Consider the following 57,671-nt stretch of genomic DNA (forward strand, 5'->3'; position numbering starts at 1 on the left):
TCACAATCGTCGCCAAGCCACGCCAGAGCTTCTTTGCTTTCCATCATTCCAGCCGTCGAAGGAAACATAAGCCACTCATAGTAGTAATGGCGCGTGCGGGCTGAAGCATTCACATCGCGGGCAAGTTGGCTGATTGCCAGCGCACGAGCTTGCTCAATTAACTCTGTGGCCTGCGATAAACGGCCAAAGCGCAGCGCGTCACCAAACGCGCCCCAGTACAGCTCCTGCAACGCGACATAGCAGCGACCAGCGGGAGAAAAGGTAAAATAATGCCCAGCCTGCCAGCGTGCAAAAACTTGCTCGCAATGTACGAAGCCCAGGTGAGTGAGGTCGGTGCCCTGTAATTGTGTTTCCAGATTACCGACACGCTGTGCCAGTTGCTGCTGAACCTGAACGAGCTGCCTACGGGCTTCTGAAGCGTCATTGGTTACTCTTGCCGAAGCTAACGCTATGGCGGAGATGCTTTCATACACTTTCTCAATTGCGTAGTGCTTCTTCGCCACCCGCTGGCAAAGATGCCCAAGCATCGCCAGCATCACTTCCGGCTTTTCGAGCAGCACCTCATCCACTGCCCATTTTTGCAACTGGCTCTGGCCGATAAACTCCCCGGTCAGCCTCTGGTAATACGCTTTGCTTTGCTGAGTCCGCCACGGTTCACGAGAGATGCCGCTGTTTCTGGCAAAATCGACGACAAACTTCTCTGCAACACACTCCAAAGCGCGAGTTTGAGTTCCTGGTAATACACTGCTCATTGCTGTTCTACCGTAAAAAGCGTCTGAATATCATCCCGCAACAGGCGGGTGTCCTCATGGATGTAACGTGTGATTCTTACGCACTGCTGAAGCTGTTGGCGCAAAGCGGTCACCGCTTCTTCATTTTGCTGGCGCACCACCAGGCTTTGTTGCAGGTTCAGACGTATCGCTTCCAGTGCGTGGGAAAAATCAACAAAGAACGCTGCCATTCCCTCCGTCACAGACATTTCAATTTGCGCGGCCATATTCTGATTAAGCTGCAACAGGAAATCGCTGACGTGCTGACACAGTTTGCGTTGTACGTCAGCTAAAGAAATGACGTAGCGACTTTGCATCACGGTATATCCTTCCCAGCCCCAATCCTCGCTATTAAGCCAGCGCGCAACCGTTCCGCGCATCCCGGCCTGGCGTCGCAGTTGGGAGACAGGAATATCCTGCTCTTCAATGAGTTCATTAAATGCCTGATTAGCATTGAAGTTTAATAAGCCAACATGAAATACTGGCAGACTTATATTGGTTCTAAAACCTGCTTGCGCTAACCCTTGTGCAACGCGAGTCTCTATCGGTTTTAGGGTGTTACGCAGCGTATCTGCCAGTTCAACTTCCAGATAACTAAAAAGATGGGTTAACTCTTCAGTCATCTTTTCCTGCGCGGCGGTCAAGATGATTTCGCATGAAGCGCGGATCCTGTGCAGCGCAATTTGTGCCGATTGTTCATCGTCAAAACTGAGCGTTTCATAGCGCGCATCAAAGTCATTACCGCGCTGAGTCCCAAACGACAAAGCCTGGCGCTGGAGCTTTTCAGGCACTTTTCCATGCTGAAAATAGTCCTGAATATTGTCATTAATCTGCTGTTCATAACGGCGAATAAAATCACTCATCGCTTCAACAGCCTGCTTAGTATTGCTCTGCGCAACGACGTTTGCGGCTTTCTGACTGGAAGCGGCAAGACTCATGTCATCTTCAAGGGCTGCGATATTCTGCTGCAGTTGCTGGCTGGCAATATGCAGACCCTGGCAGCGGAAATTCAGGTAATCCTCCGCACCCTGCGTGTAATTCAGTAATTTCTGGCAGGCAGAACGCAGTGCGTACATTGAAGCATTGGCATGTGCTGCATGAAGCACCGTGTGAATGGGCTCAGCAAACTGCGAGTCCTCCCACAACACCTCAGCCGCCTGGCGCAAAGCACCCGCATCGGCCAAATCCTCACTTTGCCAGCGGCGGCCCAGTGCAATATCAGCAAAATCCTGCACCCAACGTTGCTCATTCGGGTCCGGTAGCTTGCCGTGCAATGCCAATTCATGGCGGGCACGATTAGCCAGATATCCCCACATCGATGACACAGGGAAGACATGGTGAGGCTCAATCGTTCCTTTCATAAGCGTGCCAGAAATTAACGCTTTAACCTGTTCTGCATCGTCACCATTTCTGTCTTTTTGGTCGAATTTATTCACCAGCGCATAGAGCGGGACGGATGACCCGGTGCCCAATATCGCTTTACGTATCTCTTCGTCAGAAACGGATTTTAATTGGGTGTAATCCAATACCGCCAACACAGCAGAAGCCTGCGACAACTGCTCCTGAAGCATTTTTTGTAGATGCGGCTGCCCGGCTTCGTTTGGCCCCGGAGTATCCAGTAATGTCAGTTGCCCATAGGCTTCATCCATTCCTGCTAAATGGACAAACTCCACTTCAATAACAGGAACATGCTCAATTGCGGCATAGGCCTTAAATGGAAAAGCCACATCCAGTGCTTTCGATAAACGCACTAAATCATTAAGGCTTTTCAGGCAATGGAAAATAGGTTGGGCACCAAGATAATGCTTAGAGAAAGATTCCCCTTGGGAAATACGGGTTAATAATCCCGTCATATCCCGATCAATTTCCAGATGCTTTGACAGCGTTTCGCGATCGGTTTGTTGCAAACGAATTTGCAACGTATTCATAAGCTGTTCGATGGGTTGAACATAGGGAAAATGCAGCACGGGTTCACGCTGGCCCGGGGTATGGCGAATTAGTGTCGGTAATGCTGTCATAGGGCGATTACGGTTAGGTAATACCTCAGTCCCAATAATGGCATTAATGGTGGTTGATTTTCCCGCTTTTACTGTTCCGACAATCGCTAATACCATTTCATGCTGAGTTATTTTGCGTAACTCATTTTGCAGCATAGCCTGCTGCGACTGGATGCTGCGGGGGCTAAATTTTGCAGGGACGGCCCCTCCAGTTTGGGACTGCCCAGAATAATTAACGTCATGCTGTGTAGTAAAAGAAACTGTTTTTAGTGTATTCAGATTTTGTAGGGCGAGTTGTAATAACCGCTCTGCTTCCTGACTTAACTCAAATATTGCTTGTGTGTGCATAAAAAATCCTTACTTAAATCAAATTATCCGGATTTTTAAAAACCTTTATATTTTTTGTGCCTATTCAGTACCGGAAATTATAATTACGCGCGGAAATCATTTATTCGACAATATTATAATCAGGCTTATTTTTTCATAGCGTGAGTTTCTGGCTAAATAACCAGAAAGAAAGACCATAGCGTATTTTTATAAACTTATTCTGTATTTTCGTCGCGAATTTGGCAATTGATTAACGTTTTAAAATAGCATTTTCTTATTACGATATTCTGGCTGGCGCAAGGCATAGCGGCAATCGTCCCCACAAAAGTAGGGTTTTAATGTATAATCACGCCACTTTTGGCGGGAAACCGCAATTTTTAAAGCTTATTTTTGAGGATATGACGATGACACTCCCTCATTGCCCTAAATGCAATTCCGAGTACACCTACGAAGACAACGGTATGTTTATCTGCCCGGAATGTGCACATGAATGGAATGATGCCGAACCTGCAGCAGACAACGATCAACTGGTAGTTAAAGATGCCAACGGCAACCTGTTAGTTGACGGTGATAACGTCACTGTAATTAAAGATCTGAAGGTTAAAGGCAGCTCTTCTATGCTGAAGATTGGTACTAAAGTTAAAGGTATCCGTCTGGTTGAAGGCGACCATAACATCGATTGTAAAATTGATGGTTTTGGACAAATGAAGTTGAAGTCTGAGTTCGTTAAGAAGAACTAGGTTCGTTCCCCTACCCCTGAGGGGCGGTTCCTGCAAAGCCAGAGAAGGTTCCGTTCACTAAACGTTCAGTGTTCCCTGTACTTACCGAAACGGTGAACGTATCAAGGGTGCTACCGCAGCACCCTTGATAATCCCGGCTCCCGGCGATTAAATCGCTGCTTCGCAGTAAACCTCCGTTTTTCCTTTCAGTCCCAGGGTCGGTTGTGACTCGCTCCCGGCGATCACAACCTCTCGCCGTTCCCGACGGCTCGACCCGGCCTTACAGTCAAAACGAAGGCGATTTATGCCGGACTCAAAGGTCAACGTCAAAAGCTAAGTTCAAAAGCCGAACCGGTTTTGACCTTGAGTCCCGGTATAAATTGCCCCAGTGTTCCCCATAAGTCAGGGTTGAGCTGCCGGGAGCAGCGAAAGAGAGCGATCGCCGGGAGCGAGTCGCGAACGACCCTGAACGTTGGGGATAAGCTGGGGTTTACCGCGCAGCGGCAATTTAATGACCGGGCGCCGGGGTCGCCAGGGGCTGGCGTGAGCCACCTGGCACGTTCACCGTTAACGACAGTTGCAGAAGTCGCCAGACGTGCGGGTGAACGGAAAAACCCCCGATCCTACATAAGCATCAAAACCTCTCGGGTGAACCGAAAATCCCTCCCCCCGCCTGGCTTGCCCAGACTCCCCCAACTAAACTTGTTCTGCACTCCGCATTATGAGGAACGAACAATGTCTATCGGACCCTACATCTTTTTTGACGGTACCTGCGAAGAAGCAATAGCGTTCTACAAACAAGCCGTCGGTGCTGAGTTACTGTTTAAAATGACTTTTGGTGAAATGCCAAAAGACGAGAATCAGTCGGCTGAAGGATGCAGCAGCGGTTTTAACTGGCCGGACGATAAAATCATGCATGCCAATGTGCGCATTGGCGGTGGCGAAGTGATGATGAGCGACGGCAATATGTGCGCCGATAAAGTGAAACACACGGGCTATGCGCTGAGCCTTACCACCACAGATGTCGCTGAAGGCAAACGCTGGTTTGATAGTCTCAGCGCAGGTGGTGATGTCACCATGCCATGGAGCGAAACATTCTGGGCAAAAGGCTTCGGTATGCTTACCGATAAATACGGTATTCCGTGGATGGTGAATGTCGAAAAACCAATGTAACCAAGCTCTGGGTCGCTACCGTCTGCTCGATAACAGACGGTAGTTTCCCAATAGTTAACTAACGTGCAATCGCCCAGTTAATGGGAATTGCACCCTCGCCGCGTAAATAATCCTGCAAAGGCTGCGGACTATATGACCCGTTCAGCCATTCACCATTGAGTGCCGACTGTTGAAGTAGCGTTGTGCCACAACTAAGACGCTCGATCACCGACTGGTGGACCATCGTTGATGAGGTAACCGGCGGCGGGAGTTGCCGGGGCATAATGCGCAGATAACGTGTGGGCGGATACCAGTCACAATGCAGCGGCCCAAGTGGGTCAGCCACCACTTCACTGGGTGCCAGATTAACGCCCAAATCGTCGAGTGCATCATGCATCCAAAGGTACGCGCCATTCGACAAGCTGCGGTCTTCGTCCGTACCAATATAGCCCCCACCAACATCATGATGAATACCGGGAAACATCACCTGCAAAATACGATCGCGGTTATCCCACAGCACTGGCGCTAAATCGAGACGCTGCTCATCAATGGCGATGGCCTGAAGCCCGTATTTGACCCGTGAATGCAGCTCTGTATTGTTAAAACGAAAAACGTTGTAGCGCTTATCATTGAAATACTTAGGAATCCCCATCTGCCCAACGGTTTCCCACACGGCAACCGCTTCTATAGACATCGGGCGCGAAATGCAGGTTGGGTCCACACTGTCACAGAAAAATCCCGGCAACTCACGCACCACACTTCCCAAAAGGCTGGGGCTCATATCCGGAGTATGAGCAAGATATTGCGCCCATACGGATGAAGCAAAACGCCACGCTTCATCTTTATTGCGAGCGTTTAAATTCAGCTTTTCACGATTTAATAAACCACGGTCGATGATCATCTGCGCCAGCACTCGCGCGGTATAAGCACCGTGGCTAAAACCCACCAGATAGATACGATCGCCCGCCTGCCAGTGCCGACTAATAAAGCTATATCCGCGAATGATCGGCACGATCAACTCGGCACCAAACGCGCCACCGAGGCGTTTCACCAGACCATTATGCGGATCGCCCATACCATAAATGTACTTGGCAACTTGTACGATCCCGCCACTGCTATTGGTAAGGATCTTTTCTTGCTCATTGGCTAACAACAAACTCTGCTTATCAACATTCCCTTTCAGATCAACAAACAATTGATAAACGTTACTCGCTGCGGCTTCGTCATCCGCTTGATTTTCTACACCGGGAGCGGTCCATGTGCCATCGGCACAAAAAATAATGTTTTTGCTCATCGCTGCTTTCCCAACACCAAAGGGTACCTGTAAGCAAAGACAAAAACGAAGCGTGAAACAATACGACAAATAGCTGATTAGCCTGATGACTTCCAGGCTGGAACTCACTCTTCATCATATCGAAACTTATCCTTAACAAAATCGTCACATTTCATCGGCACCATGAGGCAACTTTTTAAGGAGCCTGAATGATGCAAACAATTATTCGCGTCAACAAATTGAGCAAAACCTTCAACCAGCATCAGGCATTAAATGCTGTTGATTTGGAAGTTAATGAAGGTGAGATGGTCGCTCTGCTGGGGCCTTCTGGTTCAGGCAAATCCACCCTCTTACGCCACCTGAGCGGTCTGATTACTTCTGATAAATCACCTGATTGCCATGTTGAGTTGCTTGGCCGCACCGTCCAAAAAGCGGGCCGTCTGGCAGGCGACATCCGCAAGAGTCGTGCTCACACCGGCTATATCTTCCAACAGTTCAACCTGGTGAACCGCCTGACGGTACTGGAAAACGTACTGATTGGCGCACTGGGTTCCACGCCGTTCTGGCGTACCTGTTTTAACTGGTTTACCCGCGAACAACATCAACGTGCGTTGCAGGCGCTGACCCGCGTCGGCATGACGCAATTTGCGTATCAGCGCGTGTCCACCCTGTCCGGTGGGCAACAACAGCGCGTGGCGATTGCCCGTGCGCTGATGCAGCAAGCAAAAGTGATTCTCGCCGATGAGCCCATTGCCTCACTCGACCCGGAATCAGCCCGCATCGTGATGGAAACGCTGCATGACATTAACCGCCTGGATGGCATCACCGTAGTGGTGACGCTGCATCAGGTGGACTACGCCCTGCGCTATTGCGAACGCATTGTCGCTCTGCGTCAGGGTCATGTGTTTTACGACGGAAGCAGCTCTGAGTTCGACAACGAACGTCTGGGCAATCTTTACCGCAGCATGAATCGCGTTGATGCGGTTGCTGCTTAACAACTTTGTTATCTCTTTCAAGGAACAGTCAGCCATGAGCTACAAAAAAGTTGCCGCCCTCGCCTTTACCAGCCTGCTAAGCGTCAGCACTCTGTTCAGCACCGCTCATGCGGATGAACAAGAAAAGTCCCTGAACTTCGGCATCATCTCGACTGAATCACAACAAAACCTGAAACCGCAGTGGGACCCGTTCCTGAAGGATATGGAGAAGAAACTGGGCATGAAAGTGAATGCTTTCTTCGCACCGGATTACGCAGGGATTATCCAGGGGATGCGCTTTAACAAAGTGGATATCGCCTGGTACGGCAACCTTTCGGCTATGGAAGCAGTAGACCGCGCTAACGGCCAGGTATTTGCTCAGACGGTAGCGGCAGATGGCAGCCCGGGTTACTGGAGCGTGCTGATTGTTAACAAAGACAGCCCAATCAACAACCTGCAAGACATGCTGGCAAAACGTAAAGAGCTGACTTTCGGCAACGGTGACCCGAACTCTACTTCTGGCTACCTCGTCCCCGGATACTACGTTTTCGCCAAGAACAACGCATCGGTGAGCGAGTTTAAACGCTCCGTGAATGCCAGCCATGAAACCAACGCCCTGGCAGTGGCTAACAAGCAAGTCGATGTAGCAACCAACAACACCGAAAACCTCGAAAAACTGAAAACTTCCGCACCGGAAAAACTTAAAGAACTGAAAGTCATCTGGAAATCTCCACTGATCCCAGGCGACCCAATCGCATGGCGTAAAAACCTGTCTGAAACCACCAAAGACAAGATCTACGACTTCTTTATGACTTACGGAAAAACACCGGAAGAGAAAGACGTCCTGACCCGTCTCGGCTGGGCTCCATTCCGTCCGTCCAGCGACCTGCAACTGGTGCCTATTCGCCAGCTAGCTCTGTTTAAACAAATGCAGGGTGTGAAGGACAACAAAGGCATGGATGACAAAGATAAAACAATCAAAGTCAGCGAGTTGCAGAACCAACTTAGCGATCTGGATCGTTTGACTGCGGCACTGTCTGCCATGAGCAACGTGAATAAAGCGGTTCAGTAAAAACAACCCTAACCCTCTCCCTGATGGAGAGGGTTAAAGCCCCAAACACGGAGCACCCCATGCAACAAACCATTCAAGTCGCCGCACCAAAACGTAGCTGGTTCTCGCTACTAAGCTGGGCGATTTTGTTAGCGGTACTCGTTGCCTCCTGGCAAGGCGCGGAAATGGCCCCGCTCACCTTGATTAAAGATTCCGGCAACATGGCCACCTTTGCAGCCGACTTCTTCCCGCCGGATTTCAGCCAGTGGCGCGACTATCTGGGTGAAATGTCTATCACTTTGCAAATCGCCGTCTGGGGCACTGCCCTTGCCATCGTACTGTCCATTCCTTGTGGCCTGATGTGTGCCGACAACCTGGTGCCATGGTGGGTTTACCAACCAATGCGCCGCCTGATGGACGCCTGCCGCGCCATCAACGAAATGGTCTTTGCGATGTTGTTCGTGGTCGCCGTTGGTCTTGGCCCATTCGCCGGTGTGCTGGCGCTGTTCATCCACACCACTGGCGTACTTTCCAAACTGCTTTCTGAAGCGGTTGAAGCCATTGAACCCGGTCCGGTGGAAGGCATTCGTGCAACCGGCGCTAACAAGCTTGAAGAAATTCTCTACGGCGTGCTGCCACAAGTGATGCCACTGCTTATCTCCTACTCGCTTTACCGCTTTGAATCGAACGTCCGTTCAGCAACGGTGGTTGGCATGGTAGGTGCAGGCGGGATTGGCGTAACGCTTTGGGAAGCGATTCGTGGATTCCAGTTCCAGCAAACCTGCGCGCTGATGGTCATCATCATCGTCACAGTAAGTCTGCTGGACTTTATGTCGCAACGGTTACGTAAGCATTTCATTTAACGAGGCTTTGTTGAAAATGCACTTATCCAGACATCCGACCAGTTACCCGACGCGTTACCAGGAAATTGCCGCCCTGCTTGAAGTGGAGCTGCGTAACCACTACCGCGGTGGCGACTATCTGCCAGCCGAAAGCCAACTGGCCGCGCGCTACGAAGTGAATCGCCACACGCTACGCCGTGCCATTGATCAACTGGTAGAGAAAGGCTGGGTGCAGCGCCGCCAGGGAATTGGTGTGCTGGTGCTGATGCGCCCGTTCGACTACCCGTTAAATGCACAGGCACGCTTTAGTCAGAACCTGCTAGACCAGGGAAGCCACCCCACCAGCGAGCGCTTACTCGCGGTGCTGCGCCCGGCCTCAAATAGTGTGGCAGACGCGCTGGGCGTCACCGAAGGCGAGAACATTATTCACCTGCGCACACTGCGCCGCGTTAACGGTATCGCGGTGTGCCTTATCGACCATTACTTTGCGGAACTTGCCTGGTGGCCCACGCTGCAACAGTTCACCAGCGGTTCGCTGCACGACGTGATTCAAACCCAACTCGGTATCAACCTCACACGCACCCAAACACGCATCAGCGCACGCCGTGCTCAGGCCAAAGAAAGTCGCCTGCTGGAGATCCCGAATATGTCTCCGCTGCTGTGTGTGCGCACTCTCAACCACCATGAAGGTGACGCCTCGCCTGCGGAATACTCCGTCAGTTTGACCCGCGCCGACATGATTGAATTCACCATGGAGCACTAAATGGACGCAACGCATTTTGATACAGCACAGCGCCAGCAGTGGATGGCCGTGCTCGCCCACAGCCTGCCTCAAGAACTGGCAGCACTTTGGGCAGAACAAAAACTCAATCCCGAATATCAGGTAATACGCCAGCCAGAAACAGGCCTGGTACAAATTCAGGCGCGAATGGGCGCCACCGGGCAACGTTTTTTTGCCGGTGACGCCACGCTGACCCGTGCGGTCGTACAACTCGCCAACGGGACTTACGGCTACAGCTACATATCAGGGCGCGATAAAGCCCACGCCGAACGCTGTGCCGTGATCGATGCGCTGATGCAGGAACAAGTTCAGTTCCGGACATTGCAAGAAACCTTAATTGCTCCACTGGCCGCCAACCGTGAACAACGCCTGGCCGCCCGTCGCACCCAAATTAACAGCAGCCGAGTCGACTTCTTCACTCTGGTTCGCGGAGATAACGCATGACCCTGATGACCGCTTTTAACCTGCCCGTGCAGGATGCACAACAGAGCTTCCGTCGCCTGCTCAAAGCGATGAGCGAGCCGGGCGTTATCGTGGCTCTCCATTCACTGCAACATGGCTGGAAACCACTGAATATCGCCTCCACCAGCGTGCTGCTGACGCTGGCCGATAACGACACGCCGGTGTGGATTAGTGACGCGCTGACTAACGATGTGGCGCTGCAAAATGTCCGATTCCATACAAATTCTTCAATTTCCTTGACGCCTGAGCACGCGCAGTTTGCCGTTGCCGACAGCGCGATTACCGCCGACCAGCTCAACGCACTGGCGCAGGGAACAGACGTGGCACCGGACACCAGCGCGACACTGATTTTACAGGTGCCGAGCCTGAGTGGTGGCCGTATGTTGCGCTTAACCGGCGCGGGCATTCGTGAAGAACGCATGATTGCCCCACAACTGCCAGACTGCGTGATTCACGAACTCACCGAGCGCCCGCACCCGTTCCCGCTGGGCATCGACCTGATTCTGACCTGTGGCGAGCGCCTGCTGGCGATCCCTCGCACCACTCATGTGGAGGTGTGCTGATGTACGTCGCCGTCAAAGGGGGCGAGAAGGCGATAGCCGCCGCCCATCAACTTCAGGAACACAACCGCCGTGGTGACCAAAATCTCGCGGAACTGGATGTGGCACAAATCGAGCAGCAGCTAGGGCTGGCCGTTGATCGCGTGATGACTGAAGGCGGCATTGCCGACCGCGAACTGGCGGCACTCGCCATCAAGCAGGCCAGCGGAGACATGGTTGAAGCCATCTTCCTGCTGCGCGCTTACCGCACCACGCTGCCGCGCCTGGCGGTCAGTGAACCGATGAATACTGCCCAGATGCGTATCGAACGCCGTATTTCGGCGGTTTATAAAGATGTGCCGGGCGGCCAGTTACTTGGCCCGACTTACGATTACACCCATCGCCTGCTGGATTTCACGCTACTTGCCAACGGTGAAACGCCAACGCTTAAAACGGCTGACGAGCACAGCGAACCCGCTCCGCACGTGTTCAGTCTGCTGGCAAATCAGGGGCTGGCAAAAGCGGAAGAAGATAACGGCGAAAAGCCTGACGACATTACCCGCCAGCCGCCGGTTTACCCATGTTCACGATCCTCGCGCCTGCAACAACTGGTGCGCGGTGACGAAGGTTATTTACTAGCCCTTGCCTACTCCACACAGCGTGGTTACGGGCGCAATCACCCGTTCGCGGCAGAAATTCGCAGTGGCTATATCGATCTGGAAATTGTGCAGGAAGAGCTGGGTTTTGCAGTCAACATCGGCGAATTGCTGCTAACCGAGTGCGAAATGGTTAACGGCTTTGTGGCCCCTGCTGATGAAGACCCGCACTTCACGCGTGGCTACGGGCTGGTGTTCGGCATGAGCGAACGCAAAGCGATGGCGATGGCACTAGTTGATCGCGCCCTGCAAGCCCCGGACTACGACGAAACAGTTGCAGGCCCGGCCCAGGACGAAGAGTTCGTACTGGCCCACGCCGATAACGTCGAAGCAGCCGGGTTTGTCTCACACCTGAAACTGCCGCACTACGTCGATTTCCAGGCCGAACTGGAACTGCTTAAACGTCTGCAAAAGGAACGTAATCGTGACTAAGGCACTCTCCGGCTACAACTTTGCTTATCTGGATGAACAAACCAAGCGCACCCTGCGTCGCGCTATTCTGAAAGCGGTCGCCATTCCGGGTTATCAGGTGCCGTTTGGCGGCCGTGAAATGCCGATGCCATATGGCTGGGGCACAGGCGGCATTCAGATCACCGCCAGCGTGATTGGCGAAAACGACGTGCTGAAGGTGATTGACCAGGGCGCAGACGACACCACCAACGCCGTGTCGATTCGCAACTTCTTCAAGCGTGTGACCAACGTGGCGACCACGGAATCCACCGCCGACGCAACGCTAATTCAGACGCGCCACCGCATTCCGGAAACGCCGCTCACCGAAGACCAGATTTTGATTTTCCAGGTACCGATTCCTGAGCCGCTGCGCTTTATCGAACCACGCGAAACCGAAACCCGCACCATGCACGCGCTGGAAGAATACGGCGTGATGCAGGTGAAACTGTACGAAGATATCGCCCGTTTTGGCCACATCGCCACCACTTACGCCTACCCGGTGAAAGTGAACGAACGCTACGTGATGGACCCGTCGCCGATTCCGAAATTCGACAACCCGAAAATGGACATGATGCCCGCGCTGCAACTGTTCGGTGCCGGGCGTGAAAAACGCATTTACGCGGTGCCGCCGTATACCCGCGTCGAAAGTCTCGATTTTGACGACCATCCGTTTACCGTCCAGCAGTGGGAAGAACCGTGCGCGATTTGCGGCTCGCACCACAGCTACCTCGACGAAGTGGTGCTCGACGATGCGGGCAGCCGCATGTTCGTCTGCTCCGATACCGATTTCTGCCGCCAGAACAGCGAGGCTGCGACCAAATGACTCGACCGTTACTTTCCGTCAATAACCTGACCCACCTTTATGCACCCGGTAAAGGCTTTAGCGATGTGTCATTCGAGCTTTATCCTGGCGAAGTGCTGGGGATTGTTGGCGAATCTGGCTCTGGCAAAACCACGTTGCTGAAGTCGATTTCTGCCCGTCTCGCTCCGCAAAACGGCGAAGTGGTTTACCTCGATTCGTCGCTGTATGACATGAGTGAAGGCGAACGCCGCCGCCTACTGCGTACCGAATGGGGCGTGGTTCATCAACATGCGATGGACGGCCTGCGCCGCCACGTTTCTGCGGGCGGCAACATCGGCGAGCGTTTAATGGCAACCGGTGCGCGTCACTACGGTGACATTCGTGCTACCGCCGAGCGCTGGTTAGAAGAGGTGGAAATCCCTGCCTCGCGTATCGACGACCTGCCAACCACCTTTTCCGGCGGCATGCAGCAGCGCCTGCAAATCGCCCGCAACCTGGTGACGCACCCAAAACTGGTGTTTATGGATGAGCCAACCGGCGGGCTGGATGTTTCCGTGCAGGCGCGTTTGCTCGACCTGCTGCGCGGTCTGGTGCGTGAACTAAACCTGGCGGTGGTGATCGTCACCCACGATTTGGGCGTCGCCCGTTTGCTGGCGGACCGCCTGCTGGTCATGAAGCAAGGACACGTGGTGGAAAGCGGCCTGACTGACCGCGTGCTGGACGACCCGCACCACCCGTATACCCAACTGCTTGTTTCTTCCGTCCTTCAGAATTAGGTGCGCACGATGACCAGATTACGGGTTGAAAACCTGAGCAAAACCTTTGTGTTACACCATCAGCACGGTATCCGTTTGCCGGTACTGGCCAATGCCTCACTGGAAGTGGAATCGGGCGAATGCGTGGTGCTACACGGCCATTCCGGTAGTGGGAAATCGACACTGTTACGTTCGTTGTACGCCAACTATTTGCCCGACGAAGGGCATATCTGGGTCAAACATAACGACGAGTGGCTCGATATTGTGCAGGCTCCGGCCCGTGACGTGCTGGCGGTGCGCCGCCAGACCATCGGCTGGGTAAGCCAGTTTTTGCGCGTTATCCCGCGTATTTCTGCATTAGAGGTGGTGATGCAGCCGCTGCTCGATTTAGGCGTATCGCGTGATGTCTGCGAAGACAAAGCATCGATGTTATTAACCCGCCTGAACGTGCCGCAGCGCCTGTGGAACCTGGCGCCGTCAACATTTTCCGGCGGCGAGCAACAGCGCGTGAACATCGCCCGCGGCTTTATCGTCGATTACCCGATTTTGCTACTTGATGAACCAACCGCCTCGCTGGATGCAAAAAACAGTGCGGCGGTGGTGGATTTGATTCTGGAAGCCAAAGCCCGCGGTGCCGCTGTGGTCGGGATCTTCCACGATGAGGCAGTACGCAATCAGGTAGCAGACAGACTGCATTCTATGGCGACAGTCGAGGCAAAAAATGATCATTAATAACGTCAAACTGGTGCTGGAAAATGAAGTGGTGAGTGGCTCACTGGAAGTGGCCGATGGGGTGATTCGTAATTTTGCCGACAGCCAAAGCCAGTTGCCGCAAGCCATGGAAGGCGAAGGCGGTTGGTTGCTGCCAGGGCTTATCGAGCTGCATACCGACAACCTCGACAAATTCTTCACCCCACGCCCGAAAGTGGACTGGCCCGCGCATTCCGCGATGAGCAGCCACGATGCATTGATGGTAGCAAGCGGCATAACCACCGTGCTGGACGCCGTAGCACTCGGCGATGTGCGTGACGGCGGTGACCGCCTGGAAAATCTCGAAAAAATGATTAACGCGGTGATGGACAGCCAGGCGCGTGGCGTAAACCGTGCCGAGCACCGCCTGCACCTGCGCTGCGAACTGCCACATCACACCACACTGCCACTATTCCAGCAGTTGATCGAACGCAGCGGCGTGTCGCTGGTGTCATTAATGGACCACTCACCAGGCCAGCGCCAGTTCTCCAATCTGGTGAAGTATCGTGAATATTACCAGGGCAAATATTCGCTTAACGATGCGGATATGAACAGCTATGAAGCCGAGCAACTGGCCCTTGCTGAGCGCTGGTCACAGCCCAATCGTCTGGCGATTGCCGCTGAATGCCGCGCGCGCAATATCGCGCTCGCCAGCCATGATGACGCGACTGCGACGCACGTGGTGGAATCACACGAGTTGGGTAGCGTAATCGCTGAATTCCCGACTACGCTTGAAGCCGCGCAAGCCTCACGCCAGCATGGTTTAAGCGTGCTGATGGGCGCGCCGAATATCGTGCGCGGTGGCTCGCATTCCGGCAATGTGGCGGCGCATGAACTTGCACAAGTCGGCCTGCTCGATATTCTCTCGTCCGACTACTACCCGGCGAGTTTGCTGGATGCTGCGTTCCGCGTCGCCCAGGACGAATCGAACAGTTTCACCCTGCCACAAGCGGTGGCGCTGGTGACACGCAACCCAGCCAAAGCATTGAATCTCAATGACCGGGGCGTGCTCGCAGAAGGCAAGCGTGCCGATATGGTGCTGGCGCATCTTCACGGTGACCATGTCCACGTCGGCCATGTCTGGCGTCAGGGAATACGGGTGTTCTGATGAGCAAAATAGTCTGGTTGATGGGGCCGTCAGGCTCCGGGAAAGACAGCCTGCTGACGGCACTGCGCCAGCAGGAGAATAATCAACTACTGGTGGCGCACCGCTACATTACCCGCGACGCCGACGCCGGGTGTGAAAACCATATCGCTTTGAGTGAAAAGGAGTTCGTTCAGCGCCAGCAACAGGGGCTATTCGCCCTGTGCTGGCAGGCGCATCACCAAAGTTATGGCGTGGGCATCGAGCTGGATATCTGGCTTGATTCCGGGTTCGACGTGGTGGTGAACGGCTCGCGCCAGCATCTGGCGCAGGCTCGTGCGCGTTACGCCGAAGCGCTGGTGCCAATTTGTCTGCATGTTTCGAGCGATGTTTTGCGTAAGCGCCTTGAGGCGCGCGGGCGTGAAACCGCGCAGCAAATCGAACAACGCCTGCAACGTGCGGCATTCTATGCGCCAGATTTGGACGATTGCATGATACTCAATAACGACGGTAGTCTTGATGAGTCTGTCTCGTCGTTTATACGTCTTACGCTTAAGCGCTAATGTCGGATGTCGCTACGCTAATCCGACCTACGAAACGCCGTTGTAGGGTGGATTAGCGTAGCGACATCCACCAAAAATTCACAAGGAACCGCGTAATGTCTGGAACCGTTGCACTGCGCCCCGCCACACTTGCTGACAGCAATACCGTTTATGGTTTGATTTGCGAATTGAAACAGGCGGAATTTGACCGCCAGGCATTTAACGTTGGATATGCGGCAAACCTTCAGGACAACAACTTATGCTACCAATTGGCACTGATTAACGGCGAGGTAGTGGGCATGATTGGTTTGCATATGCAGTTTCATCTGCACCATGTGAACTGGGTAGGTGAAATTCAGGAACTGGTGGTGATGCCGCAAGCGCGTGGTTTTGGTGTGGGCAGCAAGTTGCTGAGCTGGGCCGAAGAATATGCCCGGCTCGCTGGCGCTGAGTTGACCGAGCTTTCCACCAGCACCAAACGATATGACGCCCACCGTTTTTATGAGCGTGAGGGTTATCAAAAGACGCATTTCCGGTTTACTAAGCCGATGGAGAGTTTGAGTGACTCTGACGTTAACCCTTAGCGGAACTGGCGGCGCACAGCTAGTGCCCGCTTTTGGCTGTTTCTGTGCCGCCTGCGAGCGAGCTCGCAATAATCCGCAACACCGCCGTAAACCCTGTAGCGCCGTGGTGACGTTCAACGATGCAGTGACGCTGCTGGATGCGGGTATTCCCGATTTAATGGACCTCTGGCAGCCCGGGGAATTTAAGCAGTTTTTGCTCACCCATTACCATATGGACCACGTGCAGGGTTTATTCCCACTGCGCTGGGGTGTGGGCGATAAAATCCCCGTTTACGGTCCGGCCGATGAGCAGGGCTGCGACGATCTGTTTAAACACCCCGGCATTCTCGATTTCAGTCACACGCTTGAACCCTTCGTCTGGTTTACCTTGCAGGCGCTGCGTGTAACTCCCTTACCGCTCAACCATTCAAAATTGACGCTGGGCTATTTTTTTGAAACCCCGCACAGTCGTGTGGCATGGCTCAGCGACACCGCCGGGTTGCCTGAGAAAACGCTGAAGTTTCTGGCAAATAATAAACCTGATGTCATCGTGATTGATTGCAGCCATGAACCGCGTCCCGAAACGCCAAAAAACCATTGCGATTTGAATACCGTTATCGAGCTTAATAAACAGATTGACTGCCCGCGCGTTGTTCTCACACATATCAGCCACCAGTTTGATTGTTGGCTGATGGAGAATGAACTCCCCAAAGGGTTTGAGGCCGGGTTTGACGGGATGGTTATTCGGGTGGAATAGCGTTTAGTTCCGCGTGTTTAATGTCGGATGTCGCTGCGCTAATCCGACCTACAAAACCACGCTCTTTCGTAGGGGGGATTAGCGCAGCGACATCCACCACTGTATCAATCGCGAAAAAACCTTCGTTCACCAACATTTAAATCTCCCACCACGCCTGCCCAATCCACCGGATAAAGTCCTTTTCTTACATCGCGGTGAAAAGAAGAATATGGCCATTCGCAAACCTTATTCACCCGCCCGTGTTTAACCGGGTTGATGTAAACGTAATCGACATGCGTTGTGTAATCGCGCTCGTCCCTGATGCAATGCTCCCAAAAACGTTTTTGCCAGACGGTGCCTCGCCGCACAGCCAGAGATGAAGTGAATGTCTTTTTAATCTCCTGCCAGCGCTGTGGGAAATCGCTTTCATTAGGAGGAAGTGTCCAGATGCAATGCATATGATCGGGTAAAACCACCCAGGCATTTATCTCGAATGGATGACGTTGTTTCACTTTTAGAATGGATTGTCTTAACTCAGCAATATACCTGGTGAGCAAGTCAGCCTGCCGGTTTTGCAGATTTACGGTGAAGAACCATGTTCCACCAGAAACACGCATACGACGGTAACTCGACATTGAAGCATCCTTGTTTCATATCGGATATCGCTGCGCTAATCCGACATGTGGTGGGATTAGCATTGCGACATCCACCAATAATTATCACAACCTAACACAACAAAATCGAAATACTTCCGGTTAACAGTCATTCCAGAACCCGGCTCGCAGAATGCAAAACTTACCGAAAATCATCATCCAAACGGCGCTCGTCTTCTTCAAGTTGCCGGCGTTGTTGATCCAACTGGCGTTGCTGGTCGTCAAGCTGGCGTCGACGGTCTTCTAACTGACGGTGCCGGTCTTCATACTGGCGGCGATCGTCATCATCTCGACGCTGGCTTTCGTCCCAACGGCGGTCGTCGTTGTCGTCATTACGGCTGTCACTCGGTTTGTAGGCGTCGTTAATCGCCTGCGAAATAGACCCCACAATGGAGTTATCAAACAGGCCATCCAACGCATCGGCGTGGGCAAGAGTTGTCATGGTCAGGGTGCTGAGTAGCACTAAGGTGGAATATCGATTCATAAGCCCATCTCATGAAAATAGAGTTTATGGACGATAAAAAAAATGCCAGAACCCTGACAGAGGAGAATTCCCAATTTTTACGTTACTTATATTTATAAGTAATTTTTATATTTAACCGATTCCAAAATTTTCATGCCATATTTTGGTGCAGGGGAAATTAGAGAAATAGCCATCACTCACCCTGAGTAACAACTCGAGAATTCCGAAGATTTTATTTTCTCTTAACAAAATTTCAATGAGTTAGCGTAAAAAATAAACAATATAAAAATAATCACTCGGCAAAACCTCATTTTCATAACGACAAAAAATTCAAAAACATGATCGTTATCTGCTATTTAAAATAAATAATGAAACGATATTTCAAGTTATGTGATTTGCGTGTTTTAATCTTTCCAATTCAAACTAACTCATAGGGAACTACAATGTCTTACGATTACATTGTAATAGCGGGTTATTTCTTATTAATGGTAGCCATTAGCCTACTGTTCAAAAAAATGGCCAATAACAGTACCAGCGACTACTTCCGCGGAGGCGGCAAGATGTTGTGGTGGATGGTTGGGGCAACCGCGTTTATGACGCAGTTCTCTGCCTGGACCTTCACCGGGGCAGCTGGTAAAGCCTTTACCGATGGCTTCGCAGTTCTTGCAGTATTTATCGGCAATATGTTTGCTTATCTTCTGGCGTGGGCTTACTTCGCTCGTCGCTTCCGTCAAATGCGTGTTGATACGCCAACTGAAGCGGTACGTCGCCGTTTTGGTCCGGTCAACGAGCAGTTCTTTACCTGGGTGATTATCCCGCTAAGCGTGATTAACGCTGGTGTATGGCTAAATGGCCTTGGCGTGTTCGCCTCTGCCGTATTTAACGCTGACATCATCACTACTATCTGGATTACTGGCCTTGCAGTTCTGGCTATCTCCATGCTGAGTGGCGCGTGGGGCGTGGTGGCATCTGACTTTATTCAGACGCTGGTTATTGCCGTTATCTCCGTAGCTTGCGCAGTGGTTGCCCTGTGGGCAGTCGGCGGCCCGGCAAATATCGTGACTGAGTTCCCGTCTGGCTTCTTTACTGGCCCGGACATGAACTACCCGTTACTGATGGTTGGCACCTTCCTGTTCTTCGTTGTGAAGCAGTTGCAAAGTATCAACAACATGCAGGAATCCTACCGTTTCCTGAATGCTAAAGACTCCAAAAACGCCAGCAAAGCCGCTCTGATGGCGCTGCTGATGATGCTGGTTGGCGCGGTGATTTGGTTCATCCCACCATGGGCAACGGCGATTTTGTACCCGAATGCCGGTGCACAATATCCAGAGCTGGGCGCTAAAGCGCGTGATGCGGTTTACCTGGTGTTCGCTCGTGAAGCCATGCCGTTGGGTACTGTAGGGCTGCTGATGGCGGGTCTGTTTGCGGCAACCATGTCTTCAATGGATTCCGCACTGAACCGTAACTCCGGTATCTTCGTACGTAGCTTCTACGCAACGATTGTGCGTAAAGGTAAAGCGAACGATAAAGAGCAACTGCGTGCGGGACAAATCGCCTGCCTGGTTAACGGCTTGCTGGTTATCTTTATGGCGCAGTTCTTTAACTCGCTCAAGCACCTCAGCCTGTTCGACCTAATGATGCAAGTAGCAACACTGCTGCAATCACCGATTCTGGTTCCATTGTTCTTCGGTATGCTGATTCGCAAAACCCCTTCCTGGGCACCATGGGCGACCGTAATCTTCGGCCTGGGCGTCTCCTGGATGGTGGTTGATGTGTTCACGCCACAGTATGTAATGTCCTGGTTCGGTGTTGAGAAACTGACTGGCCGTGAAGTTAGTGAACTGAAAACTATCATTCCAATCGTTGCACATCTGGTGCTGACCGGTGGCTTCTTCTGCCTCAGCGCGCTGTTCTATAAGCCGCAAGCAGATACAAACGTCGAAGCGACTAATGCGTTCTTTAAAGATGTTGAAACCGAGTGTGTTGAAGACGACGCGCAGGACATCGTTGACCGCATGCAGCGTAACAAGCTGGGCGACCTGACTATCTACATGGCAATTGGTCTGTCGGCGATGATGCTTATTCCAAACCCAATGTGGGGCCGCCTGTTGTTCCTGGCCTGTGCCGCGGCGGTGTTTGCTGTCGGGTATGCATTAAAACGCAGTGCGAAGATCGACAAAGCAGCGGTGGTGTTCAAGCCCGCAACACAAACTAATCAATAACACTATTCACTAAACTCAAAAGCCACCGAATCTTCGGTGGCTTTTTTTATTTCCCGAACAACGCGAATTGTTAACATTGTTTCGTAACCAACTATTTCTTTTATAATAGTTCACATAAGCAACGCGCAAGAATTGCTTATTATTTAACCCAAAACAATTTCATCAATTAAACCAGGCGGCTAAAAAAACCGAATCCGGCCATTGATTAAGAAGCATCTTAGCCATGAAAATTAAAAAAAATAATAACCGAACGGTTATTTATTACCTTCTACTGCAATAATTTAGCAATTTCTGCTGCTATTATCTTTTCACCACCTCAGCACCCCCTTCTACAAAAAACCCGTAAAACACACCAGGAATAATCTCAGATACATTCGTAAATATTATGTAATAAGGCGATCTAATACATTCATACTATGTAAATCAGATGTATCATTACCGTTAATGCTACCGAAGCCGTTAACAGAGTGATGCGCTATGTCCAGACAAAGAAACGACAATCCTACCCGTCCACGCCATCATCGTTTCGCCCTGGAGCCACGGCAGTTATTCGATGGCGCAGCCGTCACTGAGGCTGCTCATCATGCGGATAACCCGCTTGATACCCAGCACCACGATAATGCGCCAGACGCCTCCAAAGCGGTTTTTGTCCCACCGGCACCGGTGCCTGCGCCAGCATCAATAACGGCACCAGCTCCCGCAGATGCGACTGCGCCACATGAAGTTTATGTCGTCGATAGTCACGTCCAGAATTGGCAATCGCTGGTCAGCCAGTTGCCAGAAGGCAGCCGCGTGCTGGTGCTGGACTCTCAGCACTCCGGGCTTGAGCAGATTAATGAAGCGCTAAAGAACGATAAAAATATCACTGCGATTCATATCATCAGCCATGGCGCCAGCGATGAAATCACGCTCGGTAGCGACAAACTTAATGACAAAACGATTGCTCAATATCAGCAGCAATTAGAAACCCTTGGCGAAAAGCTCACCACAGACGGCGATATCTTGCTTTATGGCTGCAACGTCACGTCAAAAGACACCATCCTGATTACCCGTATGGCGGACTATACCCATGCGGATATTGCGGCTTCAAATGACGAAACGGGCAGTGCGGCAAAAGCCGCCGACTGGACGCTCGAATCACACACTGGCGTTATCGAAACTCGCTCGCTGGAGTTGGCTTACGATGGCGTATTGCAGGCTCCGGAACTCACAACCAGCACACCGGACATGGTGGTTTCTGAGCCAAGCTCACTGCACCCAGGTGCCGAAACCGGCAGTTTTAGCGGCATAACGATTAATGCCAGTGATGCAAATGTCGCGATCAGCGTGACATTGACCAACGGTGCCGTAGGTGATTTGGTTAATGGTGCTAAATCAGGGAAGACACTGGAGTTCGTCGGCTCAGTTGCAGATGCACAAGCTTGGTTAAACTCACTTAAATTCACCGCAAGTGATACCGAACTGGGCAAACAGTCCGCCTCAACGGATGTGCAGTTTTATATCTTAAGTTTTTCAGGCAACGATAGTCTGGTCACGCATGTCACCATCACTCCATCAAACGACCCGGTAACTGTGCCAAACAAAACCTTAATCGTGCCGGAAAGGAACGGTTCGGGCACTGTGATTAGCGATCAGATACTGACCGCTGTCGACCCTGACGTCGCGGCCGGTGCGCAAAGTGCCTCACAAATTGTCTACAGCCTGACGGCGATGCCGCAATACGGTTACCTCACGTTAAACGGTAATCGTCTGGGTGTTGGCTCGGTATACACTCAGCAAGATGTGCAAAATGGTGCACTGAAATATGTCCACACCGCCACGGGTGCGACGCAAAACACCGATGATAGTTTTTCTGCCAATGTGAACGACGGTGCCACGCCAATCAACCTTTCCGATTCCGTCACGGTCACGCTTCAGATTGCGCCAGAAAACCAGCTGCCAACCATATCGGGTGGCGGTATTGTCTTTGAAGGCCAGCCCGCAAACGCGGCTAATACCGGGAATGTCGGGCAATACATTGTGGCCGACAGCGGTGGTGACACACAGGACACCAATCTCACTCTCACCCTGACCATTACTTCGCTACCAACCCACGGCACACTCTATTTTAATGGTTTGCCAGTCGTTAAAGATCAGCAAATTAGCTATGCCGACCGTAATCTACTGACCTATGAAAACAACGGTGTAGAGGGGGATACGCAGGACAAATTCGGTGTGACCGTGACTGACATGGGTGGCGGTACCGGAACCCCAGCCAGCACCAACACTGAGATTATGCTGACGATTCAACCCGTTGATGATGACCCGTACCTCAATCCAGATTCGACATTGCATGCGCAAGTCACAACAGGCCCAAATAACGTCGTGCTGCAACCAGAAATGTTGGCAGCACTCGACAGCGACTCGTCAGCCGACCGCGTGAGTTTTATCGTTGATACCCAAGGGTTAACACACGGTTATCTGACCCTGAACGGTCTACTGATGAAAAGTGGTGACACCTTTACGATGGAAGATGTCGCCGAAGGTCGGGTTTTTTACACCCAGTACCTGGCTTCCAACGTCGGTGGAGTAGACGTATTTAATTTTCGCGTCATCGACCACTCCACTGCATTGCGCTGGAACGCGGATGGCACAACGTTCACACGCCAGGGCGGGATATGGGATGGTGAGACAGCTAACGACCAGCTTACCCACATGCAATTCACCATCGATCTGGCTACCACTGATAACCCGAACAACCCTGATCCAGGCGGCCTGCCGGTGTTAAATGTCCCGGCAACCACTACAAACTCGGGGTATATCGGCACAGACGTGCAAAACCCAGGCAATGCACCCCATGGCGTACTCAACGAGGGCGGGACATTAACACTTTCCGGTACCGGGAAAATCACCGACAACACGCCTGGCCTGAGTTACGTCGTGCAGGGTGCGACACCTGAGCAAATCGTTTATACCTTCCTCGGCAGCGCCTCCGGGCAAACCGGCCTGACTATCCTGAAAAGTGATGGTCAGGGCGGTTATCAGGTTATCAACGCGTTCGGTACGTTTACGCAGGCTGATTTGAACCAGGGGTTAATCAGCGTTCGTCACGACGGCGGTGAAAACTTCATGTTTGACGGCAGATTCTCGGTTTCTGCAGGCCAGGTGATGCTGGATGAACGTGGCAACCCGGTTGCGGTGACCTGGAACCCGACCATGGTCGTTTTCGTCACCCCGATTAACGATGCGCCTGTAATTGCCGGTTCTTCAAATACGGTTTTAGCTGAAGGTGAAACGGTCGTTATCACCAACTCGCAGTTGCAGTTGAGCGACCCGGATGATGTTAACAGTGGCTCGTCGTGGGAAGGATCGGCTTTACGGCCCGATGGAAGCAATAACTACGCTTACAACAACGATGCCATCGGAAAGGACGCGCTGAAATTTGGCTTCCTGACGCTGCCTGCTGGCGGTGTACTGCAATATTATAATGGCAGTGCTTGGGTCACCATCACCAATGCAGATATCGGCACATTGCAGCTTGATGCCAGCATTTTAAAGGAAGATAGCACCAGCGGTCTGCGTTTTGTCAGCAACGGTTCTGAAGTCCGTAGCACCAGCTTTACAACCTATGCGGTGGACCGCTGGGGTTTGCAGTCGGCCAACAATGCCACCGTGGGCATTACCATCACCAACGTGAATGATGGCCCGAAAATCCCGCAGACGCCGGACAGCCCGGATATTGTCGTTCCGCCAGATTCGCCAAACCTTGTGGGTGGTGTTGAAGCCCGGCCTCCGGCTAACAACCCGGCGACCGTGGTCGAAGGCGGCTATGTGCAAATTAATAGCTCACAGCTTCAGGCTTACGACCCGGACAGCACGCCAGAGCAGGTGCAATTTACCGTTACCACCACGCCGGCACATGGCCGCCTCGCGTACTCAACCGATGGTGTTAACTTTAGCGTCCTTGGTGACGGTTCGACCTTCACGCAGGCTGACATTAATAACGGTCGTATCTATTACCTGAATAACGGTGATGAAGTCACCGGCAACGGCCTGAACACCGACGGTTTTAATTTCACGCTGTCTGATGGTGATAAGGAACAAGCCAACAACCACTTTGCCATTAACGTCACGCCAACCAACGACAAACCCACCGTCACAGCGCCTTCCGGCCCGATTGATATCGGGATTTCTCAGTCGGTGACAGGGTTTAAGATCGCCGACTCGGATATTACGGGCACGAACAGTTCGGTAAACATCCTCCAGACCACCGTACGCCTGCTGCACAGTGATGGCAGTGCCTTTAGCCAGGCTGAATATAACAACATCGTCATTTTTGCCAATGACGCAAGCGGCGCAACGATTGTGGGCGGTTCAGGCGGTTATCTGGTGCTGACCGGCACCGTGGCGCAGATTAACAGCGCACTAACCGGTTTAGGCGTGCGTTTTCTCAGCGATCGTAACGAAGTTTACCAGGTTCAAGTTATTACTGACGACCGCCTACGGACTGCAGATGGCCAGTTAACCGGTGAAGCGAACGGCGGCCCGGTTAACCAACCAGCTAACCCGGCGTTTGGTACATCGCCTGGCCTGGTCGATACCCAAAATTATGACTGGTATCAGAATGCTGTCCCGGTGGCGAACGGCAATATCGCGGCCAACCAGGTCGTGATTAACGCTTCGTCAATTAACGACCCTGGGCATCTGGTCGTTAATAATCCCAATAAATCGACCTTTGAAGATCAGCCGACGTTTATCGGCGGTGATTTTGTTATTACCGACGTGGAATCAACAGCCTTTGGTAAGCCAGTCACCGTGACGTTAACCGTCGCGCAAGGGCAACTGGGGATTGGTGGCTTAACCAATGACAGCAGCACCGTGATAAACGGCGTTACGATTCAGGGTGATAACACTGGAACGCTGATTCTTACCGGTACTGCCGATGCCATTCAGGCATTGCTTAATGACTCTGCAAACGGCTTGACCTACCAAAGTGCCACCAATGCTAATCACGACCAAAATGGTGCTACGACGGGCGATGTGACGCTCAATGTACATCTGGACACGTCAACAGCGACCGTCGGTGACACTTCCGGCTTCCCACCTGCTGATGTACAAGTTGCGTTAACCATTATCCCGGTAAACGATCCACCGACTGTAACTGCACCTTCCGATATGTTGTTGCTCGACAACAATGCGCCGGGAGGCAACAACGTTGGCGGTTTTGTGATTGGCGACCCGGACATTTCAGATGCAGGCGGTGTCGCAACTGGTGAACAAGACATTGTGCAGGTCACGGTGCGCATCACCGATGCAAATGGTAACCCGCTATCAGTGTCGCAATATCGCGATCAGCAAAACTCGACGATCAATATTTCTTCGTTAAACACCACTTCCGGTGTGATTGTCCAAACCGGCAGCCCGGATGGTGTTAATCCGCCATCAAATGGACAAAATGCTCCGTTGGTGATCACCGGTACAGTCGCTCAAATCAATGCCTACCTCGCGCAATTGCAAGTCAGCATGCGTGGCTTAATCCTTGATGATGCCGACCAGTATTTCCGCGTCGAAGTGATTGTTGACGACCGCTTACGCGATACCAGCGGCAACCTGACTGGTGGTGCCAACGGTGGTGATAACGTTGCCGCCAATGGCGTGGGCACCACACCGCCACTCAACACGGTGATCAGCCCTTACGCGGCGATCCCTGCCGGGCTTGAGCAAAACGTCGCATCAACTTACCGCACCGTGTTCCAGAGCAGTATTAACGACCCGGCGCAGATTGTCTTGGGCGGTAACCCAGCACTCAGCACTAATGAAAACAGCGCCACCGTAACGCTGCCACCCATCACTATCAGTGATACGGATGCCGGTAGTCAGACCATGACGGTCACCGTCAAATTGCCAAATGGCTTTGTCTTTGTTGCGCCAACCGGCAGCGGTGGCTCATTTACCGGCACGGGTACCGACACACTCACTTTTACCGGCTCCTACGCGCAGGTGAATACTTATCTGGCAGGACTGCGAGTTACGCTGCCTGATGCGCCAGGCAGTGCGAACCGCTCTGACTGGAACGGCAGTTTCGGCGTGACTGTAACAGTCAATGATGGCGGAAATTCTGGCTCTCGCCCTGACACGCTCCCCGGCAGCGCTAACAACCCGCAACAAGACCCAGGGCAAGTTTCTTACGAGGATGGAGTGGGCGGCTCTTCATCGGCACTTATCACCACGCGCGCATTTACCTTCACGGTCAATGCGGTGAACGATGCGCCGGTAGTGGTCGGCACGCCAACGGTCACCATCCCGACTCTTGAAGAAGATACACTAAGCGGTTCAGTGACGGGCAAAACCGTGGGTGAGCTGTTTACCAACTTCTTCAATGACGATCTCGACACCATCAATAACAGCGCAAATGGCGGAACGGGTGGCAGCAGTGCCGATGCATTTTATGGCGTCGCGATTACCGACCACACCACGAATGCCGCGCAGGGTGAATGGCAATATTCACTCGATGGCACCAACTGGCTGGTGGTGGGCGATCGCAGCGACAACAATGCGCTGGTACTCACGGCCAACTCATCGCTGCGTTTTGTCCCGGCTCCGGACTATTTTGGTAATCCTTCAACGCTTGGCGTGCGCCTGGTCGAAACCAACAATAACGGCGATGTTTCAACTACGCCTGCGGTTCCGGCCAATGGTGCGGTGACAAATATCAGCGGCGCTGGTGGGCACGGCGGCACGTCAATTTACAGTGAAGCCCTCGTCACGCTCAGCACGGTGGTCACTAACATTAACGACCGGCCAACGCTAGGCGATAAAACGATTACCATCGCTGAAGATACCAACGGTACGCAAACCATCGGGAACATCTTCCAGTCGGTTTACAGTGATGCCACCGATAACCAGACCGCTATCGCAGGTGGCGGCAACGCCAGCGGCCCTCTGGGTTATATCGCGATTTACGGCGACACCACCGATGCAAGCAAAGGCCACTGGGAATACTTCAATGGCACAACGTGGGCTGCAATCCCGACGGATGTCACTGCAAGCAATGCCTTTGTACTGGCAAGCGACACGCAGATGCGATTTGTTCCGCTGCCTGATTACAACGGGCCTGTGAACGGTGGCTTGCAGTTACGCGCCTCAGATACCACGGACACAGGGCTTGCAGGTATCACTAACGGGCGGGTGAATTTCTTCGACTTTGCCAAAGACAGCGACCCGACTTCGCACTGGTCAAATACCGCCATGCTTTCGGTCACTATCACGGCGGTAGCTGATGCACGTGAAGACAGCTTCTCCACTCACTCCAATGTACCGCTGGTGATTCAGGGCACAGACCTGCTGGCTAACGACACATTCTCCAACGGAGATAAAGCCGTCACGACGGTGACTGCGCCGACCAATGGCACCCTGTCGTATGTTAATGGCGTGCTGACCTACACGCCGAACTCCGGTTTTGTGGGAACCGACAGCTATATCTACACCGTCGTAAGTGGTGGTGTGGAGGAAACCGCGAAGGTGACCATTAACGTCACCAACCTTGCGCCAGTTGTGGGCGACGAAATTAAGAGCATTGATGAAGATAACGTTGCGACGGGCAATGTTTTAACCAACGACAGCGACCCCGATGGCGACGCGCTCACGGTGAAAACCTTCACCGTCGAAGGGGTCACATACTTTGCAGGTGATACCGCTATGCTTGCAGGCAGCCATGGCACGCTGACCATGAATGCCGATGGGACTTATACTTACAAGCCTGGCGGCGACTGGCATGGTGATATCGTCGTAAGCTATGTCGTTACCGATGGTAATCAAAATGGTGATACCACCGGGCAGTTGGGTGTGCATGTGGCCTCGGTCGTTGATGCCCGCGATAATATCGAAATCGAGCATACCGGCACCGTTATCACCACGGATGTGATGGCAAACGACACGTTCGTTAACCCGGACCGAACCGTTACCCAGTTTACTCAGCCAGAAAATGGCGTGGTCACCCGCGGGCCGGGCAACACCCTGATTTACACCCCGAACCCTGGTTTTATCGGTGCCGACAAATACACCTACACCGTGGTCAGCGGCGGTATCGAAGAAACCGCGAACGTGTTTATCTTTATGACTAACACGCCGCCAACTGCCAGCAACCAGTTTGCTGTGACGGACGAAGACAAGCCGGTGAGCGGCGATGTTTTACGTTTGCTGAGTGACCCAGACGGTGACCCGATACATGTGGTCGATTTCCAGATTGAAGGTTCGGCTGAGAACCATTCGGCGGGTGACACGGTGACGATTGCTGGGAGTGGGACTTTCGTTCTCAATGCCAACGGCAGCTATACCTTTACGCCTGTTAAAGACTGGAACGGTATCGTCCCGACCATCACGTTTAACGTTTCCGATGGCACTGCCACCCCGCCAACACAAAGCTCGCTGGATATCACCGTGCGCCCAATCGATGATATCGCCAACGATTCTGTCTCCACCCATGCGGGCAAGCCGATAACCATCGATCCGTTTATCAATGACCTCTTTAGCAACCCTGACAAAAAGATTACTGGCGTCACCGCGCCTGCACACGGCACGGTAACCATCAGCGCCGACGGCAAAACGGTGATCTACACGCCGAACGCCGGTTATGTCGGTAACGATGTATTTAATTACACCGTTACCAGTGGCGGCATTGAAGAAACCGCCGCGATTACCGTCACCATGAACAATGCCGTGCCGGTGTTACGCAGCACGGCCGACAGCACACTTGAAGACACTCGACTGGATGGCAATCTGCTCACCACGGCAAGAGATGCCGACGTAGGTGACACTATTACGGTTACCGATTTCACTATTGACGGCACGACGTATGCGACGGGCACTCCGGTGGTTCTCGATGGCAAAGGGACGCTGACCATCAACAGTAACGGAACTTACAGCTTTGAACCGGTGGCGGACTGGAATGGCATAGTGCCACTGATTTCCTTCACCATCAGCGATGGCAATAACGGAGGCCAGGCGAGCAGCACTCTAGTGATTCAAGTGCGGTCAGTGGTGGATATTGCCCCAGATACCGCGACGACTCATGCGGATAACTTTGTCGCCATTAACGTGCTGGGTAACGACACCTTCAGCAACGATACGCAAATCGTCACCGCTATTCGCGACAACACCACGCTTGGGCAAGTGTTTGTGCTGTCCGATAACACGATTCGCTACTCCCCACCGCCAGGATTTGTGGGCAGAGATACATTTACGTATACCGTTACCAGCGGCGGCATTACCGAAACCAGCACCGTAACGGTCATCGTCACCAACGCCGCACCAGTCACCACCGATATGAACCTGTCTATGGATGAAGATGGCGCGCAGCTTAGCGGCAGACTGACGGTCACAGACCCGGACTCAGATGTAGTGCGCGTGACTTCCTTCCAGGTTGATGGCGTTAATGGTGTGTTCGCGATTAACCGATTCGGAACTGGCACTGCCGTGATTCCGGGCGTCGGCACCTTTACGCTCTCTTATGACCGCAGTTACACCTTCACGCCTGTCGCTGACTGGAATGGCAACGTCCCGCAGATAACCTACGTGGTGACTGATGACAACGGCGACACCCAGGTTTCCGGCAAGGTGATTATTGTCGTGAATCCTGTCGTGGATATCGCTAATGACACCATCACGCTTCAGGCGGGAACGTCGCCATCGGACAACCTGCTGACTAACGACAGCTTCGAAAATAGCGACAGAACGATTACCGGAGTCACCCAGGGCACTCACGGTACCGTTAGCATCGGCAGCAACGGAATTGTGACCTACACGCCGCAGCCAGATTACGTCGGTACTGATTCCTACCAGTACACCGTCACCAGCGGCGGCAGAACGGAAATCGCCACCGTAAACGTAACGGTAACAAACACCGTGCCAGTAGCGGCACCCGACACGCAGACCAATGTGGAAGACACGACGCTTGTCGGGAACGTGTTAAATAACGATACCGACAGTAACGCCACTGACACTCTTAGCGTCACAAGCTTTACCTTGCCGGGTGAAACGGTGCCGCATCTGGCCGGGGAAACTGTCACCATTACTGGTATCGGCGCTCTAACGCTCAATGCTGACGGCAGCTATAAATTTGTACCGGTCGCTGACTGGAACGGGGCAGTACCCTTGGTCACTTACAACATTAGCGACGGTCATATCGGCGGCACCGCCAGCAGCACGCTGACCCTTGTGGTGACCGAAGTTGCGGACATTGTTGACGATTCAAGCTCCACCCATGCCGGGGTGCCAGTGACCATCGACGTTCTGGCAAACGATAATTTCGAAAATGGCGACAGACAAATTACTGCCACCAGCAACGGCGCATTTGGCACCACCACCATCGTTAACGGCAAGGTGGTTTACACCCCTTTGGCCGGTTATGTTGGCCGCGACAGCTTTACCTATACGGTGACAAGCGGTGGCATAAACGAAACAGCTACCGTAACCGTGGATATGACCAACACGCCACCTGTGGCGAACCCGGACACCAGCACCACGCCTGAAGACAGCACCGCCTCCGGCAATGTGCTGGGCAACGACACCGATGCGGATAATGCAGATAAAAATGCCCTCACCGTCACCGGATTTACCATCAACGGCACACTGTACACACCAGGCACTGCGCTCACTCTCACCGGGATGGGTGTATTGACCATGCAAGCCGATGGCCGCTGGAATTTCGTGCCGGTTGCAGACTGGAACGGCACCTTGCCAGTGGTGATTTACCAAATCAGCGATGGCAATACGGGTGGCGTTTCCAGTGCTGCACTGAGCATCACCATCTCCCCAGTACAGGATGCCTTTAACGATACGGTTTCGGTCCACGGCAACAGCTCGGTGACAACCGATGTATTCGCCAACGACACCTTCACCAACGGCGATAAAATTATCCAGACCGTGACTCAAGGCAGCCACGGTACGGTCACTATCGAAAACGGCAAAATTACCTACAAGCCAAACGTGGGTTATGTCGGAACAGACAGCTACACCTATACGGTGCTGAGCGGCGGGATTCAGGAAACGGCCACGGTCAGTGTCACCGTGGAAAACACCCTGCCGATGACACGGCCTGATATCAACATCACGCCGGAAGATAATGTCGTCACCGGTAATGTGCTGTTGAACGATTCCGATCCTGATGGTGATCCACTGACCATCACGCAGTTCAATGTCGATGGGCAGACCGCTCCGGCAGGGTATCCGGTGATTATCGCAGGCGTGGGTGAGTTCACGTTACGTGCCGATGGCAGTTATACGCTGACTCCGGTCGCAGACTGGAACGGCAGAGTGCCGACCATTACCTACACGGTTAACGATGCGCTGATCGGCGGGAGCGCCACCAGCACGCTGAATATTATTGTGTCACCAGTAGTCGATGTTAATGCCGACAGCGCCACGACTCACGCAGGCAATTCGGTAACGACCGACGTGCTGGCTAACGACACCTTCAGCAATCCCGATGCCACTATCACCGCTGTTACCAACGGGACAAATGGCACTGCTACGCTGCAAAACGGCCAGATTATCTACACCCCTCGCAGCGGCTTTGTCGGCACGGATACTTACACCTACACCGTGACCAGCGGCGGCGTCACAGAAACCTCCACCGTGACGGTTTTTGTCACCAACGACGTGCCAGTGGTTAACCCGGAAGGGGTTATCACGCCACAAGGCGAGCCTATCTCTGGCAACGTGTTAACCAACGATCGTGACCCGAACGGCGACCCAATCCATCTTTCTGGTTTCCAGGTTGGCGGCAACAGTTACAACGCGGGCGAAACAGCCGTGTTAGCGGGTGTTGGTAGCCTGACAGTTCTCAGAGACGGCAGTTATCGCTTTACCCCACTGGCCAGCTGGCGTGGCTTTGTGCCTCCGGTGACCTATACGGTGAGCGACGGCAACGAAGGCGGCGAAACCAACGGCAAACTGCGTATTCTGGTTGCACCGTCGGTAGAAATTTCGGTGCGTGAAGATGGCCTGACGCCGCTTGATCCTGGTGCTCAGGAAGTTAACGGCACGCTAGATATTCTGTCGCTCGACAGGCTGCAAACGCTGACTTTCCAGGGGCGTGTCATCACCGCAGAACAGCTTCTGCGTCTGAACCCTTTGTCGCCAATTACTATCGAAACCGTGACTGGCACCATCAAGCTGCTGGCTTACTACAGTAGCGCAGACGGTGTTGCGCGGCTCGATTACAACTTCACCTTGCGTGAAGCGGTGTCGCAACCGGGGCTGGCCAGTACGCACAACGACTACGCAGTCCAGGTGAACGGCACCACCATAGGGCAGCTACGCATTACCGTCTTCAACGACAACCCGACTGCCACCGATGACAGCGCGGAAATCTTGCAGGACCAGAACCAGGAATCGGCCAGCGGTAACCTGTTTAACGATGATCGCATTGGTGCAGATGGTGCGGCGAGCAATGGTCCTGTCACGGGCGTCGTGTCAGAAAACACCGGTAATGCAGGCACCATTGGCGGCTCAAGCGGTGGCCAATACGGCACGCTAACCCTCGATAGCCAGGGCAACTGGCGCTATGAAGTCAACAGCAGCGACCCTCGTGTGGCAGCACTTGAAGCGAACGCAACCCTCACTGAGGTATTTGTTTACACCATCACCGACAGCGACGGTGGCGTAAGCGAAGCACGTCTCACGATTTTGATTCATGGCGTCACGGCGATGCCAAACGTCGATGACCGCAATGGCGACCAGATATTTGGCCGTGAGGAAGAAGAAACACTGCCCGCCTACAGCCAAAGTTACGAACCGGGCTTGTTTATTCTGCCGCTAGTCTATGATTTACAAAGTGATGCTATTGGCCTTCAGACCCGGCTTAACAGCCGGTTTGCCGCCTATGGTTATGGGATAGAGCATGCGAATGCACCCGTTATGCAGCAGGCAGTTCTGTTCTCCCGCTGGTACAGCGACACGCGTGAGCAGCGCACTTTACCTGGCTTAGAAAGTAACGCCCTTGGGCAGAATTCGCTTGGGAACTCATTTGGCCCGTTTGGTATTGGACAAGCCGATGAGCGCAGCTCATTTGCTCAAACGTCGGTCACGCAGGAAGCGACGCAGGTTGAACAACCGACTGTTATCGCATCGGGAGCACAACCTTTATCCATGCAGCTTGCTGCCCTGGAAAAACAAACTTTGGCGTCTGGAAAGCACATTACAGTCCCGACAATCACTCGCCGGTAAAGGCTAAAGCAACTGTTTAAGATGGAAATAACAATAATGAACGCAAACGTGGTGGCTGAAGTGAAAAAACGTGGCGTACCGTTAGTCAAACCTGTTGCTGGGTTGATTGCGGTACTGATTTTGGCTGGCTGTGGCACCATTAAACCGGAACCGTTAACTAAGGATGAGATAACCACACGAGTGAATCGTGACCGGGCAGAAATGTACCGTGGGCAAGAATCCCTAAGCGGCCCGATGACGTTATCCGATGCCATGGCGCGCGCGTTAAAATATAACCTCGACTACCGTCTGAAAATGATGGAAACCGCGTTGTCGCGCAGTTTGTTGGATGTCTCGCAACAAGACATGCTGCCAAAACTGATGGCAGATGCGGGTTATCGCTGGCGTGATAATGATTCGGGCGGCACCAGTATCGGTATCGATGACGGGCTCGTCAGCTTGCGCCCTTCCACGTCGGAGGAACGCGAACATTATCTTTCCAGCGCGACATTCTCCTGGGATCTTCTCGACTTCGGTATGAGCTATTACCGCGCCAAACAACAGGCCGATGAAGTTAATATTGCGGAAGAACGCCGCCGTAAAGTGCTGCAAAACATTGTCCAGGAAGTGCGTGATGCCTACTGGCGTGCATTAGGCGCGCAGCGTTTGCTCGACGAAACCCAACCACTGGCCGAGCAAATTGCCCAGGCGCTGGATAAAACCCGTGAAGCAGAACAGGCCGGGATCTTGCCGCCAATTGAAGGGCTGGAATATCAGCGCGCCCTGCTTGATGCCATGACCTTGCTGAACCAAAAACGCCAGCAAATGGAATTGGCAAAAAGCGAGCTGACGGCGCTTATCAACCTGCCGCCGGGCACACCGCTGGTGTTGCAAGACACACCAACGCCGCTGGCACCGCCTCCGACCAACATTGATAAGCTTGAGCAAATGGCACTTGAGCGTCGCCCTGAACTGCGTGAGGAAGATTACAAAACGCGTATCGACAGCTATGAAACCAAGCGCCAAATCGCCTCGTTATTCCCGAGCCTGAATCTGTTCGCCGGGTTGAATTACGACTCCAACGAATATCTCTACAACAACAACTGGATTGAAGGCGGCGTCGGTGTCTCGATGAACCTGTTTAAGCTGCTGAGTATTCCGGCAATCAGTACCGCCAACGATGCCCGCGCACAAACCGATGATGCACGCCGTATGGCGCTGAGCATGGCGGTTTTGACGCAAGTTCGTGTCGCCACCGAACGCTACAAGCTCGCCTCCTATGACTTCCAGATTGCCGAACAATCGGCGCAAGTCGACCAGCGACTGGCGAGCATTTCCCGCGCAGGTTCTGATAACTCACTGACCAGTGATCTGGAAACATTGCGTACTCAGGCTCGCTCGATTGTTTCGCGCTTCCAGGAAGCTTCATCATATGCCGAAGCGCAGGCCGCCTATGGCCGAGTGCTGAACTCTGTGGGTATCGATTTGCTACCAGATCAGGTTAATCAAACCGATGTTGCCAGCTTATCGCGACAAATTGCCACCAGTTTGCGCCAACAAGAGAGCAGTGTATTTGCTCGTACTGCTGGTATTGTGGTGGAAAAACACCCGATATCTGTGCAGATCACGCGCCTGCCATCTGGCGTTTCACGCTCCACCGTTTCGCAATCCGTTGGTCGGGTGATTGAAGCAAACCACCTGTCTCTTGAGCCGTCACCGAAAAGCCTCACCTTGCAAATGGGCTTCAACATTGGTGCCAGCAACGGCACACGTAAGGGTGTGTGGACAATGCGAGTGCTGGATGCAGACGGTTCTGAAGTGCTGACTCGCCAGTATACAAGCTACCTGCCAAACGAAACCAGTACGCGTTCCATCAGCGCACTTGCCGAAGCAGCAACATTATCCATTACTACTGATTTACAAAGACTTGCAGGGGCAACCCCTGTTCTGACTGCGACGCCATGAGGCTGTGTATGAATAACAATAAAAAGAGCACATCTGCTCTACTACTCTCGCTAGCCTGTTTTTCTGTGCCAGCCTTTGCCGCCAATCCTGTTTTTGCGGCTCCTGCTGAGGTAAAAACACCCACCGCGCAAGGCAGTACCACGGTGCGCTTCCTGGTACTCGCCAACCGCGAAAGCCCGCTTTCAAGCGTAGTGCCTGGGCGCATGGCGAAAATCAATGTGCAACTCGGCGACCCCGTGACCCAAGGCAAAGTGCTGGCAAGCATGGATTGTAGCGATTTAGTGGCACGTAAAAATGCCGCCGAAGCGGAGTTTCACGCAGCTCAATTGCGCTATGAAGCCAAAGCAAAACTGCAGGGATTACAATCAGCTGCTGCACTTGAAGTGGGTTTAGCCGCCTCTGAAGTCAACCGAACCAAAGGTCAGGTCGGCATTTTTGACGCCCAACTGGCGCAGTGTCGCTTTGTGGCACCGTTCAATGGTCGCGTAGCCAAAATCTATGTCAAAGAAGGCCAGGGGATTGGTGCTGGTGCGCCTGTGATTGATTTGGTCGGAAGCGGCACGTTGCGTGCGCGTTTAAACGTCCCTTCAAACTGGGTGGCATGGCTGAAAATTGGTTCGCAGCTTAATGCCTCCGTGGGTGAAACCGGCAAGCAATACCCGCTCACCGTGACGAATATCAGCGGCAAAGTCGATGCGGTCAGCCAGACTATCGAAATTGAAACTCGCTTCCCGGAAAAAACCGATGACGTGTTGCCGGGCATGAGCGGACAAGCCGTTGCTATCTGCCCTCCTGATGAAAACCGTTGCCTGAAAAGCGGAGCTGCAAATTCGTGATGTCCAGTACAGCCTTCTACCAGCTAGCAGCCCGGGTAGAAGCGATAAGCAACTCCGCCGAGTTAGGCTTCGCTATATGTAACGAAACACGCCAACTGGTGGATTACCGCCAGGCGGCGCTGTTGTCTCTCACCTCATCCAACCGTGCAAAACTGGTCGCGCATTCAGGACTTAGTGATACCGATAACAATACACCGTATGCCTTATGGCTCTCTGACGTAGCAAAAGAGATTGCGCCACATTGCCGCGCACTGCCGCCAGAAGCCCGTGTGCTGGCACTTTCACCCGCGCAACTCAGTGAGCCCCTTGCTCCGCAGTGGGATGAATGGCTGCCTGCAAATGTCTGGGTGTTGCCATTAACCGGTGCCGACGGAGAGATTCACGCGCTATGGTTTTTGGGCCGTGACGACCCGTGGCCAACAACGCTAGCACCGACATCCCCGGAGTTTACCCTGCTGCAACTGACCGGGTTGTACGGTTATGCATGGTGGGCCTTAACGGCACGACCTTCACGTTTCAAGCAGTTCTGGCAGCGCAATACCGGGCGTCGTCTCGGTTATATCGTGCTGGCGGTGCTGTTGGTGTTATGCATTCCGGTGCGCGAATACACACTGGTGCCTGCCGAAATTATCTCGCTACACAGCGAAGTGATTGCCGCTCCTGACTCCGGCGTGATTAAACGCATGGTCGTGCTGCCAAACAGCGATGTGGTGAAAGGCCAGGTGCTGGCAACGCTCGATGACACTACGTTGCATAACCGCCTTGCGGTGGCACAGGCGGAGTTGGAAACCACTGAAACCACGTTACATCAGGCTTCACAACAGGCGATTGAAGACCAACAGGCTAAGTCAGAACTGGCAATGGCTGAAGGCAAATGGCGCGAGAAAAAAGTTGAAGTTGAATCGATAACACGCGACCTCGAAAAGCTGACCATTCGTGCTCCTGATAACGGCGTATTTGTCTATTCTGACCCGGACGACTGGGCTGGTCGCCCGGTACAAACCGGTGAGCGAATTGGTTTGCTGGCAGACCCTGATAACCTCGGCGTTCGCGCCTGGGCCCCGGTAAGTGAATCCACTAACCTGAAGCATGGGGCACCGATGAAAATCTTTTTGAAAGTCGCCCCTCTTGATTCACTGGACGCAAAACTGGGATACGCGGGTTATCAGACTGTAGAAGCGCCCAACGGTGTCGCCAGTTATATGCTGCGCGGCACGCTGGAAGGTAAACCTGCGGTTGCGCGTATTGGCTTGCAGGGAACCGCGCGCGTAACGGGTGATTGGGCAATGCTCGGTTACTTATTGCTACGTCGCCCTATTGCCACATTACGTGCCGGGAGCGGGTGGTGATACCTGGTGCTGCAACGGCCCCAGCGTGGCCTGCGCTACGTGATGAACTGCGACTGAACAGCGCAGGTACCAACCGCGACGGCTCTCCGGCCTGGCACTTGGCTGATCCTGTGCGTAATCTTTTTTCGCCTTGGCTGGCTGGAAATTGAAATTCTTAAACGCTGGCAACTGGCGGATGCCGGGAAAATAGCGCAGACGATTAATCAGCAAACTACGCTGAATGTTGATGAAGAAGATATCAAAGCTTTTGTGCTGTTTTTACAGCAACAACAGTTGCTACGTAGCGCTCGCTATCGCCCGGCATCCTCTGCGTGGAAGTGGTTGTTACACAGCTATTTGTTTATCCGCATTCCGCTGGTTCACCCGGAAAAAGCCCTGCGTAAAGCGCTGCCGTGGTTAAAGCCGCTGTTTAGCAAAACCTTCATGTGGTTAACGTTGTTTGTTGCGATTACCGGTATTGTGCTCGCCGCTCGCCAGTGGGACACCGTGGTTGCCACGTTGCATAACTCGGTGAACTGGCATGGCGCGGTGGCGTTTGCTATCGCTCTGGTTTTTTCCAAATGCTGGCATGAAATGGGCCACGCGCTAACCGCTACCAGGCACGGTGTACGGGTTGGGCACATGGGTGTTGCGCTGCTGGTGATGTTGCCGATGGCCTATACCGACACCGGTGAAAGCTGGAAGCTCATCCGTTCGCGCGACCGTTTAAAAATTGCCGTCGCCGGGATTGCCTCAGAATTAGTTCTGGCAGCATGGGCTACCTTGCTGTGGTCGTTTGCACCGGAAGGCAGCGTCAAAAATGCGTTATTTTTCCTTGCGACCACCGCCTGGGTTATGACAGTCGTGGTTAACGCCAGCCCGTTTATGCGTTTCGACGGTTATTACATTCTGAGCGACATGCTGGATTTTCCAGGGCTGCACGAGCGCGCAGGAAACTGGGCAAAGCGGGCGATGCGCTGGCATCTATTTGGTATCAACGATCCAAAACCCGACAACGTCACCCCGGCCTTTGCCCGTTTTCTGACGGTATTTGCCTTCGCCACCTGGATTTATCGCCTGCTGCTGTTTATCGGTATTGCGGTCGTTATCTATCACGCCTTTTTTAAGGCGTTGGGTGTGATTCTGTTTTTGATAGAGATTGTGACTTTTGTGGTGCAACCGATGATCCGAGAAATCAAACACTGTTGGGCGCGGCGCGCGGAAAGCCAGCCTTTCCAGCGCCGAAGATTGCTGCTGATTGCTATCGCCGCGTTGCTGGTTATTTTTGTGCCGTGGTCGAATAAAGTGAATCTGCCAGGGGTGATTGAAGCCGGTTTTGTACAGCCAATTTATACGCCGTACAGTGCGCGCCTCGAGAAGATCCTCGTCACCGATGGGCAGGAAGTGGAAGCCGGGCAGCCGCTGTTCGAGCTGATTGCACCACTACCGGAAACCTCGCAGCGAAAAGCTGAGGAGATGCGCCGCGCATGGGAGTTCAGCGCGCGCGGTGCGCTAGGGCTTGATAAAGATGGTCCGGCAAAACAGGTTCTGGCAGAGCAAATGGCGCGCCAGTACTCGCTCCAGCAAAGCGCTGGGAATAATGAATTGCTGCGTCTGAGGCTGGTCGCGGCTTCCAGTGGCCGTATTGAAGATAGCGATATTTCGCTGCAACCGGGTAGCTGGGTTTCCCCTTCTACACACATTGCCACACTGGTGAATGCCGATCGCTGGCGGGTGAAAGCGCTGGTGGGTGAAGAAGATTTGGGGCGCTTACGCGTAGGGGCTCAGGCAAAAATTTATCAGCATGATGAGTGGCAGCCGCTTATCGGGCGCGTGGTTTCTATCGACCATAATGTCGTCACTCGCCTGCCATCTTTGTTGCTGGCTAAAGATCACGGTGGCCCAGTGCAATTAAACCCAACCGCGCAGGCAAAAGATTTGCGTCCACAGGGCGTTTGGTATCGCGTATCAATTGAAGGTGACGGAAAAGCTGCAGCCCTCAACCGGGAAAATCTCGCTGATATTTCTGTTGAGAGTAAACGCCAGAGTCTCGCACATCGCTGGTTTAATAGCGTGTCATTGATGCTGATTCAGCAGACGGGCATGGGGAAAGATGGGTAAAGTCTAATGGGATTGGCTTCAAAGTCAGCCCCTCTTTGCAGAGGGGCTAAGTCCTTGCTACAGGATGATCAATGAGGTGCATATCAATTGATGAGGCGGCTAAGTTGCATTCCTAAACCCACCCACTTCCTCCTGGGATACTGGAAGGGGTCTTTCTATTAATGTCTGTTTCAGGACCCGGAGTCAATTGTTTGACGATGACCTTTTCATTGATTTGCAAACCTGACACAAAATTTTATTGATGCCGTGCTCGCCGCAAAGCCTGGGCCAGTTTTTGCTGATTAAACGGTTTACGCAACAGCTCGACTTGCGGCAATTGCTGCCCGCTGCGGCGCAAATCCTGGCCGCTAATTAACAAGCACGTCAGATGCGGATAATGCTCAAATGCATGCTGTACCACATCGGCGCCACTCATTGGCCCTGGTAGCATTAAATCGCTGATAAGTATTTGAATATCCGGTACCTCTTTCAGCAATTGTATTGCCTGCTTGCTATCACTGGTTTCTAACGTCAAATACCCCAACTGATGCAACTGCTCGCACAACGTCTGGCGCACATCGTGTTCATCTTCAAGTACCAGAACCAGTTGGTCTTCATCAGAATTTACTGCCAGCGGCTCGGGTAACGTTTCACTCACCGCCTGTGCTGGTGCGCGCGGCAATTGTAAACGCACTAACGTCCCCTGCCCCGGCGCACTTTCAATTTGCACTCGCCCGCCGGACTGGCGCACAAAACCATACACCATTGATAAACCCAACCCACTGCCACTGCCCGTCTGCTTGGTGGTGAAGAACGGTTCAAATACTTGAGCTTTTACTTCCGCCGACATGCCATGACCACTGTCGATAACTTCCAGCGCTACCATATCCTGCTTGCGCCCGCTCGAGCGCACCACGCGCTGATTCCAGGTGCGGATTTTGATAGTACCGCTTTGCCCTTCCATCGCGTCGCGGGCATTCATCACCAGGTTAATAATCGCGTTCTCCAGCTGGTTAACGTCAATCCATGCCGGCCACGCCGGGTGCTGCGCTTCAATTTCAAGCGTCAGCGCTGCCGGGAGCGAATGGCGGATCAGCGGGTCGAGGTTTTCCAGCAGATTTTTCATCAACACCGCATGGGGGTGCAGCGATTGTTTGCGCGAGAACGCCAGTAAACGTTGAGTCAGTTGCGCCCCACGTTCGGCGGCTTTTAAGGCGCGTTGAATACGTATGGCATCCGGTGAATCGGAAGATGTCAGCTCAAGACTGCCAATAATCACCGCCAGCAGATTATTAAAATCATGCGCGAGGCCACCGGTTAACTGCCCCACCGCTTTCATTTTTTGGCTGTGAACCAGCGCTTCTTCCAGCGCTTTACGCTCACTGCGCTCAAGCACCACGTTCACCATGCCGCGCCCCGGCACCGGGCTAAAACGCAGCTCAATGGTGCGGTTATCCGCAAGCCGCAACTCCTGTGGTTTGGGTAACGGGCGCGAGAGATTTTCAAGGATATGTTCCTGAAGCGGCGTGACCTGTTTGAGCAGGCTCATATAATGCTGCCCGCGCTGCAATCGTTCCGGTGCCAGCCCCAACAGCAGCGGGTATTGCGGGTTCCACACCACCAAAATCCCGTCGTTATCAAACAGGGCAAAACCGTCGCGCATCGCGTGGAAGGTGGTTTCCAGTTGAGTGCTCTTTTCTTTGAGAAGTTTCGAGGTGTGTTCCAGGGATGCAGTGTTGCGCGCAAAAACGTTAAACGCTCGCGCCAGTTCGCCCAGCTCATCACGCCGCTGTAAGGCAGGTACGCTAACATCGCGCTCGCCCCGTGCCAGCCGCGTCATAGCGTGGGAGATTGCCGTCAAATTCGAGCCAAGGTTGCGGTAAATATACCAGCCTGCAAACCCGGTAATCACCAGCGCCAGCAAGGCAAACAAGCCAATAAAGGCAATCATTGATTGAAGCTCTTTATGGCTTTGATCGGTGCGACTAAGGGACTCTTGCGCCACTTTTTGTACGTACTGGTTAATGTCCTGGTTCAAAAACGCCACCAGCGCTTTGATATGGTACATGTACCAGGAAATCCCTAAATCGCTGTTTTCAAGCAGTTGGGAAAGTGGCAGCAATTGCTGCAAATGGGTAGTGAACTCCCGCAATATCCCAGCGACTAAGGGCGAATCATCATGTGCCGGAAGCTGCGCCATCACTTCGGTAAGCTGTATGACGGTGGCTTTCGGGGAAGGCGTCTGGATAGCAATCAGAATCAGCCTGTCCATTTCGGTTAACAGCCGTGCTTCCGGGGTCACCCGCCCGTCACGAGCATTAATATCCTGAATATGATGTAAGTAACTTTGGTTTTGATACAGCGCACTGAGCAGCGAGTTGCGTTCCAGGTGGCGACGATGGCCCAACTCCAACATCCGTGTGACGCTGCTTTCCAGTTCATTGCTGCGTTCGGTAATACGCTTTACCAATTCCGGTTCACGGCTGGCGAGTGGTGCATGCGCCAGGTGGTTAAGCGAATTCTGTAGTGCCTGCTGTGTTTGCTGCAAACGCTGCGCTTCGCTCTGATATTCCAGCGCACCCACCACCTGCGTGAGGCGCACTGCTGCTGTCGCCACATTCGCGGTATCTCGCGCCAACTCCATGCTGCCGGACATATCGCTCAGCGTTTGCCCCTGCACCTGCTCCTGCAAACGGCTGGCGTGATTAAAGCCGAGAATGGCCACGCCGCACACCATCAACGTCACCGCCACCACCAGCAGGTTAAAGGAGAGCAGGCGGCCACGGGCGCTGGTGAGAAAGGGCGTGCGGGGTGCAGGCATGGTTTGGCTCCATTCAGGGTTTGTTTCAATGAGTTAAGCAGTCATATGAATTGTTCACCAACATACGCAGCATAATTCGAGGTGCAGCCAACGCACCTGCAACTTGAAGAATGCTGTGTATGTGACAAATGTGAACAGCCCCTGACATTTTGCATTTACATAGACGTGCTCAACTGGCAGCAATCGAAACCTTACCCGCAGGAGTCGCGCTATGAGTAGCGTTCCCATTCTGGAGATGCGCAATATTGCCAAGTCATTTGGCAAGTTTTATGCGTTGAAAGGTGTCGACTTAACGGTGTTTCCTGGCGAAATACACGCCTTGATGGGGGAAAACGGCGCGGGAAAAAGCACGCTGATGAAAATCCTCGCCGGAGCTTATACCGCCACCAGCGGTGAGATTTTAATTAATGGCGAACCCTACAGCATCAAAGGCCCGAAAGACGCACTCAATGCGGGCATCACGCTGATTTACCAGGAGATGCAACTTGCCCCGAATCTTACCGTTGCTGAAAACATCTTCCTTGGCAGCGAACTGTCACGCGGTGGTTTAGTAAAACGCAAAGAGATGGTGATGCAGGCCCAGACGGTTATCGACCGCCTCGGCGCACAGTTTAAGGCCAGCGATTTAGTATCGCGCCTGACGATTGCCGAGCAGCAGCAGGTGGAAATCGCCCGCGCGCTGCACCGCAACAGCCGCATCTTAGTGATGGATGAACCTACCGCCGCACTTTCTTCACGTGAAACGCACCGCCTGTTCGAGTTGATTATGCGGCTGCGCGATGAAGGGATGGCGATTATCTATATCAGCCACCGCATGGCGGAAGTGTACGAGCTTTCGGACCGCGTGAGCGTGCTGCGCGACGGACAATACGTCGGCAGCCTGACGCGTGAACATCTCAATGCCAACGAGCTGGTACGCATGATGGTGGGCCGCCCGCTAAGCGATCTATTCAATAAAGAGCGCGACATTCCACAAGGTGCCGTGCGCCTGAACGTTCACCACCTGACGGACAGTGCAAAAGTGCAGCCGGTCAGCCTGCAGGTAAAATCTGGCGAGATAGTCGGCCTTGCGGGGCTAGTCGGTGCCGGGCGTTCTGAACTCGCACAGCTGATTTTTGGCGTGCGTAAATCCACCGGCGGCACGATAGAAATCGACGGGCTGCCCGTAAAAATTCACTCCCCTCGTGAAGCAATTAGCCACGGTATCGGTTTCCTGACCGAGAACCGCAAAGAGCAAGGCTTGTTCCTCGAATTGGCAGCGCAAGACAACATCACCATGGCAACACTTGAGCGCGACGCGCACTACGGCTGGCTGGATCGCAAAAAAGCCCAGACCATTTCTGATGATGCCATCAACCTGCTCAATATCCGCGTGCCGCATGCACAAGTGCGCGCAGGCGGCTTATCCGGCGGTAACCAGCAAAAGCTTTTGATCTCGCGCTGGGTGGCGATCGGCCCGCGAATTTTGATCCTCGATGAGCCAACGCGCGGTGTGGATGTCGGCGCGAAAAGTGAGATCTACCGGATCATGAGTCAGATGGCGAAACAGGGTGTGGCGATCCTGATGATCTCCAGCGAATTGCCCGAAGTGGTCGGCATGAGCGATCGGGTGTATGTGATGCGCGAAGGCAGTATTGCCGGGGAATTGCACGCCGCTGATATCACGCAAGAGAACATTATGACGCTGGCAACCGGCGTTGAAGATGCCCACAAAAAGGTGGTTCAACATGGCAACTAATCAACCTAAAGAAACGCCGCTTATGCACACAACTCCCCAGCAAGTCGCCAAATCCGCCTCGCTGAAAAAGGCGCTGTTTGGCGATCTGATGCAAACCGTCGGGATTTTGCCAATTTTGATCCTGATCGTCGCCGTTTTTGGGTTTATCACGCCGAACTTTTTTACTGAATCTAACTTGCTGAATATCGCCCGTCAGTCGTCTATTAACATCGTTCTGGCTGCGGGGATGACGTTCATTATTTTGACTGGTGGGATCGACCTTTCCGTGGGCTCGATTCTGGGCACTACGGCTGTAACAGCGATGGTGGTTTCTCTGATGCCAGGCTGGGAGTCGCTTTCGATTCCTGCCGCGCTGATGATGGGCACCGGGCTTGGGTTGTTTAACGGCATGCTTGTCGCCTGGGCCGGACTACCGCCGTTTATCGTCACGCTCGGCACCTATACCGCGCTACGTGGGGCGGCATATTTGCTGGCTGACGGCACGACGGTGATCAACTCCAATATCAATTTTGAATGGATAGGCAACTCGTATCTTGGCCCGATTCCGTGGCTTGTAGTGATAGCGCTGGCGGTGATTGTGGTCTGCTGGTTCATTCTGCGACGCACCACGCTTGGTGTTCATATTTACGCGGTTGGCGGCAATATGCAGGCCGCACGCCTGACAGGCATCAAAGTGTGGCTGGTTTTGCTGTTCGTGTATGGCATGAGCGGTTTGCTGTCCGGGCTTGGCGGGGTTATGAGTGCTTCGCGGCTATATAGCGCGAACGGCAACCTTGGGATGGGTTATGAGCTGGACGCCATCGCTGCGGTGATTCTTGGCGGCACCAGTTTCGTCGGCGGTATCGGCACGATTACCGGTACGCTGGTCGGCGCGCTGATTATCGCCACATTAAACAATGGCATGACGCTGATGGGCGTCTCGTATTTCTGGCAACTGGTGATCAAGGGTGCGGTGATCATCATTGCGGTGCTGATCGATAAATACCGTACCCGTCATCATCAAAGTGCATAACAACAAAACTCTACCCTATGTGAGGAAAACACCATGCGTTTAAAGCTACTCGCTGCTGCACTCATGATTGCCGCTGTGCCTTTTGTTCAGGCAAAAGAACTGAAATCCATCGGGGTGACGGTGGGTGACCTAGCCAACCCCTTCTTCGTGCAGATAACCAAAGGTGCGGAACTTGAAGCCCGTAAACTTGCCGGTGATAACGTGAAAGTGACGCTGGTTTCCAGCGGTTACGATCTTGGCCAGCAAGTATCGCAAATCGATAACTTTATTGCCGCCAAAGTGGACATGATCATTCTGAACGCGGCGGATTCTAAAGGGATCGGCCCGGCTGTGAAACGTGCGAAAGATGCCGGGATCGTGGTGGTGGCGGTTGACGTGGCAGCAGAAGGTGCCGATGCGACGATCACCTCGAACAACACCCAGGCGGGTGAGATGGCCTGTAAATACATTTCGGATCGCCTGAAAAACAAAGGCAACGTGGTGATCATTAACGGACCTCCTGTTTCTGCGGTGCAGAACCGTGTGGAAGGCTGCGAAACTGAGTTTAAAAAGCACCCGGATATCAAGGTGCTGTCTTCTAACCAGAACGCCAAAGGCAGCCGTGAGGGTGGCCTTGAGGTGATGACATCCTTACTTGCCGCAAACCCGAAGATCGACGGCGTGTTTGCGATCAACGATCCAACAGCGATCGGTGCCGATCTGGCAGCGAAACAAGCCCAACGTAACGAGTTCTTTATCGTCGGTGTGGATGGAAGCCCGGATGCGGAAGAAGCGCTTAAACGCGGCGGAAAAACACTGTTTGTGGCAACACCTGCGCAAGACCCGCAAGTAATGGCGGCAAAAGCGGTCGAGATTGGCTACGACATTCTGCAAGGCAAACCGGCGCCTAAAGAGCCAGTGCTGATTCCAGTGACCATGATCGATAAAAACAATATCGGCACGTATAAGGGCTGGACGGTGAAATAACCGATTTTCCAAACTCGTAGGTGAATAATCCTTCGGGTTATGGAATGCATATTTACCCTAAATAATTCGAGTTGCAGGTAGGCGGCAAGCGAGCTTATCCCCAGGAGCTTACATAAGTAAGTGACTGGGGTAAGTGAGCGTAGCCAACACCCCTGCAACTTGAAGTATGACGGGTAAAAGGAGGGAAAATGAAACGTTCTGAAGTAAATAACATTCTGTCTCAAACGCGTCATTTCTTTATGCAGCACGATATCCACTTGCCGCCGTTTGCCTCTTTTAACCTGGCAAAATGGCAGCAACTCGATAAACAAATCTGGCAGGAAGTGCTTGATTTAAAACTCGGGTGGGATGTTACCGCATTCGGTGGCAATGATTTTCTCACTCAGGGGCTAACACTCTTCACGCTGCGTAACGGCTCCCCCGACGGCACACCGTATGCCAAAACTTATGCCGAAAAAATCATGCATGTCCGCGAAGGGCAGCTCACGCCGATGCATTTTCACTGGCGCAAACGCGAAGACATTATCAATCGTGGCGGCGGTAATTTGATTGTCGAGTTGTGGAATTCTGACCAGTTCGAACAGACCGAAGAGAGCGATGTCACGGTGACCATTGATGGCTGTCTCCAGACTCATGCGGCGGGCAGCCAGCTGCGTTTATCGCCAGGCGAGAGCATTTGTCTGGTACCGGGCATTTACCACAGTTTTTGGGGCGAGCCAGGTTATGGAGACGTGCTGGTTGGGGAAGTGTCGATGGTCAACGATGACGACCGCGACAACCGTTTCCTCAAACCGCTTGAGCGCTTCAACTCCATTATTGAAGACGAACCTGCGCGGCAATTGCTGTGCAACGAGTATCACCAATTTCTTTTTACCCAAAATAGTTCGAGTTGCAGGAAGGCGACAAGTGAGTGAATCCCCTGGAGCTTACTTGAGTAAGTGACCGGGGTGAATGAACGCAGCCAACGCACAAGCAGCTTGAAGTATGAGGAGTAACAACACCAGGGGAAACTATTATGGCTTTGATATCACTCGCACACGGACTGGCTCATGCACGCGCCAATGGTTACGCATTAGGGGCATTTAACGTTCTCGACAGCCACTTTCTACGCGCCCTTTTTGCCGCGGCAAGGCAGGAAAACTCACCGTTTATCATCAATATTGCCGAAGTCCATTTTAAGTATGTCTCGCTGGATTCTCTGGTTGAAGCCGTCAAATTCGAAGCGGCTCGCCACGATATTCCGGTGGTGCTCAATCTTGACCACGGCCTGCACTTTGAAGCGGTAGTTCGCGCTTTACGCCTCGGTTTTAGCTCAGTCATGTTCGATGGTTCTACACTTGAATATGAAGAGAACATTCGCCAGACCCGCGAAGTGGTGAAGATGTGCCATGCGGTGGGTGTCTCGGTTGAAGCTGAGTTGGGTGCAGTGGGTGGTGATGAAGGCGGCGCATTGTATGGCGAAGCCGACAGCAACAAGTTTACCGACCCGGCAGTGGCACGCGATTTTGTCGACAGAACAGGTATAGACACGCTGGCCGTCGCCATCGGTAACGCGCACGGGAAATACAAAGGCGAACCAAAACTCGATTTCGACCGCCTGGCCGCGATTCGTAGCCAAACGGGCATACCGCTGGTGCTACATGGCGGTTCCGGCATTAGTGACGAAGATTTCAGAAAGGCGATAACGCTTGGTATCCACAAAATTAATTTCTATACCGGCATGTCACAGGCCGCGTTGGGTGCAGTCGAACAACGCATGAATCAACGCCATGCCATTTATGACGAATTCGCCGAGTTATTGCTGGGTATTGAAGAGGCGATTACGGATGTCGTCGCACAACAGATGCAGATTTTTGGCAGTTCGGGTAAGGCGTAAGGAAAAATTATGACAGAACGCAGCGGAATAATCGCCGCAGGGAACATGTTGGTCGACCATGTGCATCAAATTGTGCAGTGGCCACAGCGCGGTTGGCTTGCGGAAATCGTTCACAGTGAACGCTCGACTGGTGGTGCGCCGCTTAACGTTCTGCTCACCCTGGCAAAAATGCACGTCGGGCTGCCGCTTCAGGCAGTAGGCCTGGTGGGTGACGACCACGACGGTGATTACATTATGGCGATGTTGGATCAGTATCATGTCAATCGCCAGCACGTGCACCGTACCACTTTCGCGCCAACATCAATGTCTCAGGTGATGACTGACCCTAGCGGGCAGCGCACGTTTTTCCACTCACCAGGGGCTAATCGCCTGCTCGATTTACCCGCCTTTGACCGCCTTGAATCGTCATTCAAAATCTTCCATCTCGGTTACTTATTGCTGCTCGATAGCCTCGATATGGAAGATGCAGAATACGGTACGCGCAGCGCACGGCTACTGGCGCAGATGGCGCAACAGGGCTATGAAACCTCGCTTGATTTAGTCTCTCGCCAGGGCGACCCACGCTATCGTCCTATGGTACTCCCTGCCCTGCGTTGGCTGGATTACCTGGTTATCAATGAACTAGAAGCCGGGGAGTTTAGTGGGCTGGAAATCCGCCGTTCCAATGGCGATCCACATATCGAAAATATCGCCCAGGCAGCGGCTTTGCTGCTCGATTCTGGTGTTAGGCAACGAGTGGTAATCCACTGTCCGGAAGGTGCCTGGGGCGTTGAACCAGGCATGGAAGGCGTGTGGGTGCCGTCATTCAGATTAACTCAAACTGAAATTATCGGCAGCGTCGGTGCGGGTGATGCTTTCTGTGCCGGAATATTATATGGCTGCCATGAAAAATGGTCGTTGGTCGATAGCCTGAAATTAGCTCACGCCTGTGCGCGCGCAAATTTATTATGTGCAAATGCAATTGATGGCGCTAAGCCATTGGTGGAATTACAGAGTTTTATTAGTGAGGCGCGGTAGGTTTGTTCTAATGAGTATATTTTTGCGAATCACTTCCAGATAAATGCAATTCCCATGAGACACTTAACTTATTGATTTTATATAATAAAAATAAAAAAACGAGTAAACTACCCGGCGGGTGCTTTAAGGCGTTATGGTCAATGTCAGGGGTTCAGGAACCGTAAATGATAAAAGCCCTGACTGTAGTAGTCAGGGCTTTTAAGGTACTGCTAACTTAGGATTTAACATTAAGATGCTTCGTGGATTTTACTGCTATTTGGTACTACTTTAAATGCACAAGTTCTTACAGATAATATCGGGCTTCGATCATTCCCCCCTACGTTATCGGTTTAAAACAAGATCAAGGAAAAATTATTTGACCTCGTACATTCCCCATTTCGCGATATATACTTTTGATGCGTGGCTTTACGTCTTTCGCGATATTTAAACTATCTGCAGTTTAATGCTTCGCGAACCCATAACACATGAAAAACAAAGCCTTACATCATCGCGATTTTTACTTACACTTCATGTTTCATTGACGTATTTAATACTGTTGAACCTAACGGCAATATATCTATCACACCGCCGTTAAACTCTAATTTACGTCTTTTTCCTGCTATGTCAACACTGTTTTTTATTACATGTTTATGTAGTCAGTACTTCTGAAACAAGGTGTAGAGAATGAGGGTGTTATCGGGCTGGAGGGACAAAAAAAGCCCCGGAAGGGGCTGAATGGTGCCGAGCGTGAGGGAGCGTAGCCAAAAAAGAGGCAACTTGAAGTATGACGGGTATCAAGCCGCATTATTCTCCGCCTGAATAACATCCGCCGAAAATACATATCCCACACCTCGAATAGTCCGGATTAATGCCGGTTGATGCGGATTCGGCTCTATTTTTTTACGTAGCCGCATAATCAGCACATCTATAGTTCTGTCGAAGACTTCGAGGCTTTCACTGTGGGTCAGTTCTAACAACCTTTCACGCGACAACACTTTGCGCGAGTTCTGCATCAACGCCAGTAGCAGGCCATATTCCCCTTGCGTGAGATCGACCTGCTCCGATAGTGCGTTAAAGAGCTGGCAGCGATCGATATCCAATCGCCAGCCATTGAAATGCAGGCCGCTGGTTTTTGTCGTCACCGTTTCGACTGCCAGCGCGCCGGTACGACGCAGCACCGCTTTGACGCGCGCCACCACCACTCGGGAGTTAAACGGCTTCGCGATGTAATCATCGGCACCCATTTCTAGCCCCACGACAACATCCGATTCACTGCCAAGGCCCGTCAACATCACCACTGGCAAGTCCGGGCGTTGGCGCTGAATGTGTTGCAGCACCAGCAGCCCATTAATATCCGGCAAAATCATATCCAGCAGCACCAGCGCAATACCTGGATGTTGAGCAATCGCTGTCAGCGCATCATTCCCTGTGTGGCACACCTTAACTTCAAAGACGTGTTCATTAAGCACATCGCTCAGCACGTCACAAATCGCTGGATCATCATCCACCAGCAAAATTGCAGGCTTCATGGTTTATCTCCGGGGAAGATGCAGGTGTGAATATAAGTGTGAGTGATTGTTGATGGAGTGCCGCATAAATCCCAACGGCCCATGCTGAAAATTCAACCAGTGTCACAATCCCTGCCTCTCTCGACACGTCACTTTTGACGATGACCTGTTTTTCGTCAGCATTTTGTTGCTTTTATCACCGTAAGATGGCGGTTATTCCCACTCTTTCTATGTGGCATAGATAATGCATTAAAGCGGGGAGATATGATCAGCTGTGTGAGTGTCACACACCTTTAAGTACCCTAAATAGTTCAGGTAGCAGAAGGCTGCAACTTGAAGTATGACGGGTGCATTGACTGGAGCAACACTGATGAAAAAAGTCGTCACGGTTTGCCCCTATTGTGCCTCGGGTTGCAAAATCAACCTCGTGGTCGATAACGGCAAAGTCGTCAAGGCGGAAGCGGCTCAAGGTAAAACTAACCAGGGCGATCTTTGCCTGAAGGGTTACTACGGTTGGGATTTTATTAACGATACTAAAATCCTCACCCCGCGCCTTAAATCACCGATGATTCGTCGCCAGAAAGGCGGCAAACTCGAAAACGTTTCCTGGGATGAAGCACTGAACTACGTCAGTACTCGTCTGAGTGAAATCAAAGCGAAACACGGCTCCGATGCCATCATGACCACCGGTTCTTCCCGTGGTACAGGCAACGAAACCAACTATGTAATGCAGAAATTTGCGCGCGCCGTTATTGGTACCAATAACGTCGATTGCTGCGCACGCGTTTGACACGGCCCATCGGTTGCAGGTCTGCACCAATCGGTCGGTAACGGCGCAATGAGTAACTCAATCGTTGAGATTGAAGATACCGATTTAGTGTTTGTGTTCGGGTATAACCCGGCAGATTCACATCCTATCGTTGCTAACCGCGTGATTCGCGCGAAGCAAAAAGGGGCACAAATCATTGTTGTCGATCCGCGTAAAATTGAAACCGCGCGCATCGCTGACATGCATTTGCAGTTAAAAAATGGTTCTAACATCGCCCTGCTTAACGCACTTGGGCATGTGATTATCGAAGAAAACCTGTATGACCAGTCATTCGTGGCTTCCCGTACTGAAGGTTTCGACGAGTATCGCAAAATTGTTGCGGGCTACACGCCTGAATCTGTTGAAGAAATTACTGGTGTTACTGCGGCGGAAATTCGCGCTGCAGCACGTATGTATGCGAAGGCGAAAACTGCCACGATCCTGTGGGGCATGGGTGTAACCCAGTTCTATCAAGGCGTGGAAACTGTTCGCTCGCTGACAAGCCTTGCGCTGATGACAGGCAACCTGGGTAAACCGAACGTGGGTGTTAACCCGGTTCGTGGCCAGAACAACGTTCAGGGTGCCTGCGATATGGGCGCATTGCCGGATACTTATCCTGGCTACCAGTACGTAAAAGACGAAGTCAGCCGCGAGAAATTCGCGAAAGCGTGGGGCGTACCCTCACTGCCTGCTCACACCGGCTATCGCATTAGCGAACTGCCACACCGTGTGGCACATGGCGAAGTGTATGCCGCGTACATCATGGGCGAAGATCCACTTCAAACCGATGCGGAGCTTTCAGCCGTACGTAAAGCGTTTGAAGAACTTGAGCTGGTGATTGTACAAGACATCTTCATGACCAAAACCGCGGCTGCGGCCGATGTGATTTTGCCGTCCACCTCATGGGGTGAACATGAAGGCGTTTATACCGCTGCTGACCGTGGCTTCCAGCGCTTCTTTAAAGCAGTGGAACCGAAGTGGGACCTGAAAACGGACTGGCAGATTATCAGTGAAATCGCCACTCGTATGGGTTACCGAATGAGCTACAACAACACCCAGGAAATTTGGGATGAGTTGCGTGGCCTGTGCCCCGATTTCTACGGTGCTACCTACGAGAAAATGGGTGAATTGGGTTATATCCAGTGGCCTTGCCGCGATGTAGCGGAAAGTGACCAGGGAACCTCGTTCCTGTACGACGGCAAGTTCGACCGTGAAAACGGTTTGGGCGAGTTCTTTACTTGCGACTGGGCGCCGCCAATTGACCGCATCACCGAAGAGTACCCGATGGTACTTTCCACGGTGCGTGAAGTGGGCCACTACTCTTGCCGTTCTATGACCGGCAACTGTGCGGCACTGGCAGCCCTCGCGGATGAACCGGGTTATGCGCAAATCCACATCGATGATGCCGCTCGTTTGGGTATCGAAGATGAAGCGTTAATCTGGGTGAATTCACGTAAAGGTCGAGTCATCACACGTGCGAATGTAAGCGAGCGTCCTAATAAAGGTGCCGTTTATATGACTTACCAGTGGTGGATTGGTGCCTGTAACGAGCTGGTGACTGAAAACCTCAGCCCGATTACTAAAACGCCGGAGTATAAATACTGCGCCGTGCGTGTAGAGCCTATCGCCGATCAGAAAGCTGCCGAGCAGTATGTGATTGACGAGTACAACAAGCTAAAAGCCAGTTTGCGCGAAAGCGCGGCAGGTTAAACCAGAAAGAGCTGCCTCCCGGCGGCTCTTTTTTTATCCCTCTTCATCTCATTGTTATCACACTAAATAACCCGTTCTCTCCCCATTTCCTTGCAGGATTGATTGATTAAATTTTCAACCATTTAATTAATGCGTGATCTGTCGCCCAAATAATAAACAAAGCTTCCCAAGCACTCTGCGATTAACGTTTATGTGACATATTATTAACATCCTAAAAGGAGAAAAAAGCATGAGCCAAATACATAAACACGCCATTCCCGCCAATATCGCGGACAATTGCCTGATAACCCCGGAGCAGTACCAATCCATGTACCAACACTCGGTACATGACCCCGACGCATTTTGGGGCGAACAAGGTAAGATCCTTGATTGGATCAAGCCTTACCAGAAGGTGAAAAACACCTCTTTCGCACCCGGAAACGTTTCAATCAAATGGTATGAAGACGGCACCCTGAACCTGGCCGCCAACTGCCTCGATCGCCACCTAAAAGATCGTGGCGATCAGACTGCGATCATCTGGGAAGGCGATGACGCCACCCAGAGTAAAACTATTACCTACCGTGAACTGCATCGTGAAGTGTGCCGTTTTGCCAATACCCTGGTAGAACTGGGCATCAAGAAAGGCGATGTGGTAGCGATTTATATGCCGATGGTGCCGGAAGCGGCCGTTGCGATGCTGGCCTGCGCACGCATTGGCGCAGTGCATTCGGTGATTTTTGGTGGTTTCTCACCAGAAGCCGTCGCCGGGCGCATTATCGACTCCAGCTCCAAACTGGTCATTACTGCCGATGAAGGCGTTCGTGCCGGGCGCTCCATTCCGCTGAAGAAAAACGTCGATGAGGCGCTGAAAAACCCAGGCGTTAAAACCGTTGAACACGTGGTTGTGCTCAAACGCACCGGCGGTAAAGTCGAATGGCATGAAGGCCGCGACCTGTGGTGGAACGAACTGGTTGAGAAAGCCAGCGCACACCACCAGCCGGTGGAAGTGAATGCCGAAGATCCGCTATTTATCCTCTACACCTCAGGTTCAACCGGTAAGCCAAAAGGCGTGCTGCACACCACCGGTGGTTACCTGGTTTATGCCGCAACCACCTTTAAATATGTCTTTGATTACCACCAGGGCGACGTTTACTGGTGTACCGCCGATGTGGGTTGGGTCACCGGTCACAGCTACCTGCTTTACGGCCCGCTGGCATGTGGTGCTATCACGCTGATGTTTGAAGGCGTGCCAAACTGGCCAGCACCAAATCGCATGGCTCAGGTAGTTGATAAGCATAAAGTAAATATTCTCTACACCGCACCAACCGCTATTCGCGCATTAATGGCCGAAGGCGATAAAGCGATTGAAAACACTGACCGTTCTTCGTTGCGCATTTTGGGTTCCGTGGGCGAGCCTATCAATCCGGAAGCGTGGGAATGGTACTGGAAGAAAATCGGTAACGAGAAATGCCCGGTAGTGGATACCTGGTGGCAGACCGAAACAGGTGGCTTCATGATCACCCCACTGCCAGGCGCGACCGAGCTGAAAGCCGGTTCCGCCACGCGCCCGTTCTTTGGCGTGCAACCAGCACTGGTGGATAACGAAGGTAACCCGCAACAAGGCGAAACCGAAGGCAACCTGGTGATTACCGACTCATGGCCAGGCCAGGCGCGCACGCTGTTTGGCGACCACGAGCGCTTTGAGCAAACCTATTTCTCGACCTTCAAAAATATGTACTTCAGCGGTGACGGCGCACGTCGTGACGAAGACGGTTACTACTGGATAACCGGACGTGTGGATGACGTGCTGAACGTTTCCGGCCACCGCCTGGGTACAGCTGAAATCGAATCAGCGCTGGTGTCGCACCCGAAAGTCGCCGAAGCCGCAGTCGTCGGCATTCCGCACAATATTAAAGGCCAGGCGATTTACGCATATGTAACCCTTAATCACGGCGAAGAGCCAACGCCTGAGCTGTATACCGAAGTGCGTAACTGGGTGCGTAAAGAGATTGGCCCGCTTGCTACCCCGGATATTTTGCACTGGACAGATTCACTACCGAAAACCCGTTCTGGCAAGATTATGCGCCGCATTCTGCGCAAAATTGCCGCCGGCGATACCAGCAACTTTGGTGATACTTCAACGCTTGCCGATCCGGGTGTTGTTGAGAAGTTACTGGAAGAAAAACAATCTATTACCATGCCTTCGTAACATCTCTGCCCCTCTCCTTCAAAGAGAGGGGAAAACACAATAAAAAAACCTCAACCTAACCCAAATTCCCAAAGGATTTTGTGTTGCAGGAAGGCGGCAAACGAGCAAATCCCCAGGAGCTTACACAAGTAAGTGACTGGGGTGCGCGAGTGTAGCCAACACCCCTGCGGCGCAAAAGACGAAGGGAATTTCTCTGGAGAGATCTGTGATGAGTGATCAACTTTATCAACGGATAGAAGACAGTGCGCATTTCAGGGAGTTAGTCGCTAAACGGCAACGGTTTGCCACCATTTTGTCCATCATCATGCTGTTGATTTATATCAGCTTTATCCTACTCATTGCCTTCGCGCCTGGCTGGCTGGGCACACCTTTGCACGCAGGCACCACCGTCACCCGCGGCATTCCGATTGGTGTCGGCGTAATTCTGATTTCATTCTTCCTCACGGGCGTTTATGTCTGGCGAGCGAACGGTGAATTTGACCGTCTGAATAACGCTGTGCTGCGCGAGGTGAAGGCATCATGAAACGTCTTCTCGGCCTTGCTGCCGCACCGCTGTTAAGCCTGCCTGCCTCCGCGTTTGCTGCGGATGCGATTACGGGGGCGGTACAACGCCAGCCCACGAACTGGCAGGCAATTATCATGTTCGTGATTTTCGTCGCCTTTACGTTGGGTATTACCTATTGGGCGTCAAAACGCACCCGCACGCGTAGCGATTATTACACCGCGGGCGGCAATATTACGGGCTTCCAGAATGGCCTGGCGATTGCAGGCGACTATATGTCCGCCGCTTCGTTCCTCGGTATTTCGGCGCTGGTATTTACCTCCGGCTACGACGGCCTGATTTACTCATTGGGCTTTTTGGTCGGCTGGCCAATTATCCTGTTCCTGATTGCTGAACGCCTGCGTAACCTCGGTAAATATACCTTTGCTGACGTGGCATCCTATCGCCTGAAGCAGGGGCCGATTCGCATCCTGTCGGCCTGTGGTTCTCTGGTTGTGGTAGCTCTTTACCTGATTGCCCAGATGGTGGGCGCGGGCAAACTCATTCAATTGTTGTTTGGCCTGAACTACCACGTTGCGGTGGTGCTGGTTGGCGTGCTGATGGTGATGTACGTGTTGTTCGGCGGCATGCTGGCGACGACATGGGTGCAAATTATCAAAGCCGTATTGCTGCTGTTCGGCGCAAGTTTCATGGCCTTTATGGTGATGAAACACGTCGGCTTTAGCTTCAACAACCTGTTCGCTGAAGCGATTGCGGTACACCCGAAAGGTGTGGCAATTATGAGCCCAGGCGGGCTTGTGAAAGACCCGATATCAGCGCTTTCGCTGGGGTTAGGTTTGATGTTTGGTACCGCAGGTTTGCCACACATTTTAATGCGTTTCTTCACCGTAAGCGATGCCCGCGAAGCGCGTAAAAGCGTGCTGTATGCCACCGGTTTCATGGGTTATTTCTACATCCTGACCTTTATCATCGGCTTTGGTGCAATCATGTTGGTGGGTGCAAACCCAGCCTTTAAAGATGCCGCTGGCGCACTGATTGGCGGTAACAACATGGCAGCGGTTCACCTGGCTGATGCTGTGGGTGGTAGCTTGTTCTTAGGCTTTATCTCGGCAGTTGCCTTCGCCACCATTCTCGCGGTGGTTGCAGGCTTAACACTGGCAGGAGCATCTGCGGTTTCCCATGACCTCTACGCCAACGTCTTCCGTAAAGGGGCGTCTGAACGTGATGAGCTGAGAGTTTCGAAAATCACCGTTCTGATATTAGGCGTGGTGGCCATCGGGCTGGGGATTTTGTTCGAGAACCAAAACATCGCCTTCATGGTCGGGCTTGCGTTCTCCATTGCGGCGAGCTGTAACTTCCCGATTATTCTACTGTCGATGTACTGGTCGAAACTGACCACACGCGGCGCGATGATTGGTGGCTGGCTCGGCTTGCTGACGGCGGTTATCCTGATGATCCTCGGCCCAACCGTTTGGGTTCAGGTTCTCGGCCACGCCACAGCAATCTTCCCGTACGAATACCCAGCGCTGTTCTCGATTCTGGTGGCGTTTGTTGGTATTTGGGTGTTCT

General features: G+C 52.7%; 39 protein-coding genes (2 of these 39 running past the window's edge). 32 read left to right on the forward strand and 7 right to left on the reverse strand.

Annotated features, from left to right (window positions below):
* Nucleotides 1–752, reverse strand: the 5' portion of a protein-coding gene (locus AC0IXI_RS21650; RefSeq protein WP_134186169.1) for a diguanylate cyclase regulator RdcB family protein. The gene continues 142 nt to the left of window position 1, outside the view; only the first 752 of its 894 coding nucleotides appear in the window; its start codon is at nucleotides 750–752; its stop codon lies beyond the left edge, outside the window.
* Nucleotides 749–3,115, reverse strand: coding sequence for a dynamin family protein (locus AC0IXI_RS21655; RefSeq protein ID WP_134186167.1), 2,367 nt, complete (start codon nucleotides 3,113–3,115; stop codon nucleotides 749–751). The genes AC0IXI_RS21650 and AC0IXI_RS21655 overlap by 4 nt, the downstream gene beginning before the upstream one ends.
* A 383-nt stretch (nucleotides 3,116–3,498) precedes the next feature.
* On the opposite strand from AC0IXI_RS21655, the gene AC0IXI_RS21660 reads away from it, so the two are divergent.
* Both AC0IXI_RS21660 and yjdN read left to right on the forward strand, forming a co-directional pair.
* On the forward strand, nucleotides 3,499–3,834 hold the full coding sequence (locus AC0IXI_RS21660) for a zinc ribbon domain-containing protein YjdM (RefSeq protein WP_034457014.1): 336 nt from the start codon (nucleotides 3,499–3,501) through the stop codon (nucleotides 3,832–3,834).
* A 714-nt stretch (nucleotides 3,835–4,548) separates the two neighbouring features.
* Nucleotides 4,549–4,986 carry a VOC family metalloprotein YjdN gene (yjdN, locus tag AC0IXI_RS21665; protein ID WP_064515487.1) on the forward strand — a complete coding sequence of 146 codons (438 nt, stop codon included), beginning with the start codon at nucleotides 4,549–4,551 and terminating at the stop codon, nucleotides 4,984–4,986.
* A 58-nt stretch (nucleotides 4,987–5,044) separates the two neighbouring features.
* Here yjdN and AC0IXI_RS21670 read toward each other — a convergent pair whose 3' ends face one another.
* Nucleotides 5,045–6,259, reverse strand: a complete 1,215-nt coding sequence (locus tag AC0IXI_RS21670) for a phospholipase effector Tle1 domain-containing protein (RefSeq protein ID WP_134186165.1) — start codon at nucleotides 6,257–6,259, stop codon at nucleotides 5,045–5,047.
* A gap of 191 nt (nucleotides 6,260–6,450) precedes the next feature.
* On the opposite strand from AC0IXI_RS21670, the gene phnC reads away from it, so the two are divergent.
* The 14 genes from phnC to phnP all read left to right on the forward strand — a co-directional run bounded on the left by phnC (nucleotide 6,451) and on the right by phnP (nucleotide 17,246).
* Complete coding sequence (gene phnC / locus AC0IXI_RS21675; protein ID WP_064515495.1) at nucleotides 6,451–7,233, forward strand: phosphonate ABC transporter ATP-binding protein; 783 nt, start codon at nucleotides 6,451–6,453, stop codon at nucleotides 7,231–7,233.
* Nucleotides 7,234–7,267: 34 nt separating this feature from the next.
* On the forward strand, nucleotides 7,268–8,284 hold the full coding sequence (gene phnD / locus AC0IXI_RS21680; protein ID WP_271130128.1) for a phosphonate ABC transporter substrate-binding protein: 1,017 nt from the start codon (nucleotides 7,268–7,270) through the stop codon (nucleotides 8,282–8,284).
* Between the two features lie 59 nt (nucleotides 8,285–8,343).
* Complete coding sequence (phnE, locus tag AC0IXI_RS21685; protein ID WP_083962938.1) at nucleotides 8,344–9,126, forward strand: phosphonate ABC transporter, permease protein PhnE; 783 nt, start codon at nucleotides 8,344–8,346, stop codon at nucleotides 9,124–9,126.
* Nucleotides 9,127–9,142: 16 nt separating this feature from the next.
* The gene (gene phnF, locus AC0IXI_RS21690) at nucleotides 9,143–9,868 is read left to right on the forward strand and encodes a phosphonate metabolism transcriptional regulator PhnF (RefSeq protein WP_064515479.1); all 726 of its coding nucleotides are present in this window, start codon (nucleotides 9,143–9,145) and stop codon (nucleotides 9,866–9,868) included.
* The gene (phnG, locus tag AC0IXI_RS21695; RefSeq protein ID WP_064515476.1) at nucleotides 9,869–10,330 is read left to right on the forward strand and encodes a phosphonate C-P lyase system protein PhnG; all 462 of its coding nucleotides are present in this window, start codon (nucleotides 9,869–9,871) and stop codon (nucleotides 10,328–10,330) included.
* On the forward strand, nucleotides 10,327–10,911 hold the full coding sequence (gene phnH / locus AC0IXI_RS21700) for a phosphonate C-P lyase system protein PhnH (protein ID WP_064515474.1): 585 nt from the start codon (nucleotides 10,327–10,329) through the stop codon (nucleotides 10,909–10,911). Before phnG ends, phnH begins: the two co-directional genes overlap by 4 nt.
* Nucleotides 10,911–11,975: a carbon-phosphorus lyase complex subunit gene (locus tag AC0IXI_RS21705; protein WP_471683087.1), complete on the forward strand. Its 1,065-nt coding sequence runs from the start codon at nucleotides 10,911–10,913 to the stop codon at nucleotides 11,973–11,975. The genes phnH and AC0IXI_RS21705 overlap by 1 nt, the downstream gene beginning before the upstream one ends.
* Nucleotides 11,968–12,816, forward strand: a complete 849-nt coding sequence (locus tag AC0IXI_RS21710) for an alpha-D-ribose 1-methylphosphonate 5-phosphate C-P-lyase PhnJ (protein WP_413499406.1) — start codon at nucleotides 11,968–11,970, stop codon at nucleotides 12,814–12,816. Before AC0IXI_RS21705 ends, AC0IXI_RS21710 begins: the two co-directional genes overlap by 8 nt.
* Nucleotides 12,813–13,571, forward strand: a complete 759-nt coding sequence (gene phnK / locus AC0IXI_RS21715) for a phosphonate C-P lyase system protein PhnK (RefSeq protein WP_064561758.1) — start codon at nucleotides 12,813–12,815, stop codon at nucleotides 13,569–13,571. The genes AC0IXI_RS21710 and phnK overlap by 4 nt, the downstream gene beginning before the upstream one ends.
* A gap of 9 nt (nucleotides 13,572–13,580) precedes the next feature.
* Nucleotides 13,581–14,282: a phosphonate C-P lyase system protein PhnL gene (gene phnL / locus AC0IXI_RS21720; RefSeq protein WP_471683088.1), complete on the forward strand. Its 702-nt coding sequence runs from the start codon at nucleotides 13,581–13,583 to the stop codon at nucleotides 14,280–14,282.
* Nucleotides 14,272–15,408: an alpha-D-ribose 1-methylphosphonate 5-triphosphate diphosphatase gene (phnM, locus tag AC0IXI_RS21725; RefSeq protein WP_471683089.1), complete on the forward strand. Its 1,137-nt coding sequence runs from the start codon at nucleotides 14,272–14,274 to the stop codon at nucleotides 15,406–15,408. Before phnL ends, phnM begins: the two co-directional genes overlap by 11 nt.
* Complete coding sequence (gene phnN / locus AC0IXI_RS21730) at nucleotides 15,408–15,947, forward strand: ribose 1,5-bisphosphokinase (protein ID WP_471683090.1); 540 nt, start codon at nucleotides 15,408–15,410, stop codon at nucleotides 15,945–15,947. The genes phnM and phnN overlap by 1 nt, the downstream gene beginning before the upstream one ends.
* Before the next feature lie 95 nt (nucleotides 15,948–16,042).
* On the forward strand, nucleotides 16,043–16,510 hold the full coding sequence (gene phnO, locus AC0IXI_RS21735; RefSeq protein WP_134186155.1) for an aminoalkylphosphonate N-acetyltransferase: 468 nt from the start codon (nucleotides 16,043–16,045) through the stop codon (nucleotides 16,508–16,510).
* Nucleotides 16,488–17,246: a phosphonate metabolism protein PhnP gene (gene phnP, locus AC0IXI_RS21740; protein ID WP_471683091.1), complete on the forward strand. Its 759-nt coding sequence runs from the start codon at nucleotides 16,488–16,490 to the stop codon at nucleotides 17,244–17,246. The genes phnO and phnP overlap by 23 nt, the downstream gene beginning before the upstream one ends.
* Before the next feature lie 104 nt (nucleotides 17,247–17,350).
* On the opposite strand, the gene AC0IXI_RS21745 is transcribed toward phnP, so the two are convergent.
* Both AC0IXI_RS21745 and yjdP read right to left on the reverse strand, forming a co-directional pair.
* Complete coding sequence (locus tag AC0IXI_RS21745) at nucleotides 17,351–17,860, reverse strand: REP-associated tyrosine transposase (RefSeq protein ID WP_064515455.1); 510 nt, start codon at nucleotides 17,858–17,860, stop codon at nucleotides 17,351–17,353.
* A gap of 160 nt (nucleotides 17,861–18,020) precedes the next feature.
* Nucleotides 18,021–18,362 carry a DDRRRQL repeat protein YjdP gene (yjdP, locus tag AC0IXI_RS21750; RefSeq protein ID WP_064515453.1) on the reverse strand — a complete coding sequence of 114 codons (342 nt, stop codon included), beginning with the start codon at nucleotides 18,360–18,362 and terminating at the stop codon, nucleotides 18,021–18,023.
* A gap of 422 nt (nucleotides 18,363–18,784) precedes the next feature.
* Here yjdP and AC0IXI_RS21755 point away from each other — a divergent pair, with 422 nt between their 5' ends.
* From AC0IXI_RS21755 to AC0IXI_RS21780, 6 genes are all read left to right on the forward strand, one after another.
* On the forward strand, nucleotides 18,785–20,563 hold the full coding sequence (locus AC0IXI_RS21755) for a sodium:solute symporter family protein (protein WP_271130124.1): 1,779 nt from the start codon (nucleotides 18,785–18,787) through the stop codon (nucleotides 20,561–20,563).
* Between the two features lie 477 nt (nucleotides 20,564–21,040).
* Nucleotides 21,041–33,769, forward strand: coding sequence for an Ig-like domain-containing protein (locus AC0IXI_RS21760; protein WP_471683092.1), 12,729 nt, complete (start codon nucleotides 21,041–21,043; stop codon nucleotides 33,767–33,769).
* A gap of 36 nt (nucleotides 33,770–33,805) precedes the next feature.
* Nucleotides 33,806–35,713 (forward strand): TolC family protein, encoded by a 1,908-nt coding sequence (locus AC0IXI_RS21765; protein ID WP_471683093.1) that lies wholly within the window; start codon nucleotides 33,806–33,808, stop codon nucleotides 35,711–35,713.
* Nucleotides 35,714–35,721: 8 nt separating this feature from the next.
* The gene (locus AC0IXI_RS21770) at nucleotides 35,722–36,549 is read left to right on the forward strand and encodes an efflux RND transporter periplasmic adaptor subunit (protein ID WP_243839635.1); all 828 of its coding nucleotides are present in this window, start codon (nucleotides 35,722–35,724) and stop codon (nucleotides 36,547–36,549) included.
* Entirely contained in the window at nucleotides 36,549–37,898 is a 1,350-nt protein-coding gene (locus tag AC0IXI_RS21775) for an efflux RND transporter periplasmic adaptor subunit (RefSeq protein WP_471683094.1), read from the forward strand. Before AC0IXI_RS21770 ends, AC0IXI_RS21775 begins: the two co-directional genes overlap by 1 nt.
* A 249-nt stretch (nucleotides 37,899–38,147) precedes the next feature.
* A complete protein-coding gene (locus AC0IXI_RS21780) occupies nucleotides 38,148–39,998 on the forward strand; it encodes a site-2 protease family protein (RefSeq protein WP_471683095.1) in 1,851 nt (616 codons plus the stop codon).
* A 235-nt stretch (nucleotides 39,999–40,233) separates the two neighbouring features.
* On the opposite strand, the gene AC0IXI_RS21785 is transcribed toward AC0IXI_RS21780, so the two are convergent.
* On the reverse strand, nucleotides 40,234–42,798 hold the full coding sequence (locus tag AC0IXI_RS21785; protein ID WP_471683096.1) for an ATP-binding protein: 2,565 nt from the start codon (nucleotides 42,796–42,798) through the stop codon (nucleotides 40,234–40,236).
* 211 nt (nucleotides 42,799–43,009) lie between these two features.
* On the opposite strand from AC0IXI_RS21785, the gene AC0IXI_RS21790 reads away from it, so the two are divergent.
* From AC0IXI_RS21790 to AC0IXI_RS21815, 6 genes are all read left to right on the forward strand, one after another.
* A complete protein-coding gene (locus tag AC0IXI_RS21790) occupies nucleotides 43,010–44,536 on the forward strand; it encodes a sugar ABC transporter ATP-binding protein (protein WP_471683097.1) in 1,527 nt (508 codons plus the stop codon).
* Nucleotides 44,537–44,558: 22 nt separating this feature from the next.
* Nucleotides 44,559–45,548 carry an ABC transporter permease subunit gene (locus AC0IXI_RS21795; protein ID WP_064515491.1) on the forward strand — a complete coding sequence of 330 codons (990 nt, stop codon included), beginning with the start codon at nucleotides 44,559–44,561 and terminating at the stop codon, nucleotides 45,546–45,548.
* A gap of 33 nt (nucleotides 45,549–45,581) precedes the next feature.
* A complete protein-coding gene (locus AC0IXI_RS21800) occupies nucleotides 45,582–46,514 on the forward strand; it encodes an ABC transporter substrate-binding protein (protein WP_064515438.1) in 933 nt (310 codons plus the stop codon).
* A 188-nt stretch (nucleotides 46,515–46,702) separates the two neighbouring features.
* Nucleotides 46,703–47,428, forward strand: coding sequence for a D-lyxose/D-mannose isomerase (locus AC0IXI_RS21805; protein WP_471683098.1), 726 nt, complete (start codon nucleotides 46,703–46,705; stop codon nucleotides 47,426–47,428).
* 101 nt (nucleotides 47,429–47,529) lie between these two features.
* Nucleotides 47,530–48,390 (forward strand): ketose 1,6-bisphosphate aldolase, encoded by an 861-nt coding sequence (locus AC0IXI_RS21810; protein WP_471683099.1) that lies wholly within the window; start codon nucleotides 47,530–47,532, stop codon nucleotides 48,388–48,390.
* Nucleotides 48,391–48,399: 9 nt separating this feature from the next.
* On the forward strand, nucleotides 48,400–49,407 hold the full coding sequence (locus tag AC0IXI_RS21815) for a carbohydrate kinase family protein (protein WP_422569013.1): 1,008 nt from the start codon (nucleotides 48,400–48,402) through the stop codon (nucleotides 49,405–49,407).
* A 773-nt stretch (nucleotides 49,408–50,180) separates the two neighbouring features.
* On the opposite strand, the gene AC0IXI_RS21820 is transcribed toward AC0IXI_RS21815, so the two are convergent.
* Nucleotides 50,181–50,915 (reverse strand): response regulator transcription factor, encoded by a 735-nt coding sequence (locus AC0IXI_RS21820; RefSeq protein ID WP_471683100.1) that lies wholly within the window; start codon nucleotides 50,913–50,915, stop codon nucleotides 50,181–50,183.
* Nucleotides 50,916–51,264: 349 nt separating this feature from the next.
* Here AC0IXI_RS21820 and fdhF point away from each other — a divergent pair, with 349 nt between their 5' ends.
* The 4 genes from fdhF to actP all read left to right on the forward strand — a co-directional run.
* Entirely contained in the window at nucleotides 51,265–53,412 is a 2,148-nt protein-coding gene (gene fdhF / locus AC0IXI_RS21825; RefSeq protein ID WP_471683101.1) for a formate dehydrogenase subunit alpha, read from the forward strand.
* A 229-nt stretch (nucleotides 53,413–53,641) separates the two neighbouring features.
* Entirely contained in the window at nucleotides 53,642–55,600 is a 1,959-nt protein-coding gene (acs, locus tag AC0IXI_RS21830; RefSeq protein WP_064515426.1) for an acetate--CoA ligase, read from the forward strand.
* 208 nt (nucleotides 55,601–55,808) lie between these two features.
* Nucleotides 55,809–56,123, forward strand: a complete 315-nt coding sequence (locus tag AC0IXI_RS21835; protein WP_424221028.1) for a DUF485 domain-containing protein — start codon at nucleotides 55,809–55,811, stop codon at nucleotides 56,121–56,123.
* Nucleotides 56,120–57,671, forward strand: the 5' portion of a protein-coding gene (gene actP / locus AC0IXI_RS21840) for a cation/acetate symporter ActP (protein WP_064515422.1). 107 nt of this gene lie beyond the right edge of the window; 1,552 of the gene's 1,659 nt are visible here — the first part of the coding sequence; it begins with the start codon at nucleotides 56,120–56,122; its stop codon lies beyond the right edge, outside the window. The genes AC0IXI_RS21835 and actP overlap by 4 nt, the downstream gene beginning before the upstream one ends.

The sequence above is a fragment of the Buttiauxella sp. AC038 genome (assembly GCF_979253565.1).

Excerpts from the sequence above, each read along its gene's own strand:
- AC0IXI_RS21765 (WP_471683093.1), top strand. The coding sequence starts at position 33,806 with ATGAACGCAAACGTGGTGGCTGAAGTGAAAAAACGTGGCGTACCGTTA.
- acs (WP_064515426.1), top strand. The coding sequence starts at position 53,642 with ATGAGCCAAATACATAAACACGCCATTCCCGCCAATATCGCGGACAAT.
- AC0IXI_RS21790 (WP_471683097.1), top strand. The coding sequence starts at position 43,010 with ATGAGTAGCGTTCCCATTCTGGAGATGCGCAATATTGCCAAGTCATTT.
- AC0IXI_RS21770 (WP_243839635.1), top strand. The coding sequence starts at position 35,722 with ATGAATAACAATAAAAAGAGCACATCTGCTCTACTACTCTCGCTAGCC.
- AC0IXI_RS21655 (WP_134186167.1), bottom strand. The coding sequence starts at position 3,115 with ATGCACACACAAGCAATATTTGAGTTAAGTCAGGAAGCAGAGCGGTTA.
- phnF (WP_064515479.1), top strand. The coding sequence starts at position 9,143 with ATGCACTTATCCAGACATCCGACCAGTTACCCGACGCGTTACCAGGAA.
- yjdN (WP_064515487.1), top strand. The coding sequence starts at position 4,549 with ATGTCTATCGGACCCTACATCTTTTTTGACGGTACCTGCGAAGAAGCA.
- AC0IXI_RS21670 (WP_134186165.1), bottom strand. The coding sequence starts at position 6,259 with ATGAGCAAAAACATTATTTTTTGTGCCGATGGCACATGGACCGCTCCC.
- AC0IXI_RS21775 (WP_471683094.1), top strand. The coding sequence starts at position 36,549 with ATGTCCAGTACAGCCTTCTACCAGCTAGCAGCCCGGGTAGAAGCGATA.
- phnE (WP_083962938.1), top strand. The coding sequence starts at position 8,344 with ATGCAACAAACCATTCAAGTCGCCGCACCAAAACGTAGCTGGTTCTCG.
- AC0IXI_RS21795 (WP_064515491.1), top strand. The coding sequence starts at position 44,559 with ATGCACACAACTCCCCAGCAAGTCGCCAAATCCGCCTCGCTGAAAAAG.
- AC0IXI_RS21810 (WP_471683099.1), top strand. The coding sequence starts at position 47,530 with ATGGCTTTGATATCACTCGCACACGGACTGGCTCATGCACGCGCCAAT.
- AC0IXI_RS21800 (WP_064515438.1), top strand. The coding sequence starts at position 45,582 with ATGCGTTTAAAGCTACTCGCTGCTGCACTCATGATTGCCGCTGTGCCT.
- phnM (WP_471683089.1), top strand. The coding sequence starts at position 14,272 with ATGATCATTAATAACGTCAAACTGGTGCTGGAAAATGAAGTGGTGAGT.
- phnH (WP_064515474.1), top strand. The coding sequence starts at position 10,327 with ATGACCCTGATGACCGCTTTTAACCTGCCCGTGCAGGATGCACAACAG.
- AC0IXI_RS21835 (WP_424221028.1), top strand. The coding sequence starts at position 55,809 with ATGAGTGATCAACTTTATCAACGGATAGAAGACAGTGCGCATTTCAGG.
- AC0IXI_RS21820 (WP_471683100.1), bottom strand. The coding sequence starts at position 50,915 with ATGAAGCCTGCAATTTTGCTGGTGGATGATGATCCAGCGATTTGTGAC.
- yjdP (WP_064515453.1), bottom strand. The coding sequence starts at position 18,362 with ATGAATCGATATTCCACCTTAGTGCTACTCAGCACCCTGACCATGACA.
- AC0IXI_RS21705 (WP_471683087.1), top strand. The coding sequence starts at position 10,911 with ATGTACGTCGCCGTCAAAGGGGGCGAGAAGGCGATAGCCGCCGCCCAT.
- AC0IXI_RS21760 (WP_471683092.1), top strand. The coding sequence starts at position 21,041 with ATGTCCAGACAAAGAAACGACAATCCTACCCGTCCACGCCATCATCGT.
- phnD (WP_271130128.1), top strand. The coding sequence starts at position 7,268 with ATGAGCTACAAAAAAGTTGCCGCCCTCGCCTTTACCAGCCTGCTAAGC.
- AC0IXI_RS21745 (WP_064515455.1), bottom strand. The coding sequence starts at position 17,860 with ATGTCGAGTTACCGTCGTATGCGTGTTTCTGGTGGAACATGGTTCTTC.
- phnK (WP_064561758.1), top strand. The coding sequence starts at position 12,813 with ATGACTCGACCGTTACTTTCCGTCAATAACCTGACCCACCTTTATGCA.
- phnC (WP_064515495.1), top strand. The coding sequence starts at position 6,451 with ATGCAAACAATTATTCGCGTCAACAAATTGAGCAAAACCTTCAACCAG.
- AC0IXI_RS21755 (WP_271130124.1), top strand. The coding sequence starts at position 18,785 with ATGTCTTACGATTACATTGTAATAGCGGGTTATTTCTTATTAATGGTA.
- AC0IXI_RS21815 (WP_422569013.1), top strand. The coding sequence starts at position 48,400 with ATGACAGAACGCAGCGGAATAATCGCCGCAGGGAACATGTTGGTCGAC.
- AC0IXI_RS21805 (WP_471683098.1), top strand. The coding sequence starts at position 46,703 with ATGAAACGTTCTGAAGTAAATAACATTCTGTCTCAAACGCGTCATTTC.
- AC0IXI_RS21660 (WP_034457014.1), top strand. The coding sequence starts at position 3,499 with ATGACACTCCCTCATTGCCCTAAATGCAATTCCGAGTACACCTACGAA.
- AC0IXI_RS21785 (WP_471683096.1), bottom strand. The coding sequence starts at position 42,798 with ATGCCTGCACCCCGCACGCCCTTTCTCACCAGCGCCCGTGGCCGCCTG.
- phnL (WP_471683088.1), top strand. The coding sequence starts at position 13,581 with ATGACCAGATTACGGGTTGAAAACCTGAGCAAAACCTTTGTGTTACAC.
- phnO (WP_134186155.1), top strand. The coding sequence starts at position 16,043 with ATGTCTGGAACCGTTGCACTGCGCCCCGCCACACTTGCTGACAGCAAT.
- phnN (WP_471683090.1), top strand. The coding sequence starts at position 15,408 with ATGAGCAAAATAGTCTGGTTGATGGGGCCGTCAGGCTCCGGGAAAGAC.
- phnG (WP_064515476.1), top strand. The coding sequence starts at position 9,869 with ATGGACGCAACGCATTTTGATACAGCACAGCGCCAGCAGTGGATGGCC.